Source organism: Leucobacter fengyongliangi, from assembly GCF_052386045.1.
The window spans coordinates 2577183-2633280 of record NZ_CM126356.1; the positions used below are offsets into that span (position 1 = coordinate 2577183).

A 56098-nucleotide genomic window follows, 5' to 3' on the forward strand; every position below is an offset into this window, starting at 1 on the left:
CCCACCCCAATGGCCGAGATGCGCGATCCGCTCATCGCCTCGAGCGCCAGGATATAGTCCTGTGCGTTCTTCGGGAGATCCTCGAAGGTGCGGGCACCCGTGATGTCTTCGGTCCAGCCGGGGAAGTCCTGGTAGATCGGCTTCGCGTGGTGGAAATCGGTCTGGTTCACCGGCACTTCGTCGTGACGCACGCCCTTCACGTCGTAGGCGACGCACACCGGGATCGTCTCGAGGCCCGAGAGCACATCGAGTTTCGTCAGCACGAAGTCGGTGACACCGTTGATGCGGGCGGCGTAGCGCGCGATCGGGGCGTCGTACCAGCCGCAGCGGCGCGGGCGCCCGGTGGTGGTGCCGAACTCGAAGCCCTGCGCGCGCAGGTACTCGCCCGACTCGTCGAAGAGCTCTGTGGGGAATGGGCCGGCGCCGACGCGGGTCGTGTAGGCCTTGATGACCGAGATCACGCGGTCGATGGCGTGCGGGGGCAGGCCCGAGCCGGTGCTCGCGCCGCCGGCGGTCGCGTTCGACGAGGTGACAAAGGGGTAGGTGCCGTGGTCGATGTCGAGCATCGTCGCCTGGCCCGCCTCGAACAGGATCGTCTTGTTCTCTTGCATCGCCTCGTGCAGCAACAGGCCGGTGTCGCACACCATCGGCTCGAGCAACTTGCGGTAGCTCAGCAGCTCATCGACGACCTCGTCAACGCCGATCGCGCGACGGTTGTAGATCTTGACGAGCACCTGGTTCTTGAAGTCGAGCGCCGCCTCGACCTTCTGGCGCAGAATCCCCTCGTCGAAGACGTCTTGAATGCGGATCCCGACACGGTTGATCTTGTCGGCGTAGGCCGGGCCGATCCCGCGGCCGGTGGTGCCAATCTGGCGCTTGCCGAGAAAGCGCTCGGTGACCTTGTCGAGCGTGCGGTGGTAGGCGGTGATGACGTGCGCGTTTGCGCTGACTTTTAGCCGCGACACGTCGACCCCGCGGGCGCTGAGCGCGGTGAGTTCGGCCTGCAGCACCTCGAGGTCGACAACGACGCCGTTCGAGATGACCGGGATCACGCCCGGCGTCAGGATGCCCGACGGCAGCAGGTGCAGCGCGTACTTCTCGTCGCCGACCACCACCGTGTGCCCGGCGTTGTTGCCGCCGTTGAACTTCACGACGTAGTCGACGCGGCTGCCGAGCAGGTCGGTCGCGCGTCCCTTGCCCTCATCGCCCCACTGGGCGCCGGTAATCAGTACTGCGGGCATTGCAGCCCCTCCTTCGCGCTATGCGCTCTCTTCGATGCGGGCGATCGCGGTAGCGTCGGCCCCGTTCAGAAACTCGGTCAGGCGGTCGACCTCGGCGGTCTCGCCGATGGCGGCGGCGGCCCGGCGCAGCGCGTACAGCGCGCGCAACACGCCACGGTTGGGCTCGTGCTCCCAGGGGATCGGCCCGGCGCCGCGCCACCCCGACTTGCGCAGGGTGTCGAGGCCGCGGTGGTAACCGACCCGCGCGTACGCGTATGACTCGATATCGCGGCCCGCGGCGTGGGCCTCGTCGGCGAGCAGGGCCCAGGCGAGCGGCGATTCGGGGTGCGTGCGTGCCACCTGCTCGGGGGTCTCGCCCGCGGCGAGCGCACTCGCTACCTGTGGCTCGGGCGCAAGCCTCGTGGGCTCGGGGCCGAGCAGATTCTCGCCAATCACCAGATCAGTCTACCGATGCGGTGGGCGGGTGCCGGTTGGACACACACACGGCCGCGCGCCTGCACCGCGCTTGGACTGTCTGGGCCATGCCGGGTGGACACTCGCGCAGGGTTCCTGCGAGCTCAACCCCGCGCGAGTGTCACCCCGGAGCTCCGCGATCCGCGCGAGCGCCATCCCCGCACCCCCTCCCCGACTACCGCACCCGCCGCGCCCCATCCCCGCCCAACGCGCCCGCCGCACCCCATCCCGTGTGCCTTCTTCACCCCGAGGGCCCCTATTCGCGCAAATTAGGCACCTTGAGGTGAAGAAGGAGCTGAAGGCGGGGGACTCAGCGCGAAGAACTCCGGGCGGGGCTGAGCGCGTGGGCATCAGTCCGGCGGTGTGAGGCCGGGGCGCAGTTCGCCGGCCTCGATGCGCACGCCCAGGCGGTTCTCGGGTGGCGGGAACGGGCAGGTGGCGCTCGCTGAATACGCGCACGGCGGGTTCACGGTACGGTTGAAGTCGATCACCACGGTGTCATCGCCGGTCTGCGTCACGCCCACGAAGCGCGCGGCGGAGAAGGTCAGATCGACCCCGGTCGCGTCGGCGAAGATCGCACGCAGGCTCGGCGAGTACACCTCACCAAACAGGGTGAGCGCAACTGGTACACCGTCAATCTCGAACTCGGCGGTGCCGGGAGAGTCGTAGTACTGCTTGGCATCAGGCCCGGCCGCCGAATCCACCTGCACCGCCTCACGCGGGGTGGGCACAAAACGCGCGGCGACGATCCACTGGTCACTCGGTGGGAACGTGTTCGTGCCCGCGTACTCGACGCGATCCTTCGATTGTGGATCGCGCGGGCGCAGCACGATTCGGCCGCTGCGGGCGGCGAGCTCGAGCTGCAGATCGCCCCACACGAGCGTGGCGGATTCGATGCCGGTGAGCGGGCCGAGCTGCACGGTGCCGTCAAGCGGAGCCCCGCCCTGGGTCACGCCGTCGCTCGCGGCAAAGTGGACGGTGACAAGGCCATCCGCGTCGGCGCTCCACAGCCCCGGCACCCTGGGGAAGGCCTGCGGCTCGGCCGAGAGCCAGTGCAGCGCGGTGACGCTGAGCGGCCCGTGAGGTGCGGTGCGGCCACACTCGACCTCGTCGTGCCAGGCGGCGTGCGCAGCGCGAAACGACTCGAGGTTCGTCAATGGGGTGGTGGGCTTGGTCACGGTGGCTCCTTGCTTCGGGCAATACATCGCTTCGTACCCAACAACCATGGCCTCACGCAGCGCATTCCCTCACCCCCGCGGCCCAGCGTGACTTCTCACGGTCGGGTATCCTGGCCCCATGGCTGATTCATCGTTTGACGTAGTGAGCAAGATCGACCCCATGGAGGTCGACAACGCGATTAACCAGGCCCGCAAGGAGGTCGAGCAGCGCTACGACTTCAAGGGCGTGGGTGCCGACATTTCGCTGAACGACAAGGCGATCCTGATCAAGGCAAACACCGAAGAGCGCGCGGTTGCCGTGCTTGACGTGGTGCAGTCGAAGTTCATCAAGCGCGGCATGTCGCTCAAGGTGCTCGACAGCGGCGACCCGTACCCCAGCGGCAAAGAGACTCGCATCGAGATCAAGTTGAAAGAAGGCATCGATCAGGCGACCGCGAAGAAGCTGAACAAGCTCATTCGCGACGAGGGCCCAAAGAGTGTGAAGAGTCAGATCCAGGGCGACGAGTTGCGGGTGTCTTCGAAGAGCCGCGACGATCTGCAGGCCACTATGGCGCTGCTCAAGGGTGCCGACGTCGACACGGCGCTGCAGTTCATCAACTTCCGCTAACTATTTGTTCGGTTCCGGTCAGTTCGCTGTGGCTCGAGGCCAGGCTTCGACTGGTGGATCGCGGAACCCCCTGGTTCCCGGCCCCATGCCGAGGTGGACGCTCACGCGGGCTTCGCCGCGCGGGAACCCTGCGTGAGCGTCCACCCGACAACGGGTGCAGGCAGGCCTACTCGGCGAAGTGGGAGGTGAGGAACCACCGATCCTTGTCGAGCTGCTGCGCGATCGCGATCACTATGTCTTGGCTCGGCAGATCGACATCGTCAAGCTCGCGCACCGCGCTGTAGACCGTCTCGAGGGTCGCATCGATCTGCGCGACGACTTCCTTGACGGTGTGGTTCGGGTTCTGAAAACCGAATTCCATCTCGGGCGTCGAGGTCTTCGCCGCGACGGTGCCGATGCGCCCGTCAACTGGCTGCCCCAGCGCGACGATGCGCTCGGCCACCGTATCGGACGCGGCCTGGGCGTGCGCGACGACCTCGTCGAGAAACTCGTGCACGCCGATGAAGTTCGCTCCGCGCAGGTGCCAGTGCGCCTGCTTGCCATTGACCGCGAGCGCGATGAGGTCATGGGCAACCGGGCTGAGCTGCGCGGCGACCTTCTTCGGGCGATCCTCGTCACCCTGAACGGCAGGCTCGTGAATTTTACGATTCGTCATAGCTGAACCCCTTCCATTCGGCCCCGGCCGACTGACTGGGGCGCTTCTTTCATCACTTTACGTGTGCGGGACGATGCGCGTCTCCCTGCTCTGCTCTGGGCGAACGCGAGCCCAAGGGGGGTTGATTTCGCCACAATTTTGCTGGTGGATCGCGCCTCTTGCGTGCATTCCCCTCTGAACCCGAGGCTCAGACCTACCGCACAGACCGCACGACCGCACGACCGCACCGACTACCGTCGGAGATCTGACTCCAGTCGGATGAGCGCACTGCAACCCCCTCCGACCTAACTCAAGTCTCCGACGGAAGCGCGAGCCGTTGCCTGCTGGTCGATGCTGAACTGCACAAGATCCGCGATGAGCTCCGCATCGAGCTCGCGATCATACGGGATCTGAATGGCGCCCTTTGAGGTGCGGTATTCGGTCAGCCTGTCGGCAAAGTGTTCGATGGCCTCGGGCCCCGGGTACACCCCCACGTGCCGCCGGTTCGCCGCAAAGTGGATCACGTCGCGATTGAGCCGATAGGTCGGCATGCGCCAGCTGATCCGCTCGGTCAGGGTCGGCTCTGCCTCGCGGATGACCTTGCGCAACTGCCGCAGCTTCGGCTGGGCGAGGACGTCGCACGTGGCAATGTACTCGTCAACGGTCTGCGGTGCTTCGTGTTCGGTCATCTGCTCGGTCCGTTCCCTGATCTGCTCTGACTGGGATGGGAGGTTGGGTCACGCGCCTCCCTTTCATGGGCGCCCCCCGGCCTCTTCAGTATTCGCTTGTCAATTCCCTATGTCAACGACCAGCAGGTAACAGACCCACGGCTGCGCGCGGCGACACCCGCTGGGCCCCGCCGCACGAGCCGACGTAACTACCCCTAAGCGAGCTGCGCGCGGCGTGCGTGCAGGTCGTCGAACGTCGGGAAGACCTCGGCGATTGGGTTGCCGGTGAAGTGGCCGATCCACCCATCTTCGTCGTGAAAGAAGCGGATCGACACGAACTCGGGGTTCGTGCCCATATCGAACCAGTGCGTCGTGTTGGCAGGCACCGACACAAGGTCGCCCGGCTCGCAGTAGAGCGCGTGCACCTTGCCGTCAACGTGCAGGTAGAACACGCCGGCGCCGCGCGCGAAGTATCGATCCTCGTCATCGTCGTGACGATGCTCCGAGAGAAACTTCTGGCGCGAGACGACCTTCAGCTCGTCGTAGTTTTCTTGCCCGGGTGTGAGCCCGACGATGTCGACGAGGGTGTAGCCCTCGCTCTGCTTCACGGCCTCGACCTCTTCCTCGTACGCGCCAAGGATCTCGTCGAGGGTCGCATCGGCCGCGACATCCTGCACCTCCCAGCGTGAGAAGCGCGCGCCCAGTGTGCCGAGCGACGCACGGATCTCGGCCTCGTCGGTGGTCTCCAGCACGGGGGTGGCGGGGTCGGTGTCGTTCCAGACGGTCAGCAGGGTCATTTCGGCTCCTTGGCAGGTGGTGGGGGTGGATCGAGGCTCAGCGCGTGGCGACGGCGAAGCGCAGCAGCCACTCGGCGATCTCGAGGTGGCGGCGAGCGGCAGGCACGTCGGCGCCCCAGGCATACATGCCGTGGCCGGCGACGATGAGCACGGGCACCTCGGGCACGGCGGCGGAGCCTGGCACGTACACCTCGTCGAAGCGCTGCGCCTCGATCGCCATGTCTTGGTGGTTCGAGATGACCGGAATGCGCACGGTCGCATCGTGCGCGGGGTGCCCGATGCCCTTCAGCATCTCGAGGTCGCGCAGGTCGACGCCGCCCGGCCAGCGCGCGCCCGCGATCACCGGGTCGAGTGCGTGCACGTGGAAGACCGCCCCAGCGCCGGTGCGCGCAGCGATGTGCGCGTGCAGCCCGGCCTCTGCTGACGGCGGGCGCGGGTCTGCGGGATCGACCGCGGCACCCGCGGCATCGACGAGCACCACGTCGCGCTCGGTCAGTTCCGACTTCTCGAGCCCAGACGCGGTGACGGCGAGCAACAGTGGATCGCGCTCCAGCACCACCGAGAGGTTGCCCGCCGTGCCGCGCATCCAGCCGTAGCCCGAGAAGCGGTCGGCCTCGGCGGCGAGCGCACGGCCCGCGTCGCGCACGCGCGCGGGGTCGATCGGGTGCGGGTGCGCGGGTGCGGCGACTGCAGATGGGGCAGCAGCGGTGTCTGCCTCAGCCCCCAGAGGTTGAGTGTTCGGGGTCACGTCGACGCGCAGCGTGTTCACGGCTGCACCTCGATCTGGTCGAAGCCGGTGATCGCCGGCGCGGCAAACTCGGCACCTGCCCAGGGCTCGCCCACGCGGTCGAGCGCGACGACCTGCCAACCTGCGGCGACGGCGGCCAAGACCTCGTCGGGATGATCGGTGAGGAAGAGGAGGCGGGTCGGATCCACCTCCAACGCCTGCGCAATTGCGGCGTACGAGGCGGGTTCCTTCTTTGGCCCGGCATTGACGGTGTCGAACCAGGCAGTGACGAGACCCGAGAGGTCGCCCTGCGGTGCGTGCCGAAACCAGGGCTGCTGCGAGGCGACGGAGCCGGAGGAGTAGACGGCGATCCGCACCCCCTGGTCGTGCCAGTGGCGCAACCGCGGCGGCACGTCCTCAAAGAAGTGAGAGGTGATCTCGCCGGCAGCGAAGCCCTCGGCCCAGATGATGCCCTGGAGCGTCTTCAGTGGGGTCGACTTCACGTCGGCATCCATGAGGGCGTGCAGGGCCGCGGCCACGTCGGCATCGGTCGCGGTCTCGGGCAGTCCCGCTTCGGCGAGCGCGGCGGCACGCGCCACGCGCACGGTATCGTCGTCGCGGCCCAGTACTGCCTCGAGTCGTGGCCTGGCGTAGTCGTACAGGTCGCCCAGGATGAACCCGGCGGCGCTCGTTGTGCCCTCGAGATCAACGACGACGACGTCTGCGCTGATCTGGATCGCGTCCGGCATGCATCCCCCTCAAGTCGTTCGGTTGCCCAATCGGTGGCTGGGCGTGCCCCGCCACGTTAGCAGCGATGCAGCCGCGAGTGTGCCCGCGTTACGCCAGGTTGCATCGGGCTGCCTCCAGTTGCCTTGAGCTTCGCTCCGTTGCGCTCAGCGCCGATCCACCACCGCCCATTCGCCGCGGCAAACCCGCCTCCGCGATCCACCCCGGCGTGTTTGCTCAAAGGAAGACACAATAAACATGGACTAGGTCTAGTATTTTCGGTATGACTGATACGCACCACGCCACGCTCGAGGGCCAGGAAGCCCCACCGCCCTTCCGCAGCGACCGGCCCATGTGGGCCCCGGTGTGGGCCATGGTCATCGTCTCGACCGCCCTCGCGATCGTGCCGATCGCGCTCATGGTGCTGCTACCGACGCGACTCGAAGGCACGATCGGTGTCTACGAGCGCGTCGCGTTGACGGCGAACGACGGCGACCGGGTGGTGTCCACGCAATTCATCGCTCCCGAGGGGTGGATCCGGGTTACCGACCCCGCCGATACCAGTGCCTTCGTGGCGACAGACCCGAGCGGGGCGACCACGATGCGTGCGAGCGTCTTCCCCGGGGTGGCAGGCGGGCCCGAGCTGCTGCGCGACACCTCACCGGTCGGGGCATTGGTCGTGCCAGTGCTTCCCGTCGAGCTCGAGGGCGCGCTCACCGCAAGCAGCATCCAATACGACCTGAGCGCGGGAGATTCCGTCACCCGCAGCATCGTGGCGTGCACGACCGATCAGCCCGCCGATTGCCTCCTCCTCCCCTCTTTGCCAGGCTGTGTGTGAGTCACTCGGTTGACAGAAAGGTCACCCATCATGTCGATCACGCCGGGCTTCACTCTCACGGAAATCCGTGAGTATGTGCACGAGTACCAGAACCTTCCCCATGGCACGAAAACGAGATGGTTGAAAGAGCAAACCTTTTCCAAGCATCAGATCATGCGCTGGCAAGATGCCGTGTTCGGGGGCGATCTCGACCGCGGCATGATTCCGCGAGAGAGTAGCGGTATGACACCAGACGCGAAGGCCCGCCGGGAGATCTCCCACCAGCAGCGCAGCATCCCGAAAGAACAACACGACGCAGAACTCGCCGCGCTCAACGCCCGGATTCGTGAACTCGAGGGAACGAATGACGCGTTGGGAAAAGCTATCGGGCTCTTGCACAAGCTGAACGAGCAAGAGCCCGATACGTTGCCGGCGACCGGGCGAGAGAGTTCATCACCGCCGAGAACCTCCTCGTGACCGAGCTCACCCGCATCACGGGGTCACAGCGTAAGGCCCTGAGCCTTGCGGGGGTGTCCCGGGCGACGTGGCATTACCGGCAACAGCCCCGCCAAGTGGTGATGGCCCCGGTTCCGCAGGCCGAGCGGGCGTACCGGGCACGCATCAGTCCGACCGATCGGGAACGCATCGTGGGGTACATTCTTGCGGGGTGGGCGAAGAGCGTGTCCGTGGATCATGCGTACGCGTCGGCGTGGGATGCGGGAGTGATGCTCGCGTCGCGTCGCACGTGGTGGCGGATCGCTGCCGGCATCGAGGAGCAGATGCTGCGCCCGCAGGTCCCGACCCGGCGCGGGAAACGGGCCCCACGCGAGAAACCCGTCGTGACGGCGACCCGGCCCGGGCAAGCGTGGTCGTGGGACATCACTGACTTGTACTCGCCGTGGTGGGGGAAAACGTTCAAGGCATACAAGATCACCGATATTTTCTCGCGTGAGATCGTGGGGTGGCGGGTCGAGGAACGAGAGGCTGATCACCTCGCGGTCGAGATGTTTGAGACCGCGATCGCCCATTACGGAGCCCCGGAGGTGGTGCATGCGGACTCGGGGTCAGCGATGCGTTCACACGCGCTCCTGAACGCGCTCACCCACCACGGAGTCACGTTGTCGCATAACCGGCCGTACGTCTCGAACGATAACCCGTTCTCCGAGGCCGGGTTCCGCACGATGAAGTACCGGCCCGGCTATCCCAGAGTCTTCGCTGATCTTGCTGCCGCCCGCACGTATCTCGCCGAGTATGTGGCCTGGTACAACACCGAGCACAAGCACTCCGGGATCGCGTTGTTCTCACCCGCTCAGGTCGGTGACGGGTCATGGCGTGAGGTGTGGAAGACCCGCGACCTCGCGTTGCAACACTATTACGACACGCACCCGGAACGGTTCCGCGGGCGCCCGGTTACGCCGGCACCAGCGGACCTCGTGGGAATCAATCTCCCGAAACAAACCACACAACTAACGTCCGAGTGACTCCACACAGCTTGACACAGAGCGCTCACCCTAAATTTCCAGCCCGGGCAGTCGACTCTCGACACACCCGAGTCGGTGCTCGATCTTTTGCGCAGCGCGGAGGTCTCGTCATGAGCGCGGCGACCCCAGCAGCAAGCATCGGGCAGGCCCCCGCCCCGCACGGCCTCACGGTGTGGCAGCCCCGGCAGCCAATGTTCTGGTTCGCGCTGGCGCTTATCTTCCCGTCGGCGGCGATCACACTGCTGCCCCTGTTTCTTGGAGGCATCTCGGGAACGGGCCTCGTCGCAGCCACACTCGTGGTCGGCGTGCAGGGCCTCATCCTGTGGCTCGTCGTGCGGGCCCTCCCCCGCGTGCGGCGTCAACCCGCGTCGCTGCGGATCTTCGCCCTGGTGTGGGGCATGACGGTCGCGGTGGGATCCGCCATGCTCCTCAGCGCCCTCTTCAGCAACGGGCTCGCGGCCCTCGGGTTGTCAACCTTCTCCACGGTGATTTCCGCTCCGATCACCGAGGATATTTCTCGTCTACTGGGCGTGCTCGCGGTGCTGACGCTCGCGTCTCGCGCACGCATCACGGTCATGGATGGGGTGGTCTACGGATTCTTCGTCGGCATGGGATTCGAACTGCTTGAGACGCTGATGTACACGCTCCGCTCGGAAGATCTCGCCCAGACCCTCTACGTCGGGCTTCTGCGCTCGATCTTCGGGTTTGGGCTGCACGCCCTGTGGACGGCCGTCGCGGGGGCCGCGCTCGCCTACTGCATGTCGCGGCGGCAGCGCGGACTCGGAGGGCGCTGGTGGGTATTGGCACCGGCGCTCTTCGGTCCGATGCTCATGCACGCCCTCTGGGATTCGCCCGGGCTCTTCACCAGCGAGGTGCTGCAGGTCGCGATCATGGTGGCTTCGTACGCCGGGTCGATCGCGCTGTTCATCGCGGCGGTCAGGTGGGGCCGACGCTCCGACCGGGAATGCTGTGGCGGCACCTCTACACTGTGAGGCGTGACTCTCAGATGGCAATCGGTAGCCCGGGCAGCGGGCCTCGCCTCCCCAGACGGTAGCGCCAGGCCGACGATCTTCGCCGAGATGACCGCGCTCGCCACCCAGTATGACGCGGCGAACCTCGGGCAGGGGTTTCCAGACAGCGACGGCCCCGAGTGGATCCGCCAGGCAGCGGCCAACGCGATCCACAGTGGCGCGAATCAGTACCCGCCGGGGCGCGGCATTCCCGCGTTGCGCGAGGCGATCGCGGCGCACCAAGCCCGGCACTATGGCATCACAGTGGATCCCGGCACCGAGGTGCTCGTCACCGCGGGCGCGACCGAGGCGATCGCCGCCGCGGTGCTCGCGCTGTGCGGCCCCGGCGACGAGGTCGTCAGCCTCGAACCGTTTTACGATGCGCACGCGGCCGCGATCGCGATGGCCGGTGCGACGCACGTGACCGTGCCGCTCGTGCCGGGCGCGGGCGGGTTTCGACTCGACGCGGCCACGCTCGAAACAGCCGTCACCGCGAACACCCGGGTGATCCTGGTGAACACTCCGCACAACCCGACGGGCACGGTGCTTTCGCGCGACGAACTCGAAGCGATCGCCGCGGCGGCCGTGCGGGTCGACGCGGTCGTCGTGACCGACGAGGTGTACGAGCACCTCACGTTTGACGGCCTGGCACACACCCCGCTCGCATCGCTGCCCGGCATGGCCGCGCGCACCCTCACCATCTCTTCTGCGGGCAAGACCTTTTCGCTGACCGGCTGGAAGATCGGATGGATCACGGGCCCGGCGCCGCTCATCGATGCGGTGGCGACGATCAAGCAATTTTTGACCTACTCGGGCGGGGCCCCGTTTCAGCCGGCGATCGCGCGGGCGCTCACCGAGGGCGATGCCGACATTCGCGAGCTTCGCGACTCTCTCACCCACCGCCGCGACCTGCTGAGCTCGGCCCTCGCCGACATCGGTTTCGAGGTCGGGAGGCCGGGGGGCACCTACTTCGTGTGCGCTGATGCGACGCCGTTCCTCTCGGCGGAGGTGCCCGACGGTGCCGCGTTTGCGCGGGCGCTGCCCGCTGGGGCGGGGGTGGCGTGCGTGCCGGTGTCGGCGTTCTGCCGCGAGGGATCCACGACCGCGCGTGACCTCGCGAACTGGGTGCGCTTCACGTTTGTGAAGGACGAGGCGACGCTGCGCGAAGCGATCCGCCGACTGCGCCGCGCACTCACCCAGGGCTCACCACAAAACTCAGACTGAACCCCAGACCCGCGCTCACCTCCCCGTGAGACCCTCGAGCTACGCTCCCGGATGCGTGCGGCGGATCGACTCAGCGACCACCTCGGCAAGTGACCCGGTGCGCGACAACGTCTGGCACTGCACCTCGGAGCCGGTACCGGACTCGAGAATGCTCGTCACTGCGGCCCGCACCCGCTCCTCGTCTCCGGAGGCGCGCAGCGCAGCGCCGACATAGCGCAGCAGCGCGTCAACCACCACTCGAGCTTCGCGAGGCCCTCGAGAGTTCGGATCCCAGAGCGTCTGATTCAATCCATACCGGCTCGCCGACCACATCGCGAGCCGCATGAGCGAGGTGGGGAACGGGTCTGGCGCACGGCCTGCGTGCGCTTCGGCGGCCGCCGTATTGACGAGCGCACGGGCGAGTCCCGCGATACCCACTGCGTGCTCGGGGTCCAGGCACACATCGGGCGCGCGAATCTCAACGGTGGGGTTGTGCGTCGACAGACGCGCGTCGAAGTACACCATGCCGGGGTCGAGGATCACGCCGGTCGCCACCAGCGCACGCACCAATTGTCGATACTCCTGGGCAGACCCGAAGCGGTCGTACGAGCCGGCGCTCGGCCAGCGCATCCACGCCTGGTATCGGTAGCTGGAGTAGCCGGTATCGATGCCCGCCCACATGGGTGAGTTCGCACTGAGTGCGAGCAGCACGTGCAGCCACGGGCGGATCCGGTCGAGTACGGCCACCCCCTCGTCCTTGTCGCGCACCGTGACATGGATGTGCATCCCGCATGTCAGCTGCTCCTTCATCGTGAGACCGAAGAGCTCGCCGATCGTTTCGTACCTGGGGTTCTCGGTGAGGTGGGTGGATCCCGGCACCACGCTCGTCGCGAGTGCCGCGACTCGCGCGCCCAGAGTGCGAGCCGCCAGATCCGCCAATTTTCGACCGGCGAGGATAGCATTTCCCACCTCGTCGAGGGCGAGCAGCGGGGGCAGGATCGACTCAACCTGTTCGAGCTTTGCCTCGTGCTCCAGCACGATCCCAGCGGGGGGAGACACCTTCTGCAGCGACGCGCGGCTGCGCGCGGGGCCGGTCCGCGAGGCCTCGGCGTTGGCGACTAAGCGATCGCCGAGGGGCATGGTGCGACCGGAATGCGGATCCACGATCAGCAGCTCTTCTTCGACGCCGATCAACCGTTGCATGTCAGCCACCACCGCACCTCCCCTCCGCCGTGCGCCGAGCAGATGCTACGCGTGTGGATCGTGGGCGCCACCGAAGACAGTCTCCCTCCAGCATGCGCCCGGCGGCAGCCCCTTGACAAGAGCCCTCGCGAACCTAGCGAGGAACGTGCCGTTTGCCTAGCCCCTGTTGCGTGCGACCAGACTGGCGTAGCCTCGGGCACATGACTGATCACGCACACACCCTGAAGGCCCTGCACGATGCCCCCGAGATCCTCCGTCTGGTGAATGTCTGGGATGCCATCACCACGAAGGTGGTCGCCGAGAACCCCCAGACACGCGCAATCGCGACCGCTGGCCACAGCATCGCGGCCAGCCACGGCTATCCCGATGGGCAGCACATTCCGTTTGATTTGTTGCTCGCTGCGCTCGAGCGGATCGTCAAGGCGACCTCGTTGCCCGTGTCTGCCGACCTCGATGCCGGCTTCGGGGGCGACCCCGAAGACCTCGGGCAGGTGCGCGAGAACGTGCGGAGGGTCGTCGCGGCCGGAGTCGTCGGGCTCAACGTCGAGGATCGCATGGAGCCGCTCGATGTGGCGAAGGCGCGGGTGTCGGCGGTACTCGCCGGGGCCGCCGACGAGGGGGTGGATCTCGTGCTCAACGCCCGCACCGACGCGTTCGTGCGGGCGGAGGGTCGATCCGCTGAGCAATCGGTCGCTGCGGCGATCGACCGCGGGCGCTCGTACCTCGACCTGGGCGCGACCTGCGTGTTTGTGCCCGGCGTGCTCGATGCCGACACCACTCGCGAACTCGTCGCGGGCATCGGCATGCGCAAGATCAGCGTGATCGGGCTGCCAGGGGCGCTGACCGCAGCCGAGTACGAAGCGCTCGGCGTCGCGCGCATCAGCTACGGCCCGATGACGCAGAACGTCGCGCTCACCTCGCTCAAGCGTCTGGCCGATTCGCTCTACGCGGGCGGTGCGATCCCGTCAGACACCGAGAAGCTGAACTAGCCGAGTTCTCACCGGCTGTCCGCCTGGAGACCCTCCCGCGAGAGCTGCCACGGGGGCAGTTGCCCACTTGGTGCCCGAACAACTGTCCGCTGGGTCCCGAGCCCAGTGATACTCCCCTCCATCACATCGCCGGGGAGAAGAAACCGGCCCCAATGAGAACCGTTTCCAGCAGGGGATCCTGTGAGCAGAATGTCACCAGGGCGAAGAACCGCGATCGAAGACGCGTAGGCAATCAGACTCGGAATATCGAACAGCAGATCATCGGTCGTCGCATCTTGCATGAGCTTGCCATTCAGTCGAAGTTGAATTGCGAGTGACGATGCATCTGGAACAAAGCGCGCAGGAACAAGGAACGGACCGGTCGGAAAGAACGTGGGCTGATTCTTCGCCCGAAACCAGTCGGTACCAATCTTCGCAATATCGTTTCGGGGAACGAGAGTTCTCGAGGTGATGTCGTTGACAATCGTGTAGCCCGCGACATACTCAAGCGCATTCTCCAGCTTGACTCGATGCGCCTGTTTTGCAATTACGACACCGAGTTCTAACTCCCAATCGATCTGTTCGCCCACATCTGGCAGCAAAAGATCATCGTAGGCACCGCAGACCGCCGAAGGAATTCCGGTCCAAATGTACGGATCGCCCTGTCGGCTTCGCTCATCGTTCTCCGCGGCAGCTTCGACTCGCAACTCCTCATCGGTGGCTCCGGGCCGCCCGAGTTTGTGAGCCACACTCATCTGCACGATGTGCTCGCGGTAGTTCACCCCAGCAGCGAAGATTGTTCCTACCGGGTCCATGGGCGGAAGCACACGAACCTGATCGAGCGGCCAGTGGGGCAGCTTCGCGAGCGTCTCCGAGTCAAAGACGACCGCCTCCAACCTGTCGAGATTGGTCTGCCAATCTGCGAGCAGGTCGACAGTCGAGTGTGCCTCGGGAATCACCGAGCGTGTGCCATAGACGGTGTCGTCATGCACGAAACCAGGAAATGGTTCGCCTTCTGCCGCGAACGTTCCCAGCGCAAACCTGCCCGATTGGCGGGTCATCACAACTTGCGAGAACTCGCCGATCATGCGCCAGCCTGGCCATCCGCCGACATGCCAACAAGTGCGAGATCGAACCCCGCCCGCATTGCTTCTGCCCCAAGCGACCCCTCTTGAAACAGCAGACGGAAGTAGATCGGTGAGTACAGTCGGTCAGCGATCTCACTCGGCTCGTAGTCGCTGCGAAGCGCGCCCTCTGCGATCGCACGCGCGACCAGTCGGCTCACCTCGCGGCGCCGCGGGTACCAGAAGTGTTTCTTGAACTCTTCCAGCGTTGCCGGATCGTACTGACATTCCGCGATCAGTTGGGCCATGAGGCGGCCCTCGTGACCGTCATACACCGCCGCGAGAGAAACCACATGCTCTCGCAATGCATCGATAGCCGGAAGATCCTCCCGGATAGGAGTTGCCAGAATGTGATTCTCCAGGAAGGTATCAATGATCACCGCGGCCTTGTTTGGCCACCAGCGATAGATCGTTGTCTTGCTGACACCAGCCTCACGGGCGATCCGCTCGATCGACAGCTGCTGCACCGATACCGAATCCGGTTCGCGCTCATCGATGAGTCTCATCGTCGATTGCAGGATTGCCTGCCTACTGTGCTCACTTCTAACCGCCATGTCATGCCCTCTCAGTTGCTCCCACTCGATACGATACGTCGTCAATGACGCAGCGGATCAGCGACGTGCCAGGCCAGACTGTTTCTGCGCAGCGAAGGCCGCGTATTCACGCAAGACATCGGGGTCATCAACAGACCCGATCTCAACGACCTCGCTCAGCTCACACCCCTGGATAAGCCGTTTTACCGGCACTTCAAGCTTCTTACCGGTGCGAGTGTGCGGAATCCCTCGCATCACGACGAATTCATCTGGGAGGTACCGGGCGGAGAGCTGGTTTCGGATGGCAGCGACGACGGCCGCACGCGCATCGCTCTCCCTCACACCCTCTTGTAACCGCACAAACAGCGGCATATAGTACCCCTCGTCGCCGATTTCGGCACCGATGACCATGGCCTCAGCAATTTCGGGCAACGATTCAACCACCGCATAGATGTCGGCTGAACCGAGCCTGATGCCATTGCGATTCAGTGTCGAGTCGGAACGGCCGAGGATTCGAATACCGCGATCGCCGATTTCAATGAAATCCCCGTGCCGCCACACGCCGGGATAGGTGTCAAAGTAGCTGGCTCGATAGCGAGAACCGTCCTCGTCGCCCCAGAGATACAGCGGCATCGACGGCATCGGTGCGGTAACAACGAGCTCCCCCTTGCCCTGGGTGGGTGCGCCTTCGGTATCCCATGATTCGACGCAGACACCCAGCGCAGGCACCTGAATGTAGCCGACGCGCACCGGCTCCGTGACGGCCCCGCCCACGAAGCAACCAACAATATCGGTGCCCCCGCTCATCGATGCCAACCACACATCCCCGACGTGCTGGTAGATCCAGCGGAATCCGTCGACGGAAAGTGGCGAACCCGTCACCTGCACGGTTCGCAGTGCGGAAAGGTCGTGCTGGCGGCTGGGCTCGAGATTGGTCTTGGCGCACGCGTGTACGAAGCTCGCCCCCACACCGAGCACAGCCGTGCCGGTCTGCGCGACCACCTCCCACACCCTGTCGAGCGAGGGGTAAGTCGGGTTCCCATCCGCCAACACCGCGACCGCGCCCACGCCAATCGCACTGATGAGCGTATTCCACACGACCCAACTCGTCGATGCGACGGAAAAGAACCGGTCACCCGGTTGAACATCGCCGCCGAATAACAACAGCTTCATTTCTTCAAGCAGCGCGCCACCGTGACCGTGCACGATGCCCTTGGGAATGCCCGTCGTGCCGGAGGAAAAGAGCACCCACAGTGGGTGGCTGAAATCGACGCTCTCGTAAACGGGCGCAGCTGGTTCCCGCACGACATCATCCCAGAAGCTGGACGACACCGCCAGTGCGGCTGGCGTCACGGCGGTTGCATGGCCGGTAACCCAGATCACATGCTCGACGCTGGGAAGTGTGGCGATAACCTCGGCCGTCTCCGCGCTGCGGTCGCGATCTTCTCCCGCGAGTCGGTACCCGGGGGCAGCGATAACCACCTTCGGCTGGAGTTGGTTGAAGCGTGACGTGATGGCACCGGGGCCGAACTCTGGCGAGCACACAGACCAGATCGCCCCAATAGAGACTGTGGCCAGCAGCGCGACGACCGCGGCGGGCACATTTGGCAGCACCGCGACCACGCGATCACCCGGTTCAACCCCGAGTGCTCGCAACCGTGCCGCCAACGCCCCCACCTGCCCCCGCAGATCCGTGAACGTCACCTCTCGCGGTTCCTCGCCTTCAGCGACGGCGACGAGCGCGACGCCCTCCCGCCCCTCAAGCAAGTGCTGAGCGAAGTTGAGGGTTCGACCTGGAAACCAGCGTGTATTCGGCATCGCGACGCCGTTCCGCACCGGTCCCGCAACGCCGCCCAGCTGAATGCCCGCGAAATCAATGAACTCTGCCCAGAACGAGTCGGGTTCAGACACGCTCCATTCCCACAGCGCCCGGTACCCCTCTTCCAACGGTATTCCTCGACCGCGCACGAACTCGGCGAATCGTTCGGTGTTAGGAGCATTGATCGGGCGGTCGTCAGAGCGCCAAATGATTTCCCCCTCGCCCGCGTTGAGGTTGGTGATCACTCCGATACTCCAGTTACAGCTTTGACGCGTTGAGCAGCAATCTCGGCTGGAGAGATTGGCTCGGTACCAATGAGCACGAACATCACCCGGGCAACGGTATCGGTTCGATTGGACCAGGCGTGAGCGGTGGCGCGCTGTATCGCCACATCACCGGGCCGCAACGTCACCTCGCCGTCATCAACGAGCAAGGTGATTTCACCTTCAAGCACAACGGCATAGTCGATTGACTCAGTGCGGTGAAACCAGAAGTGTTTGCCATTACTGTGTTCACTGCCCGCTTCCCGTTCCTCCTGCGCCCCGATCTCATCGAATACCGCGTCCCCCGCGTTCTGCGGGTACACCTTGTCTGGCGGAAAATCGGCGATACGTACAACGGTCTCTCCCACTCCAGGGAAATCGATCTGCGCTCCTCGGGGCGCAGGATCCACGTCGGAGACGTGATCGACTACCCCGTTCGGGGTGTACCAGACGACTGTCGCGCCGAAGCCCGGAATCGACTCTGAGGCGAAACTGTTCGGGGCATCCGCATCGTCGAAGAGGATAACGGCCTTACCCGTGTCGTCATGGCCCGTGACAATTCGCCGCACCGGCTTGCGTTCACTCATGCCGTCCCCTCCTCAAAGGGAAAGGGCTGCGGGGTAGGCCACCACGCAGGAGACTCTTTTTCTGTGGAGATGCGGTTCCGCAGCGTGCCGACTCCCTCAAGATCGAGCTCGAGTACGTCGCCCGGCTGCAGGAATTTACCGAGTTCCACGCCCGCGCCAAAGGCCATGGTGCCCGAGCCGATCAGGTCGCCGGGCTGAATCCCGTTGAGCTCGGACGCATAGGCGATGGTCTCCTCGGGGGTCCAGATGAAATCCTCAACCTTAGTGTTCGACCAGACTTCACCATTGACCCGCACCTGACCGGTGAGTCCCAGCACCGAGGGCAACTCGTCGCGGGTCACGATCCAGGGACCGATGCCATATGCGAAGTCCTTCGAGTGCTGTGCACCCATACCGATCGGGGATTCAAGTTTTTGCACGTCGCGCAAGCTCCAGTCATTGAAGATTGTGATGCCGAAGACGTGGTCCCACGCGTTCTCGGGTGTGAGGTTTCGGCCTGGCTTGCCTATGATGTAGCCGATCTCGAGTTCATAGTCGAGCTTCTCGGTGAAGCTCGGGTAAGGGATCACCTCGTCATGCCCGTAGATCGTTGATGTCGTGCCCTTGAAGTACCCCGGTCGCTCGTAGACCTCGCGGGACGGAATCGACTTCATCACCTTGCCGAAGAAATTCTTGATGTGACCGTTGAAGGTCAACGAGTCTCGTATCACTGGCGGCTTGATCGCAGCCGTCCAGCACACCTCATCGATTGGTGCAGCCGCATCATCAGCCGCCTCGAGCGCATGGTGCGCAGCTTCGAGAAAGAAGTCACCCGCTGAGATGCCCTGTGTGAGGTCTCTGAACGTGGCATGAGCCAGGTGCCGCGCGCCGTCCACGCTCGCGCCTCCCCGCTGAAGCACGAGCGCGTACGCCTTTTTCAGATCAATCACTCGCGCTTGCTCGGGTTGTGCCACGACGACGCGGGTCTCGCGTCCGTCCAGACCGTCGGCGACGATGCGTCCCAGCTTCATGGTGGACCTCCTTTGGTTCACGGATTCAGCCTAAGTATACGACACGTTTAGTATCGAATTGCAAGCACCTTCTTGCCCCACATGAATTGGTGCACGCAGTAGGCCCCGGAGAATTGCGAGGTACGCGAATTCACCGGGGCCTACTGCGTGCAAACCACAACTCACATGGTGTTACTGGCCCCACCGTCAACAGAAATGTCGATCCCGGTGACCCACGCTGATTCGTCGGAGGCGAGGTACAGTCCCGCATACGCAACCGCGAGCGGGTCACCGGGCTTTCCGGTCAGCGTGCGAGCGACGATGGGCGCGACCGGGGCGTTTTCGCCAAATTCCGCGTACATCCCCAGCACCGGCGGAGTCGCCATAACCCCAGGGCTGACCGAATTCACGCGGATCCCTTCAGCAATGCCCTCGGCCGCCAACTGCCGAGTAAGGGCCAAGACCGCACCCTTGGTCGCAGCATGCGCTGCCTGGGGCAACGAACGAGCCCCCTGCAGAGCGGCACCGGACCCGATGTTCACGATTGCGCCATGCGTCTTTGCCAGATGGGGCCAGGCAAGCTGTGAAGCATGCCACACCACATCAAGTTCGTTGCGGATCGTGAATTCGTAGTCTTCTGGAGATTGCAACGCAAACGGTGCGAACCGCGGTGCGCTGGCGTTGTTATAGAGCACATCGATACGGCCGTAACGCTCGGCAGCACCATCGACCCACCGGCGCACCGCATCTCGATCGGTGAGATCTAGGGGCGCAGTCGCATCGATCGCGCCTCCCTCCGCCTCAATGAGGCTCACGGTTTCAGCAGACCGCTCGGGGTTTAACGTGCAGCCTACGACCGTCGCGCCCTCCCGCGCGAACAGCTGAGCAGTTACTCGTCCCATTCCGCTGCCGATTCCGGTGAGCAGCACCACCTTGCCCGTAAGCCGACCATTCGTCATCTCAGTGTCCCTTCATCGCCATTGACTCGTTCCGCCAAGCACCTCACGGAGTGGCTCCCGCTTGCGATCCAAACACGTCGTTCGTTTTCGCATCTGAAACCGTGCAGACACTGCACTTCTCCGTGCGCCCGCTGCACGGTACATCACCGGAGTCATGCAGCCGCGGTAGAACTGCAGCACCGCCCGGTTACGGGCTGGTCGAATGCACTCAAAGGAGAGACATACTATGAGCGAGAACTCAAAGACCCTCCGGCCTACACCCCCAGGGGTGACTGAGGCTGGTCTGGATGCCGCACTGGCAGCGTTCGCCGCCGCAATCGGCCCCGACAAGGTTTCAACTGATCCGGAACTGCTGAAAGAGTTTCAGGACCCGTATCAGGTGCCAGGCACCGCCACCAACCTACCTTCCGCCGTGGTCACACCGACCAGCGTCGAAGAAGTTCAGGCAATCGTTCGCCTCGCCAATGAGCACACCGTGCCACTCTGGCCAATCAGCCGAGGCAAGAACAATGGCTACGGCGGCGCGGCCCCGTGGGTGCGCGGCGCAGTCATGGTCTCCTTCCTGGCGATGAATAAGGTTGAAATTAATGAGGAGCTCGGCTACGCAATGGTTGAACCAGGCGTCAGCTGGTTCGACCTGCACGATGCCATTGAGGAAGGTGGCCACGATCTCGTCGCCTCGATCGTCGACATTGGCTGGGGTGGGGTGGTCTCGAACACCGTTGAGCACGGCTTGACCTACATGCCAAACTCACTCGATCAAGCCGCCCACTGCGGCTTTGAGGTCGTGCTTCCGAACGGAGAGCTCTACCGTACCGGTTCGGGCGGCATGGACAACAACCCCACCTGGCCGCTGTATAAGCGAGGCCTCGGCCCGACGACCACGGAACTGTTTATGCAGTCGAACTACGGCATAGTCACCAAAATGGGCTACTGGCTCATGCCTAAGCCTGAGGTTTACATGCCGCTCTGGCTCCAGGTATGGGATGACTCGCAGATGCCCGCAGTCGTCGATGCACTGCGCGAACTCATGCTCGCCAAGGTCATCGACATGCGACCACAACTCTCGAACACGCTCATCATGGCATCAATGCTGACGAGTCGCGCCGAGTGGTTCGAAGGCACTGGGCCGATGCCCGAAGAAATCATCGACAAGCTCGCAAAAGAACTCGGTTTGGGGCGATGGATGATGCGCTTCGCCCTGTATGGTGACGAGGCCGTCGTGGACCACAACTACGCCAGACTTCGCGCCCGTTTCCTGCAGATTCCGAGCGTGCAGCTCATGGGTCAAAAATACAGCGCCGAGGAGTGGGAAACGCTGCCGAACCCGCACGAGCGGGTTCAGATCGGCGTGCCCAGCCTTGACCTCTACAAGATGGCCGGCTGGTCGGGTGGCGACGAAGGCGGCCACGTGGACTTTTCGCCGGTAATTCCGCTGACCGCAAAACACGCCAAGGAAGCGCAGGAGCTCTTCGAGAAACTCTGCCACGAAGCGGGCCTCGACTATCTCGGAGGAATGTTGCCCATCAACGCGCGTTCCACGACATTCATTAATGTCATTCCCTTCGACACGAAGAACCCCGAGCAAGTGCACCGCGCCTACGAACACGCCAAGCACATGGTCGAGGTTGCTGGGAAGATGGGGTACGGCGAGTACCGCTTGCACCCCTACTTTGCCGACACGGCTATGGATCAATTCGGGTTCAATGATCACATTCAGCTGCGCTTCAACGAACAGCTGAAGGACCTGATCGATCCCAACGGAATCATTGCCCCGGGCAAGTCGGGAATCTGGGGCTCGCGGTTACGCGCAGCTGGCTTCCCCCAACAGTAACTCGCGAAACGGCGGGGTGCTCAGCCGCGAGCACCCCGCCTTCGTTGTTCGGATTCGGCTATCCGACAGGCTGCGTGGGCCGGCCTTCCCCGAAAAGCTGCAGCTCTCTGGCACGGCGCGACTCTCGCGGCGAGTGGCCCTGCGCCTTGCGAAACGCCCGCGCAAAACTGGCGGCATTGCGATACCCATACTGAAGGGCAACCTCAGACACGGGCGTGTCCGTCTCGCGCAACTCTCGCGCAGCCGAGAACAACCGCTGCTCGCGGATCCACCCGGACACGCCTCCCAAAGGGGCGAACAGTTTGTGAACATACCGAGTTGAGACAAAGTGAGCGCGGGCCAGTTGCTCGGGGCCGAGTTCAGGATCGGCGAGGTGCGCGAGGGCGTACTGCCGCATTCGAGCCTCGAGTGTTGCAGCACGGGCATTGGCGCCTGAGTCGCCGTCATGGTCGGCGCACAGACCCCGGAGCAGCGCCAGCATCATGTTCGCGACGGAGTCGCCCTCCGCGCTGGATGGCGGCGGGCCCTCTGCAAGCCTCCCGATGCCAACGAGCAGCGACGACGACAGGCGGAGCATCGTGCTGTCAGGCCCTGCCAGACGCTCGGCCGCATGGCGAGCGAACGCAGGCGCGTCACCTCCGATGTACCACTTGGGAAAGGCGATCACAGAGACATCGAAGCCCGAAACCGCCTCGAATGAAGAGGGCGTCGAGGTGTCTTGCACCGCGACCTCGCCGGGGCGCAACTCGCAGATTCGATCGCCTTGCCCCACTCGACAGGTGCCGCGGCGGGGCAGGTACATCAGGATGCACTCGGGGTCAAGACGGTCAACCAGTTGCCGAGTTCGAGTGACCCGATGAGGAGGCCCACTGATCGTTCGCACGAACAGGGGTCCGACCTGACCGCCGCTCAGCCGCGCCTCGAACACCGGTTCCGATGCAGGTTCAATGCGCACGGGGAAGAAATGCTCGGCGATACCCGCCGACCAATACTCTGGGCGAACATCTGATGACACCACACGGGTGTCAAGTATCATCGTCATTTCTGACCCCTTATCCCACGCGACGCTGCGGCGAATGTGAATGGCCAGGGCGGCCGGAAACCGGCGCACCCTGGCCAGGAGACTACCGTGCCGACTGGGGCCCAAGCTCCGGATTAGCGAAGAATTCGGCGATCTGCTGGTCGTCGAAGTAGGCACCCTCAGGGGCAAGGTCGGTTCCGTCTTCGATGCTCCACGACGGATCAACGATGTCCGAGAGGTTCGAGCGGTCGACCAAGTAAGAGGCGCTGATGATGTGGTTCAGTTTTACGCCCGCACCAGCGAGCACCTTCACTCCGATCTGCGCGGCGGCCCGGGCCATCTCGATCGGGGGCGTGGCGGTGCCAAAGTAGGGGTAATCGGGGTTCTCGGCTGCGTACGCCGCCATGCCTTGCGATGCCCCCACGTCTTGAATCGGCGGCACTGGCTGTCCTGACTGGGTGAAGGCATCACGAATTGCCCAGCCCATCGTGCCTCCCTGGATCACAGCGTCAACACCGGCGGGGTTCGTCGAGAGGTACTGCACCGTCGCCTGCTGAGCCAGAGCCGGCTGGAACATGCCCTCCACATTGCCGACCACGTTGATGTCGGGGCAGAGCTTTAGCGCCTCGTCCCGCCCGGCTTCCCAGAAGGTCGAGACCGGAATACCGGGAACGCCAGCGACCTCGAGCACGTCACCCGATCCGCCGATTGCACCAAAAATCATGGAAGCCGTTGCCATTGACTGCAGTACACCGTTGTAGGTGACTGAAATTGCATAGGGGCTATCGATCGGCACCACCACCGATACCACGGGAATTCCAGCGTCATGCGCTTCAGCAACGAGATCGAGAGCTGGTTCCGGAGCTACGGGGTTGAAGAAGATGATGTCAGGCTTCATCGATATGGCCTGGCTGAATTGCTGTAGCTGACCGGGGACATCGCCGGGATCGTTCGGTGCCGCGTTCAGCACAACCTCGACACCTGCCTCTTCGAGAGCACTTGCAAGCGTCTCCTGATAGACCGCGATGAAAGGAGCAGCGGGAGAGGTGCCGACGATCGCAGCAGTGTAGCCCTCAGTCTTCTCGGATTTCCAGTCTGCCCAGGCTGACTCCTGTAATTCGTATGGATATCCGTTGTAACCCTCCTGAACATCCGCGGAAAGGCTTTCGAGCAAGCCGGCCGGATCTTGTGCTCCCACGTTGGGAACGACACCGCACTCGGCAGCGGAGCTCGCATTATCGGTGGTGGTCGCCCCCGCGTCACCCCCTGACGTGGTCGAGCTGCAGCCAGCCAACGTCAGAGCACCGACCGCGGCAAAAGCTACGACGGGTCCAAGTCGGCGGAAACGAATGGTTTTGACCATGATTGCGTTCTCCTCTTCAAGAATTGCGCACCGTTGCGCATCATCAGACTAGACACATTCGATACGATACGTCTAGTCTTGAATCGTAGATGCTCAACGAAGAACGTCCGCAACAAGGAGACGCAATGTCCGAACACACTGACGGCCTGCGCCTGACCGAGGTCAGCAAGAGGTTCGGTGCCACTCGCGCGCTAGTAGCCGCTCAGCTGCACCTGCCCGCAGGCGAGATCCACACGCTGCTAGGAGAAAACGGGTCGGGGAAATCCACACTCGTCAAGATCATCGGTGGAGTGCACCGGCCCGATGCTGGAAGCTTCACCCTTGATGGGCAGCGTCTCGAATTTCGCTCACCCCGCGATGCTGCGGCCCATGGCATCTCCGTCGTATTTCAGGAGGTGCTCACTGCCCCCAGCCAGAGCGTCGTGGAGAACATCTGGCTCGGCGCCGACGGCATCTTCGCCCGGAAGCGCTCGCGCCAGGAGCAACGTCGCATAGCCGCCGAGACGCTGGGCCGCTTGATCGACGGCATCGACCTCGACGCGCCCGCAGGGCAGCTCTCGCTCTCCGACCGGCAGGCCATCTGTATCGCGCGCGCCCTGGTGCGCGACCCCAGCATCCTCGTGCTCGATGAATCGACTGCAGCGCTCGACGTACTGACGCGCGACCGACTATTCGCTGAGATGAGGCGGCTCGCAGCAGCCGGGGTGAGCATCCTATTCATCTCTCACCGGATGGACGAGGTACGAGAGATTTCCGACCGGGTGAGCGTATTGAGATCAGGACGCACTGTCTCAACCGTGAAGGGAGACGACATCACGGTGGCCCGAATGGTTGCCGACATGACTGGCACCTCCGGGCACTACGAACGGGCTGACCGCGCTCGGAGCATGGGGCACCCAACGCTTCGCGCGACCGGAGTGCGGCTAACCGAAACGGCCTCACCCATTGACCTGGAGGTGCGGGCAGGGGAACTCGTCGGCCTTGCCGGCCTCGAGGGTCATGGGCAAGATGCGTTCTTGAAGCGACTGTCGGGCATCACCGGCGGAGAAGGTACGGTGACTCGGATTCTCAGCCCGGACATTGACGTGCATTCCGGCAACGGTGCCAAGCTCGGCGTGGCCTACCTTCCTCGAGAGCGCCGAGGGGAATCGCTCTTCGAGTCGATGTCGATCCGGGAGAACTTTGCTCTCCCCACCATGCGGCAGGACCGTGCAGGGTTGCTGCTCAGCGCCCGACGCATGCGAGCGAGATTCGCGGAAGTGACGGCCGCCCTGAGCATACGGCTGGGTAGCCCAGAAGATCCGATCTCAAGCCTGTCAGGCGGCAGCCAGCAGAAGGTAATGCTCGCCCGCTGGCTCGCGACCGACCCGAAGGTCCTGCTTCTCAATGACCCGACTCGCGGTGTGGACATCATGACCAAACGAGAGATCTACGCAACCCTGGAGCAGCTCTGTGCCGATGGCATGAGCGTCGTCATGCTTTCCAGCGAAGTCGACGAGCTCGTAGAACTCGTCGACCGCGTCCTTGTGTTTCGTGACCAGGAGCTGTTTGCTGAGATCTCCCGTGAACGCCTCACCACGGAAGCCGTTGTGGCCGCCTACTTCGGCCAGGAATCGGAGGTTGCCGCATGAGCTCCCCACTCGCGTTTCTGCGGCGGCACGCCTGGGCTTTCGCCTGCGCACTTGCCGTTCTGCTGCTGGCCATCAACCTCGCCATCAGCCCGTCTTTCCTCTCACCTGACCGTTTGCCCACCACACTGGCCACGCTTGCCCCATTCGTGCTTGTGGGGTTTGCCTCAACCCCCGCGATCCTTTCAGGCGGGATCGACGTGTCCGTGGGACCGCTGGCCACATTCATCAACTGCTTCTTTGTCGCGGTGCTTCTGCCTCAGGGCCTCGGGAACTGGTACACCGCGATCCCCCTTCTCTTGCTCTTGTCTGCCGCGATCGGCACCACGACCGGTCTGCTCGTTACAGTTGTGCGCCTGCACCCCGTAGTCGCTTCGACCGGCATGCTCTTCGTGCTCATCGGCCTTTCAATCACAATTTCGAAGGCCCCCATCTCAGCACCTTCAAATTGGTCTGAGGGTCTGGCCAAGACAGTCGGCTGGCTGCCGGGTGCTGTTATCCCTATCGGCGTAGTCGCGCTCGCCTGGTTCTTCCTCCGCCGCTCCGCATATGTCAGAAATCTTCTGGCAACCGGAGAGAGCGACATCTCCGCGTATGGATCCGGCGTGCACGTCACCGTCGTTCGCACGCTCGCCTACACGCTCGGGGGCGTGTTCGCGGGCGTTGCGGGGATCGCCCTCACCGCGCTGCTCCAGTCGTCACAGGCATCACTCGCCAACACGTATGCGCTGCTTGGCCTTGCGGCTGCGGTGCTCGGCGGAACCGCACTCGGAGGTGGCAAGGGCGGGCTACTTGGTACGTTCTTCGGCGCGCTCGTGCTGTACCTCCTGCAGCAGCTGTTGACCGCAGTGGGTGTGCAAGCGAGCCTCGTGCAGTTCAGCTATGGGTTCGTGCTCATCATGGGTGTGATCCTTGGCGCCACTCTCCTCAATCCCCGTCAGAGAAAGACCAGCTCATGACCAACACCTATAGCGACCTGACCCGCTCTCTGAACACCCCCGCGCCGCCGCCCACGGCCGCAGCACGGGCACGGCGCTGGGCGCTCGAGACGCCGCTCATTCAGGCGGTGATCCTGGTCGTTCTGGTTATCGTGCTGATCACGCTGGTTCCCGCCTTCCTTGAGCGCCCGATTGCGGGGGTAACGGTACTCACTCTGGCGGCGCTGCTCGCCCTGGCTGCCATGGGGCAGACGCTGGTCGTCATCCTCGGGGGCCTCGACCTCGCCATCGCCGGCTACATTACCTTTGGGGCGATGATCGCCGGGAACGCCACGAGCCGACTCGGATGGTCAGTGCCACTTGCATTCGTGGTCGTGATGGCTGTCTGCGGAGGCATCGGGGCCCTCGTCGGATGGCTCTGCTACCGGTATCGGGTCGAGCCACTCGTGATGACGCTCGGGGTCGGCACTGCACTCACTGGCGGGTCGATGTTCCTCGCGAACGGCGATTTCAGTGGCCAACCGCCCCAGGAGCTGAAATCGTTGGCTCAGCTCACCGGCACCACCTTTGGCCTCCCCATTCCCCCGGTGATCGTGATCGTTCTCGTGCTCGGCATCCTGCTCTGGCTGTTTTTGGCCAAGACACCCGCCGGCCGCATGCTCTACGCGACCGGTGTGAACCCACGAGCCGCCAACCTCACGCGTATCCGTACCTCCCTGGTCTGGACGCTAGTCTTCGCCGCATCGGGAATTTTCGCCGGCATCGCGGGGATGTTCCTCGCGGCATTCGGTTCCGGCTGGTCAATCTCGATCGGCGACCCGTACCTGTTCTCAGGACTTGCTGCAGTATTCGTCGGCGGCACGACCTTTGGTTCCGTGCGGGGCGGCTTTACCCGCACCGCCCTGGGTGCACTCATACTCACGGTGCTCTCAACGATCATCGTGAGCCAAGGCCTGAGCGAGGCACAGACGCGCATCGTCTATGGCGTCATTATCCTCGGAATGGTTGCAATCTACGGGCGCGAGCGCAGGGTACGCGACCGGTTCTAACCACGCCCAAGTGAGGGGGCCTGAAGCGATTTCGCTTCAGGCCCCCTCACTTGTCGGCATTTCATGTCAGATCGATGGGTTGCCCCACGAACGCCACCGAACTCTCGGTATTGGTAAATCTTGCCTCGTCTGGAACCATTACATCTCCGTAATACGCGCTGCCGAACTCGGCCCGAAGCGCCTCAGGCGAGACAAATGTGAGCGCACCAATTCCGTCGTACCTGGTCGACACGAAGCGCGACGGCGGTGAAACTGCTGCCGGAGTATTCTCAATGCGAAGCAACCGTTCCTGCGCACCCGGCCCCGACAACGCAAGCTTTGAGTGGGTCCCTAGCCAGTGTTCTACAAACTCACCAAAGCGCAGGTTGCGACGGGCAACAGGCATCACGATGACCCTGACAGGATCCGTACTCGCTGTCTCATCACGCTGCCACACCAGCACCGGCTCACCCCCCACTGCGGCAGGTCGATCCGCAAGCAATTCAAGTCGGGGGGCCAGCCAGTCGCTCTCGAACTCACGTGAAACCACGCAATCGGCGGCGTCATTCTTGCGTCGCCACCAGGTCTCAATCACGGCATCGTATGGGGCAACGGGGGCACCAATGATTGGCGAGTCACCCAAGATGGCACGATTGAACACGTACCGCTCGAGACCCGAGGCTACGAGGGGTTCATGCCGCTCAAGTGCGAGCCAAGCGTCGGCAAATTGGTCCGGTGTCAGCTCTGGGTGCCGAGTGAGCAGCAACGTCAGCTTGTAAGTGGCCTCCACCTCAGTGGCCCTTTCCACGCTTCTGGCCCGCACGTGCTGCTTTGTCGGCCAACTTCATCAGCAGCGCATTACCTGCAGCCCAAATCATCAGATTCTGCATTGGATTCGACCGCTTCGACGCGGGGTCCTCACGACCCATCTCCGGGTTTTTGTGACACTGCACCGGAACTTGAAGAATGAGTCGACGCATGCACGAGTTTGCGTTATCGCACCATACGATCTCGGCCTCGCGCCCCTCGATCACTTTGTTCGGGTAATCGGGATCGGCAAGCAACTGACGCGCAAGCATCGTCGCATCGACGGTGCGGTCTGCAATCGCGGCGGCAGCTTGCGCGGGATCGGGTGTCCCGCTCAGAAACAGCACAACTTCCTGGCCCAGCGCTGCGCGGAAGACCTGAGGCTCTTGCTCGCGAAGCATCTTCCCCGATTCGCTGCTGACGTTGTCCCCCATCGACTCGTAATTTCCGTCGGTGAGTGCAACAAAATCGAGCCCAGCCTTGGCGATCTCGGCAGTTACCGCAGCGAAGCCTTCGGGGCCCTGCCCTCCTGGAACATGGTCGTTCGCACTCAGTCGGAGCCCCAGGGCGATGTCTGGACCGACCTCACGCCGCACCGCGGCCACGGTATCTTTCAGCGCACGCGCCCGATTTTCAACGGAGCCACCGTACTCATCGGTGCGGAAGTTGGAAAGTGGAGAGAGAAAAGAGGAATAGAAATAGCACATGTGCGCAGCGATTTCAATGGCATCGAAGCCAGCCTGCTTCGCTCGCCGAGCCGCATCAACAACAGCTTTCTCGAGTTCTTTGATCTCGGCCACCGTCGCTTCTTGGGGCATCGGGGTGATGCGACCGCCGGGGATATAGAGGTTATCGGGCAGGCCGTACCCTCCCATATCGACCGATTTCGGCGAAGCCGACGAGATCGGGTACCCCTCTCGGGGGACCCCCATGCGCCCAAAGGCGGGAAATAGCTGAGCGAAGACGGCGACACCCGTGCCTGTGCCGTGCACCTCATCGACCAGGCGCTTCAGATCAGGAACGAAGGCATCGTCGTCGTACCTGATGTTGGGCGAGAAGGGCGACTCTCGAAAGGCGCGCGCGGTGGCGACGGAGCCGCCTACGTAGACCGCACCTGCACCGCCCTTCGCGCGACGCTTCAGGAACGCAATCGACTGCTCGCTGGGTCGCCCGTCTTCAGTCGGGCGAAGCACCGCCATCGGTCCGAGAATGATCCGGTTCTTGAGCGTGAGCTGGTTGATCTTCAGCGGTGCGCCGAGAACCTCGGCAGTGTTTACAGTAGTCATGATGCTCCTCGTCGAGTGATATCAAGGGATGGGTCTTCGTGAACGAGCGTGGCGGAGAGGTCGAAATTGGGTGGCAGCAGGCCCAGTCGGCTTCGAAACCGAATCAGGAGGTTCAGCCCTTCCCTCTCGACGGGTAGCAGGCCGCTGGCGCACAGGGCAGAAAACAAGTGTTCAAATTCGGGGGTGCCGAGCACATCAGCACGAGCCACCAATCCCTGTCCCGGAAAGGTGGGGAACTCATCTTGCACCCGGAACAATTCGACGAACCCCGCCGCTCGAGCCCGCTCCTCGAAGGGCGGACCCAGCAGTGTCGCGGCAATAGACCGGTCTGCCAGGGCCTCGAAGCGCTCAGATACCCCGCCGACCTCGATCCACTGCGCCCGCACTCCAGCTCGCTGCAACCGGTCTCGTGCCACCAACGCAAACCCGTTATCGTAAGCATCCACACCAATGGTGCGTCCGTCGAGCTCAGCCAAGCTGCGTATTCCAGGTGCGGCAATCAGTGACAGTGGCGTCGTTGCTTCGACCTGACCAAGCAGACGAAGTTCCGCGCCCGTTCGCGACCACTCGAACAGGTTGTCGATGGCCGTGACCACGAGATCGAGTTCGCCGCTCAGAAGACCAGCGAGTTGCGCGGCACTATTAGGTGTAAGACTCTCATCGAGAGCGATCCCGGCCAGAAGTCCGCGCTCCCTCGCCGAAACAAGCAGCGCAGGGGGCACGAAATATGAGATTCGCAAGATCCTGCGGAGGTCACACCGGCGGCGCGACGAAGAGATGGTCGTTGTCAGAGTCGTTGAACATCTCCTTGGTGATGAACTCGTCCATGTCGCCTCCCGTGCCCCACTGATCCGAAGTCTCAGGTTCCTGCACATCGAAGATGTGCGGGTGCCAGGAATCTTCATCGATCATTTCCAGCTCGGTCGTCATCTCCATCGTGTTGCCGTTGGGATCGATGAAATAAGTGAAGGTGTTGTCGCCTGCCGCGTGGCGGCCGGGACCCCAGATCTTGCGGTATCCGGCGCGAATCATCCGCCCGCTCCCCCGCATGTACTCGTCAAGCCCGCGCAACTCGAACGACGCGTGCTGCAGCGAAGCGTGCGGGCCACGCGCGATTGCCATCGAGTGATGCTGAGTGTTGCATCGCATGAAATAGAAAAGATCACCGGCGTGCGGATGGTTGAGTGTGTCAGAGAGGCGGAAACCAAGGTGCTTCTCGTACCACGCACGCATGGCCTCCGGCTGATTCGAGTTCAGCACAACGTGCGATAAACGCACGGGAATCGCCTCACGCTCTTCGATCTTGCGGTGTGTGCGCACGTCGACATCGGTGGAGACTTCGATGGTGCGTCCCTCCAAGTCGAAGAACCTGAACCCGTAGCCACCGCCCAGGGTCTCCAGGGCGTTCGGCTCGCTCACCAACTGCACCCCGGCTGTGCCGAGCTGCTGAGCAAGTTGGTCGACGGATTGCCGGTCGGCAGCCCCGAAAGCCACCAGATCGAGTCGTTTGTCTTCGGAACGTCGCACGCGCGTGACGTACTGTTCCGGTGAACCTTCCGCAGCGAAGTAGACGACATTGCCGTCGTCGTGCTGCACGGTCAAGCCCCAATGGTTCTTGTAAAACTCGATCTGCTTCTCGAAATCCGGTACTGCGATGTCAAAGTGACGAATGTGAGTAATCGGGCTGAAAGCCATGACAGGCTCCTATCGTGTTTCAGAGGTGAGGTTGCGGGCACGTGCTATTGGAGGAATCTGCAGCACCAAGCGCTCCAGGTCGGCGGCCGTGTCGCCCACACCGAGGATGTAGTGGTCTGGTCTAATCACCACGGCCTTCGCGCCGGAAGCGGCGAGAACCTGGTCGATCTTGAGCGGATCGAGCAGCGTAACGGTGTCTTCGTCGTCGTCGAGCACGGCCCTGATGTCCGCTGGCAGTTGCGTGTATACCGTGCGATCCACAGCGACGAGGAAGTGTGGGCCGACCATGTCGTCAAGGCGCGTCCCGTCAGATAGGATCGGCTGGATTCCGAGCTTGCCGGCACGCTCATCACGATCGCCCTCGTGAAGTCCCGGGCCGAGCGCCGGAGAGGTCGGAACCGCGGAGGCCTCCGGGTGAGCCCGGATGAACTCGTCGCGACCCTTGGCCACTTCTGGGTCAAGGGTTTGGATCCCAACTGCCTGATTCGCGGCGGTCTCAACCCAGAATGTGGCGTGTGGTTTGCGCTCACTCTCGTAGGTATCGAGGAGTGCCTCCTCCGCCTTGCCCGCAGCGACGAATGCCATTTTCCACGCGAGATTTGCGACGTCGCGGATGCCTGCGCAGAGGCCCTGCCCGAACAGCGGCGGTGCCTGGTGTGCAGCATCCCCGGCCAGAAATACGTTCCCCTGACGCCAACGCTGAGCGATTCGCCCACGAAAGGTGTAGATCGCCTGACGGTCGGCAGTGAACTTGTCGGCGGGGAGAATGCCGCGGCTGATTCGTTCAACTGCGGCAGGTGTCACGATTTCTTCGGGATCATCCCCGGGAACGAGCATGAATTCCATGCGTACTCGGTCGCCCGGTAGCCGTAACCACAGCGCTGGCCGACTGTACCGAGCGAACTGAATCATATCGGTTGCATAGCCTGGGGCGTCGACAAGGTTTCCGTCGACTACGAGCCACGGGGCATCCTCACCGTACTTATCAGTCTCGATTCCCAGCGCACTGCGCACCTCCGAGCGCGCACCGTCGGCAGCAATCAACCACCGGGCACGGAGCACGTGCTCGGCGCCATTCGCATTGACTGCGGTGACCTCCACGCCGTCGGCATCTGAAGTGACCTTCGTGGCAGTGACCCCGGTGCGCAACTCGACGCTAGGCGTCTGGGCGATCACTTCACGCACCAACGCCTCAACGTCGGGCTGGTGGAAACTGATGTGATCGTTCCAGCCCTGGTCACCGAGCCGATCAGTGGGAGCGTGAACAAGCACTTCATCCGCCTCATTGACCACTTCGACGTCTTTCATGGGAATGGTCACCCGGCGGAAGGCATCCGCCACTCCGAGCGCCTGCAATGTGCGCATGGTCTCACCGTCGAAGTGCACCGCGCGAGCTGTCGGCCACATCTCGGGGTCACGTTCCAGGCCGATGGCCTTCAGGCCCGCTTGTCCGAGAAGCGCAAGCGCGGTAGAACCGACTGGCCCGCCTCCGATTACAATCACGTCTGCGTCGATGCCGCTCATGAAACACTCCAATGTGTCCAGTGCCCGTATGTTCTCCAGGCCGCACCCGCGGTGCAACTAGGAACAATAATCTCTGTCGACGCGGCTTCAGGAAAGACGATATTTTGTATCGTCAATATCAGAATTTCGAATAACCTCGTCGCGCACGCGTTCGACGATTCCACGCAACCAAATGTGCTCGGCATCGAGTTCGCGGTCTTGGTGCCACCAGAACGCATCCCGCACCGGGTCGAGATCAAGCGGCGGCTCAACCATGCGCAGCCCCGGGTGCGCATGGATCGCCATACGCGCGAAACCCTCGGGAACCATCGCCACCCGATCAGTACCGAGGAGGAGTGACGGAACGACGAAGAAATGCGGGGTTGCCGCAACCACCGACGGATCGATTCCGCGGAAGCGCAGTTGCTGTCGCGCGGGATTCATTCCCTCGCGAGCGGGCAGAGTCTGCACCCAGGGTCGCGTGAGGAGTTCATCGACCGACGGCCGAACGGGCACGTCAGAGTGCGCGTCAACGAGACACACCCAGGCCTCGGGCGCAAAGTCGATGTGTGGCTGCTCACCCACATAACCATGGGGCAAAATCACGCCATCAATCGTGCGCAGGATGTCAGGCAAGGACTGCACCAGTCGACCATCCGCAGCGGGAAAGTCGAATCGCACATTGGGCGCCTCGCGCGCGGCAATACGAGTGAGGATCGGCGCGACCCGGGCCGTCATGTAATCGACTGCCGCTACGGTAAAGGTTCGAGAACTCGTCGCGGGGTCAAACCGAGATTGCAATCGAAAGAGCTGCTCGGTCTCAGCGATCACTCGAGGCAAGGCCAGCAACAAGCGCTCACCCAGCGGGGTGAGCACATGCTGATTACCCCGCCGCAATAACAGCGCATCGTCGTAATGCGCGCGAAGGCGGGCGAGGGCTGTCGACATTGATGGCTGCGACATATGCAACCGCTCGGCGGCACGGGTCACGCTACGCTCTTCGAGCAACGCACGGAGCTGTCGCAGGAGGTTGTAGTCGATCGCCATTGTGCTCCCTTGCCGCGGCGCCCAGCCCGCACCAGCGCTGCAGACGGGTTCAGCTTAAGCCTTCCAGACCGTCTTGAGGTTGCAAAACTCACGCTGCCCAACAGCAGCGAGTTCTCGCCCGAAGCCCGAGCGCCTGATCCCCCCGAAGGGCAGTTCCTGGTAGGAAACGGTCATCCCGTTGATAAACACCGCTCCAGCATCCAATCGGGACACGAAGTAATCCTCCTCCTCCAGATCCTGTGTCCACACTGAGCTGGAAAGGCCAAAGGAAGTCTGATTTGCGATCCGCAGCGCATCTTCGGCATCCGATGCCCGGTAGAGCGAGGCCACAGGACCAAACGCCTCCTCCTGCACCAGACGCGCGTCGTCGGGCAGATCAGCGATAACCGTCGGGGCGTAGTACCACCCCGGCAGATCTGGCACGGTGCCGCCGGTCAGTATGGTGGCGCCGCGCTCGCGTGCGTCTTCGACCAGGTCGATAATGTCTTGTCGGCCGGCTTGGGTGGCGAGCGGACCAACTTCTGTCTCTGGCAACAGCGGGTTCCCAACGACCAGCGCTGACATCTGCCGGGTGAACTCCCGTGCGAATTCATCGTAGACATCAGTGTGCACAATGAAACGTTTACCTGCAATGCATGATTGGCCGTTGTTGTTGATGCGCGCTCGAACGGCGGTCGCAGCTGCTGAGGCGACATCAGCCGAGGGAAGCACGATGAAAGGGTCAGATCCGCCCAATTCAAGTACGGCCTTCTTGACATGGTCACCTGCAATCGCCGCGACCGAGCGCCCCGCGGGTTCCGACCCCGTTAGCGTGACGGCGGTGACCCGTTCGTCGGCAATCACTGCGCCTACTGCAGATCCAGGAATCAGCAGTGTGCGGAAGGATCCCCTGGGAAACCCTGCGCGCTCGAAGAGCGTGTCGAGAAACAGCGCCGCCTGAGGTACGTTCGACGCGTGCTTGAGAAGCCCGGTGTTGCCCGCCATGAGAGCTGGGGCAGCAAACCGAATCACCTGCCAGAGCGGATAGTTCCACGGCATCACTGCGAGGACCACTCCCAACGGCTCGTATCGAGTCCAAGCTTTGGAGGCGTTGACCAGCGGGGGATCTGCAAGGGGCACGTCAGCCAAGAATTCCTCGGAGTGGTCGGCGTAAAAGCGCATGGCCTTCACCGATTTCAACACCTCGGCGACCGACTGCGCGATGGGCTTTCCCATTTCGATCGTGATGAGCTCCCCGAGCCCTTCCGCCTGATCCTCCATGAAGTCCGCGGCGGCACGCATCCACTCCGCCCGCTGTGCGAAACTGGTGGATCGCAGCAGCTTCGCTGCGGCTGCGGCTTCTGCGATCCGCTGCTCGACCTCCGCTGAATCATGCGGTTCGATAATGATTTCAGTCTTGCCAGAAGCGGGATTGATAGTAGCGATCGACATGCGGGCTCTCTTCCTCGAGGAACGTCTTGCGTCAGCATATTATAAACAGATACGATACGTATCGTCTGTAAAGATTCCATTCGCCCGACACAAAGGAGTGACGAATGAGCACCAACGTGACACCGCCGAACCGACCACTACTGTTCTTGAGCGATGATGACGTAGCAGCCCTGGCCGACCAGCCGAGTGCGATCTCGGCGATTCGATCAGCATATGCAACTCCTGCCGATGAGGGGCGCAATCCCGGACGCATCTTCGCCGACAGCGGGCGTGAATGGATGCGGGTGATGCCTTCGGTGCCCACCAACGGTCGTCTGTTCGGCGCGAAGTCGATTAATGGCTCCTTCGCCAACGGTCTGCAGGTCAGCTACCTGATTTCTCTGTTCGATAAAGAGACCGCCGAGCTGGTGGCACTGGTCGACGGAAATCGGGTGACCGGGCTGCGCACTGCCGCCACGACCGCGGTCGGTACTGAGACGCTCGTCCCAGACCGACCTCTCACAGTGGGAGTCATCGGCTCTGGCTTCGAGGCACAGTCGCACACCTCGGCACTCTCGCTCATTGCCCAGTTCGAGTCCGTGCGCGTCTACAGCCCCACGGCCGAAAACCGCGCAGCATTCGCAGCCAAGTTCAGTACCGAACTCGGTATCCCCGTCACTGCGGTCGACACTGCAGAGGCCGCGGTGCGCGGGGCGGATCTGATTCTCTGCGCAGCCCGTTCCCGCGACGAGTCGCCGACGATCAACTCCGAGTGGGTCGCTGCCGACGCAACCGTCGTTTCGATTGGCTCGACAACGCCAGGGCAGCGAGAGCTCCCCACCGATCTGATCGCCCGCGCGAGCGTGATCGTAGCCGACGGCGTCGACGAGGTAGTCAACGGCAGCGGCGACATGCTCGCCGCCCGTGCGCAGGGGGTCGATGTCGATGCGCTGACGGCCTCACTGAACGCGGTGCTACTTGGGGAGCGACCGATCGACCGGAACAGCGGTCTGCGCATCTACAAGTCCACGGGCTCCGGCCTACAAGACATCGTTGTCGCCGAATCTCTAGTAAATCTTGCACGCGAACGCGGCATCGGCACCGAAATGCCCATCGGCATCGTCACCACAAGGAAGTAGAGGAACACCCATGGTTGATTACACCAAGGATCAGGCCCGAGCCTGGGCCCGGAAGCACTGGAAGGGTGCCATCGCTGTAACGATGCCCTCGTACACTGCAGACTTCGAGAAGATCAATGAGAACGCCATTCGTCACGACATCCTCAAGCTCAAGGAACTCGGGTTCGCTGGCACCCTCCTCGTCACCGAACTCAGCGTCACGCCTGAAGAGAACGCCAGAATTACCGCAGTTGCGCGCGAGGCAGGCGGCCCCGATTTTCACCTGTTCTTCCACGCCGCGTTCAACACGCTCGAGCAGAACATAGCTGCGCTGAAACTCGCCGAGAAGGAAGGAGTCGACAGCGTACTCATTTCCTACCCCACTGCGTTCTGGCCCACCTCACATCAGGAGGTGTATGACTACACAAAGGCACTCGCAGACTCCACCGAACTGAACGCGATGCTCTTCGGGCTCCCCGCGTGGGGGTTCGAGCGGATCGATCCGGCTGGCATGCCAGTGCCGTTCGTCCGGCACATTCTCGACACTATTCCGAACATCGTTGCCGTCAAGTCCGAGCAGGGCTACCCGACGATCGGCGGCATCATGGAGATGTACCACCACTTCCGTGATGAGGTCATCATCTCGTGCCCAATCGAGAGCGAGACGATTCCGCTCATGTCGATGATGGATTTCCAGTTCAGTGGCACCTCCAACACAAACTGGATGAGCGACTACTTCCCGAAGGCCTTTGGGCTTGCTCAGAATGGCGCGTGGGAGGAGGCGATGAAGCTGTGGTGGCAGGTCGCACCCGCTCGCGCAGCCAACCTGGCAATCCTCACCGGTTCTTCCGTGGGCACCACAGTCATCAACCGCACCGGCTGGAAGTACCAAGAGTGGCTCGCGGGCTTCAACGGTGGAGCACTTCGCGCGCCCGCACCGCGAATCCCCGACCGCCTCATGAAGCAAGCACGGGCCGCACTTGAGGCCTCGGGGCTCCCGGTGACAGATTCGCCCGATAGCGAGTTCGTGATTGGTCGCACCCGCGCCTGAGCGCTCTGAGGCGTCTCGCGCAATGTGGCCTGGTGCTCGAACCGGGCCACATTGCTTCAGACGAGACAGTTAGGCCCGGCGGGAAGCGCGAGCCATCCCGCGATAACTCGCGATGGGTGTGCCCTCTGCGGTCACCATGACGTCAACGATGGCGCGACGATCGTCGCTCCACTCCACGTGCGCTGCGGCTTCCAAGCGCTGCCCGAGTCGGCTCGGGGCCAGGTAATGGATCTGTGCATCCGCCGTCGCCGCATAACGGATGCGTGTGTTCGCCGCCATCGCGAAAGCCTGATCCGCAACAGCGAATACGACACCGCCGTGCGTCATCTCGTTGCCGTTCACGTGCTCTGACGCAACAACAAGCGTGACCCTCGCGCGCCCCTGGGTGGCTTCCTCGATCGCGAAGCCAAACCAGGCGAAGGAGGGCTCGTTTTCCAGCAGTTCGCGCACGAACGGATCCACAACTCCCATTAGCTGAGTCTCTCGACGACCATCGCCATACCCTGTCCGCCGCCCACGCAGAGCGTGGCAAGGCCGAGACTCCCCTCGTGCTGTTGCAGCGCACGAACCAGGGTGCCAACCAGTCGAACGCCGGTCGCACCAAATGGGTGACCGAGAGCAATGGCACCACCATTGACGTTCACCCGCTCGGGGTCCAACCCGAGCTGCCGCACGCTCGGCACGACCTGCGCTGCGAATGCTTCGTTCAGCTCAACTAGGTCGATGTCGCCCACGGTGAGGCCCAGCCTATCGAGCACCTTGCGGCTTGCAGGAACGGGCCCAAGCCCCATGATTTCTGGCGACAGAGCACTCGCTCCGGCACCGAGAATGCGAGCCAGTGGAGTCAGTCCTAAGGCCTGAGCCTTAGCTGCACTCATCACCACCATTGCCGAGGCACCATCGTTCAGCGGACTCGCGTTGCCCGCGGTCACGGTGCCGCTCGCCCCAAACGCTGGGTTCAATTCAGCGAGCCCCTCCAACGTCGTCCCGGGCCGGGGCCCGTCATCCGCTGCGACCACTTTTCCATCGGCAAGGACGTAGGGAGCAATCTCTCCGTTGAACCAATCAGCACTAACTGCGGCGGAAGCCCGCCGCTGCGAGAGAAGCGCCCACTCGTCCTGGTCCTGGCGGCTGGTGCCGGTGACGCGCGCAACAAACTCAGCCGTCTTCCCCATAGAGATGTATGCATCCGGCTCAAGACCCTCGTTCCGCGGATCCGTCCAAAGGCGGCCGGAGGAAAACCAGTCGTCGGCGCGCGCTGCCGCACGCTCATACCCCGGGTATAGGTTCGTTGAGATTGGCGGAGTGGTAGAGGTCGATTCCATACCACCGACGAGAAACGCATCACCGTCACCAGATCGGACCGCTCGAGCCGCGCCGGTCAATGCCTGCATTGACGAGGCGCAGAACCGGTTCACAGTCGCACCCGGAAGCGTGTCGAATCCGCCGTAAATTGCAATGCGGCGAGCAGCATTGTCCCCTTGCGCACCTTCCGGAACAGCAGTTCCGAGATAGAAGTCGTCCAACGCACCTGGATCCACCGAGGGTACATCTGCAAGCGTCGCTCGGATAGCGGCGAGCGCGAGGTCCTCCGGGCGCTCCTCCACGAATGATCCTTTTTTGGCTCGACCGAAGGGGGTTCGTCGATAGGCGACAATCACCGCATCATGCGGCGCAAGAGGTATGAGCACGATATTGGACCCCCAAGGAACGAGTTTTAGATACGCACCGTATCGTACCGTTCAGGATACTCCCTCCTGTCTCGTATCCGAAGGAAACTACGCGGTGTTTGGTGCCGAGTACCGGTTCGCGCTTTCCTACCTGGCGTTGAGCGTGCGGGCGTATTCCGCCGCGGACTCCATAAGTTCCGCCTCGGTGACGTGCGAATCCCACTCGCGCAGGGTGGGGCGGTACCCTTCCGCTCCGTTGTTGCACCAGGCATCGTTGTGCCAGTTCTGGTCGTACGTTGGATCGAAGACGCAGCTCCACTGCCCGGCCGCGGGTACTCCGCCGGGGGCACCGCAGGTGAATGGGGTGGCCGTGGCGGCCGCAGCGGCGTAGTCCGCCTCGAACGGGTGCAGGGCGTAGCCGTCGGTCGAGTTGTAGCGCGGCACCGCGAGGCCGCGGGCCACGAGTTCATGCCCAACGTCGACGGTAGCCCCGGTCACGCCGGGAACGCCGATATGCGCGAGCAGCCGCCCATAGGCATCGGTGTCTTCGACCTCGGCGGGGTTGGTGACGCTCACATCTCGGCCCGCCACGAGTTCGGTGAGCAACGCGGCTGCCTCGGCGTACCCGCAGTCGCCGCGCTCTGGGGTGTCAATGCCAATCAGCCGCACCCGCTCGCCGGTACTGAGGTCGAGCGTGTCACCGTCGATCACGCGAGTCACGGTGGCGAAGGCCTGTGTGCCCGCTGCGGGAGCTTCGGTCGCGAGGGATCCGGGTGAGGCTGCGTCGGAACCCACGGTGCTGTCGGTGCTGTCGGAACTCCCGCCAGGCTGCCCCGCCGGAACAGTCAGAGGAGTGCAGCCGATGCTGCCCAGCACCGCGGCCACCAGCAGCGCCGCACCCGCGACCCGCGCCCACCCCAACTTCACCCACATCTGCGCACTTGCCTTCATCGTCATTCCCGTAAACCGGCAGTTTCACCCCTAACCGGCTGTTTCACCCCTAACCGGCTGTTTGTCCCGCTACTGTCAGGCTAGAGGTCAAACTGCAGGTCGAAGCGAGGCGGATCAGCCGCGCAGCCTCTCGGCGATACTCCAGATGAATGCGACGTGCTTGATCTCGATCAAGTCCGTGTCTCCCCCCGAAAGCGTGATCTTTCGTTAGCGGCGCCCGCGGTTCCGCGTGCCCTCGCGCATCCTTCCACGGACCAGCAACATTCACAGGAAATCACGGCGCGCCACGGATGGTCGCGCTCGACCTAAACAGTTCGAGCTGTGCTGACAGCCAAGAAAGCGCTTGGGACCAGGTCGAGACTTTCGCCAGGCAACCGAAATGCAACAAACCATGATCTACACACCGCGTTTGAGGATCATTGCTTGGCATCTATGTTCCTTTTCGCGCTTTGAACATCACGGTCAGAGCGTGATGTTCAAAGGCAGCGGGTGAGGGCTTAGTCGTTTCGCGTGAGGTACGGGTCGTTGACGTACCCGTCGATGAATTGGTCGATCTCGTCGTTCGACCAGGTGAGCCTGCCGTCGAGCAGCTTGGTTACCGTCTGCGCGTAGGCACCCGAAGCGGTGCCTTGGATCTGCTCGAGCTTCTGTCGCGTTTCGGGGGTCATGTCTCGATTGTCGCAGGCAGGCCTGAAGTACGCAGCCATCTGCAGCTAGGAGAACATCACCTCTTCGCGGCGCGCGTGCGCCACCGCCTCCATCTTCTCGAGCACGGTGGCGAGCGGCATGGTCTTTCCAGAGAGATACGCCGACATTCGCGGGCGACTCGTGCCCACGCGCTCAGCAAACTCGGTGATCGTCATCTCCGACATATTGAAGAGCCTTCTAATGCGACGCCGAACCCGCTCCTCGGGGCTCGCATCAGCGCGGCGAAGAGCCACCTCGATAGCGGAGCGCCCACCACCGTCGGCCAGCTCAAGCGCCTCGTTGAGCTCCTGCCGGATTTCGCTCGCGGGCCCGGCCAGGCGCACGGCGTGCGTGATCTTCGCCCAGTCGACAGCACCCCCGCGTTCGATCGCGGTCAGTAAACCCTCGACTCCCCAGGTGTCCACTGGATCCTCTGGAGTGACGTTCAGATTTCGGAACTTCAGCATGCGACAAGCGTATCAAATATGATACGCCGACTACAGGCTCTCGCCAAGGAGCTTGTCTAGCTCACCCGAGAGTTCCTGGCATTCCTCAACCACATGCTCCCAGCTCGACCATTGCCGAGAGACGCCTTTGTAGTCAGCCAGAGAGGAAATCGTTCGCGTGTCCCTCGGGTGCGGATCGGAGAGCTGCCGCTGCAGTTGCCCGAGCACCGGCCGCGACCCCGCCGCGGCCGTGTCGTCGGTGTAATACTCATCAATGTTGATCAGCCACTCCGCCGCCTGGTCTGCACCATATCGCCCGGCGAGAGCCGCGACATCAAGGAAGTCGCGAACCTGGTTCCTCTTCACGATGAGATAGGCCTTAACTCGAAGCAGCTCGGCTTCCGTTGGCACCGTTAGCTCGCCGCCACCCGGCAAGACAATACGCTGCACCTCAAGCGGGCGCTTGCGAATGAGTTGACGAATGCCCACTTCAATCCCCCCGAGCTCACCGAGAATGATTTTGTCTGGGATCGCTCGTGCGAGCACGAAATCCCCCTCGCGATCCAGCGCCTCGAAAATGACATCAAAGCGGTCGCGCAGCGACTGAATCACGTGATCGTGATCGTAGGACATCCGATGCCGTGCGTAGTAGGCCGCCGCACTCCCCCCAACGAGCACCGCATCAGGCACCAGCCGCTGGAGCCGTGCAGCGGAATTGAGCACTACCTCGAGCCCTGGTGCGAGCTCACCACCTTCGCCATTCGTCACCATGTAAATATCGTATCAAGTTGGATACGGAGTAACGCATTCTTCGACCCCCTTCGCTGCGGCACGGGCACACGCTCGGCCGGGTTGTGCGAAAAGTTATGCGTCCTTTTGACGTATTTTTGAGACTTAAAGTTAAGTCTCAAAACTTATGCATAAATATCGTGCTGCTCGGGTCGAGCCCCACTCAACCGAGGGCGAGGTCAGCGCGGTCGGTGATGATGCCGCGCACTCCCATGCCCGTGAGTCGCGCCATCTCCGCGGGGTCGTTCACCGTCCACACGTGCACCTCAACGCCGACGCTCTCGGCAAGTTCGATGAGGCGCGGAGTCAGTACCCGCACGCGCCCGTACCTCTCGGGGATCTGCAGCGCGTCGAATCCGTCAAGCGCCCGGGCCGCCGCCTTTCGCTGGCCGGCCGCCAGTGCCGCAAGGGTGCGGATCAGAGCCCCGCGCCCGGGGGACGTTGCCGGGCGCACACCCGATCCACTCGCCGCCCGGGCCGCCTGCAGCGCCGCGCGCCGGTGACCATCGGCGAAGCTCGCCACGAGCACCCGCTCCGCGTGCGGGGCGATAATACGGCCCGCGGGTTCGGCGACTTCCCGCGCCTTGATATCGATGTTGAACCGCGCCTCGGGAAACATCTCAAGCGCCTCGCGCAGGGTGAGCAGACCGCCACGATCGGCAAAGAGCGAGGCAAGTTCAGGGGCGCTGACGGCCGAGACGGGCCTGGAGTCGCCGAACACCCGGGCGAGATCCACGTCGTGAAACAGCACCACCTCGCCATCGCTGGTGATGCGGCAGTCGGACTCGAGGTAGTGCACTCCCGCCGCAACCGCCGCCGTCATCGCGGCGCGGGTGTTCTCGGCGATGCCCTGAGCTGCGAGTTCCGTGGTGACGAGACCGCGGTGCGCGATCACGCGCGGCCTGGCATCGTGCAAGAGGTACGGGTGGGGCATGGAGATCCTGTCTCGTTGACGGTGTCGACACCATTCTCGCTCAGCCGCTGTGCCGTTCGTCGGGCCCGAGCGTACCCTATCGGTGAAGCCAGATTCGAGAGGGGTCACCGAATGCCAGCCGCAGACCACCAGCAGGTCAGGAAAGACGTGAACACCCCCACCCAGGGTGCCGGGTCAGCCGCCGAGTCAGCGACCGCGACGCACGGTGTGGTGGATCGCGTGGCCACCCCCGCCGAGCACGCTGCACTCGCTGCCGCAGTCGGGTGGCAGTCACATTTTGACGACCAGCTCCGCGCAGCTTCGCTTGCCGCTTCCCTGGCGGGGGTGGTGTTCGTTGACGCCCACGCGGGCACCGTCGGGATGGCGCGGGCTGTGGGCGACGGCCTGCAATACGCGTACATCCAAGATGTCATCGTGCACCCCGACCATGAAGGGAAGGGGATCGCCACCGAACTGGTGAAGCGGCTCGTCGAACTGCTGCGACCCGCCACGGAGGCCGAAATGTTCATCGGACTCTTTGCGAGTGATGCCGCGGTCGGCGTCTATGAATCGCTCGGCTTCCAGTCATCCGGTGCGACGGGCATGCATCAGCGGATCTCGGGCGAGCCGTGAGGGTGAACCTGCCTCGGGTGGACTGCCGCGCAGGCTTCGCGTCGCCTCAACCCTGCGCAGGGGTCCAGCCGAGAGAGCGCACGCGCGCGCCGGACACGGGTGGACTGCCGCGCAGGCTTCGCGCCGCTGGAACCGTGCGCGGTTGTCCACCCGAGAGCCCGAAGAATCGGGAGCAGCAGCGCCAGAGCGCCCAGACATCACGGGGTTGACACCCGCGCAGGGCTGAAACTTCGCGAACCCTGCGCAGGTGTCAACCCGAAGCCGAAGGGCAGGCGGGCCGGAGCCGAAGGGCGAGAAAACCGGAGGGCCGAAGGCCTAGCGTTCACCCAACCTCAGGCGGGTGAGGTGCGCGGCGGCTTCTGCGAGCAGGCGAGGGGTATCGGCCTGCAACTGGTCGAGGGTCGCCGGGCCTCGCGCGATCGACCACGCCGCCGCAATCCCCGCCCGCTGGCACTCCTCGAACGTCAACTCGACCGAACCCGCAAGCACAACCACGGGCACCGCGCTGGGCACCGCGCTGTGCACCGCGCTGGGCACCGCACCAGCGGCGGCGTGTGCGCCACCACGGTGGGCCCCCGCGTCGGCGAGCACGCGCGACACCACCTTCCCCTGCAGCGACTGCGCATCGAGTCGACCCTCCGCGGTAATGACCAGCGCGGCACGCTCCAATGCCTCGGGGAGACCGACCGCATCACTCACCAGCGCGGAACCTGGCACGAGCTGCGCCCCGAATAGCGCGACCGGGCCGAGCGCAAGCCCGCCCGCCGCACCCAGCCCCGGCAGACATCTCAACTCACTCAAGTCATACCCGGCAGCCTCGGCAAGCAGTCGCGCAAGGGTGCTCAGGCCCCGGTCAATCACCGCAACCTGCTCGGGGGTCGCTCCCTTCTGCGGGCCGAACACCGCCGCCGCGCCGCAGCCACCAGTGAGCGGGTGGTCAACGTCGCAAGCGACGCGCCATACGACCTTCCCTGCGCGGGCGTCGAGCCCCGAGAGATCGATCTCGTGAAGTTCCGAGAGCCCCCGCGCCCCGGGCGCCACGTCGCTTCCCGATGCATCGAGCAGTCGCGCACCCAGCGCGCGCAGCATCCCTGCGCCCCCATCGCTGGTAGCGGATCCGCCCAGACACAGCAGAATTTCCGCCGCTCCGGTGTCAAGCGCCGCGCGCACCAGTGTGCCCACACCGGCAGTGTCGGCGTCGAGGGGGCGGAGCGGCTGATCCACTATCGCGGGAAGACCGTTGGCATCGGCCGCTTCGATCACCGCGAGGCGCGTTCCCTTCCGCCCGCCGCTGAGGCCCACCCGACCCGTGCGGGGTCGCCCAAGCGCGTCGGTCGTGGCGATTTCGAGAACCGTGCCGCCCCAGGCCGCGACCAACGCATCGAGGGTGCCCTCTCCGCCGTCGGCGAGTGGCAGCTCCCGAACCCGCACGCCCTGGCCGAGAGCCCTGCGCACACCACTCGCGATCGCTCGCGCAGCATCCGGGGCCGTGCAACTGCCCTTGAGCGAGTCAGGCGCGACCACCACCAAGGGCACGCCGTGCTGCGGGTGAGTCTCTCGCGCGCTTCCAGACATGCGATCAGCGTACCGGGGCGTTTAGCCGCCGCGACTGCCGTTCCAGGGCTCAGTTCGATGTCGGTGTAACCGTCGTTCGACGGGACTTGACCGTAGGCTGAGAGCAAGAGGGGGTGCCGTGACTGAACCCATTGAAAAGCCGCGCCGGGAACACCACCCTGCCCGCAAGCAACTGCGCGGGAAGGGGTATTTCCGTCGGTTGGGCCCGGGGATTGTCACCGGGGCTGCCGACGATGATCCGTCGGGAATCGCCACCTACTCGCAGGTCGGTGCCGCGACCGGAAACCGGCTCCTATGGAGCGCTCCCGTGCTTTTGCCGCTCGCATTCGCCGTACAGGAGGCGTGCGCGCGGCTGTCGCTGGTGACCGGGCTCGGACTCGCCGGCATCATCAAGCAGCGCCTGCCCCGGCCGATTCTCTACCTGTGTCTGGCATTGGTGGTCATCGCAAATACCGTCAATATCGCGGCGGATCTTGGCTCCATGGCCGCGGCGCTCCAACTGCTGGTGCCCGTTCCACAGCTCCTGGGCGTGGTCGGTTTCGCGGCGATTATTGTCGTGGCAGAGATATTCGTGCCCTACCATCAGTACGCGAAAGTGCTGCGCTGGCTCTGCATTTCCTTGCTTGCCTATATTGCGGTGTTGTTCGTTGCGGATGTGCAGTGGGACGAGGTGGTGCGCGATCTCCTGATCCCCGGGTTCACCTGGACGAAGCTCGACATCGCGATGCTCATCGCGCTGGCCGGTACCACCATCTCGCCGTACCTCTTCTTCTGGCAGTCCGCCGAGGAGGTGGAAGAGCGTCACCGCATCAAGAACTATCGCGTCTCGACCGCGCACATTCACGCGATGCGCGGGGATGTGTTTGCCGGAATGCTCACCGGTGTCATCGTGATGTCGGCCATTATGATCACGGCATCGGCGACACTACACAAGAACGGCATCACCGATATTCAGACGGCCGAGCAGGCGGCCGCGGCCCTGCAGCCCATCGCTGGCGAGTATGCGGGCGTGCTGTTCCTGGTCGGCATCGTGGGTGTGGGGCTCCTGAGTGTGCCCGTGCTCGCCGGGGCCAGCGCGTATGCCATTGCGGAGACCTTTGGCTGGCGCGAGAGCCTCGAGAAACGCCCGAGCCAGGCGCGGGCGTTCTATGCCTTGCTGTTCGTCTCGATCCTGATCGGGCTGTCGCTCAATCTCATCGGGCTGAACCCGATGACGTTCCTGTTTATCGCTGCGGTGACGAACGGCCTGGCGGCACCCATCCTGATGGCGGTGGTCTGGTGGCTCGCCAACGACAAGAAGCTGCTGGGCAAGTGGAGGAGCCCGCTGTGGTCGCGGATCCTGCTCGGGATCGCAACCCTCGCCATGGCGCTGCTGCCACTGCTGTGGGTGTTGGCACCGTAGCGCGCTGGCACCTGAGCGCGCTGGCGCTTTAGCGCTTCTTCTTGCCGAACACGAAGAGGTACAGCATCTCGAGGATGCCGACCGTATTCACCAAGAGCAGCGTCACAAACCACCCGGGGGATCTGTTGGAGCCAGCGCGATAGAGCGCGAAGGCCTTCCAGATGAGACTCCACACGCCGAGCGCAACTGCCGGCGCAACCGCCTCGGGGTGTTCCTTGAAATATGCCTGTTTCTTTGCCATGACCCCATTCTCCTCGCTTCGCCCGCGCAAACAAGCTCGAATTCACTTCGACGCGACCCACCCGCCGATTCCCGACGGTTGAAACCGGCGGCCGCCGCCCCTCCAACGACACCCATCAAAATTCCAGCACCTGCTGGCTACGCTGAGGCGTATGAACTGCCCTACAGATGGAACCACGTTGCTCATGAGCGAGCGCCACGGAGTCGAGATCGACTACTGCCCACAGTGCCGGGGTGTGTGGCTCGATCGAGGTGAACTCGACAAGATTCTCGAACGTGTTCAGGCCGAGGCCGCTTCGATCCCGGCGGCGAGATACCCGCAGCCTGCACAGCAGGCAGCACCAGCTGCGCAACCGCGCTACCAGGAGTCGCGCAACGACGAGCGACGTGACGGCCGCGACTATCGCGACAGCGACAGCAAGTACCGCAAGAAGAAGAGCCCGTTCGACTTCCTCGGCGATATTCTCGGGTAGTTTCTCTCGCCACGAGAGGTCAAAATCTGCTGGTTTTCGGCGCTCACGAGAGCAAAGTCTGACTTCTCGGTGTCGACCTTGGGAAGTGCGGTCCCGAATCTTCGCGACGGGAAACCGGAATCAAATAGAAGTGCCGCCTGCGCATCGAACAGCGGCACACGGAGATTGTCTGCCATTCAGCAGGAAATCTCGCCGGTTCACGGTACAGTCTTGTTGCCACGGGCGGCAGCGGAGCAACAGCAAAGGCCCGAACTTCGTTGATTTCTCAACGTTGTTCGGGCCTTCATTTCTGTGGCGGGTGAGGGATTCGAACCCCCGTAGGCATAGCCAGCTGATTTACAGTCAGCCCCCTTTGGCCGCTCGGGTAACCCGCCATCGGTCATTTACACGACCAGGGAATCACTTTACTGGGTCACGCGCCCGAACGGAAATCACGCGCACCGAACCAACCGATGACACGCGCAGACACACGCACGCAGACACAGTCCCGCAACGGATCCGCCACCCACCTGGCGGCTCACCGCACGCGCGCGTTGACCTCCTCGATCCACTCATCGAGGCCCGCCACCGGAGATGCCAACCCGTGCCGGTGCGCGGACACCGACACCGCCTGCTCGCGCAGGAAGGCCAGCAACTCCACCGGCCCGGCCATCGTCACGGGGTCGGCCCACAGCGTCACGCGGGCGAGCCCACCCATCCACTCGGCCGCTCGGGTGCGATCGCCACCGATGAGGCGCACGCGCAAGGCCGGCGAGCCGTCATCAAGCACCACGCCAGCACCGCCGGCTCCCCCAAGGTCTCCCCCAGGCCCGGCCACCGCGATCCGCTCGAGCCACGCCTCGTCGCGCTCAAGCGACACGGTGATGCCCTGTCGGGCAAGAAAGTCAGAGATACCAGCTGGCGGCACCGCCCCCGTCGACACCGATACCGGCGCCCCGACAGTGAACGCCGAGACGAGCACCCGAATCAGATCGCCGAGTTCGCCACCCTCCGCGAGTCGCACGTGCGTGGACACCGGCCAGTGCCGCAGTAGGTTCCGCTCGACGCCCAGTCCGATCGGGTCGTGCAGCCGACCCAGCGTCGTGCGCCAGGCGAGGGCATCGCTGAGCGCGGCCCGCCGCACGTGATCGAAGCTCTCGTAGTCGAGTGCCGACTGCGCCGTCTCGATCAGGATCTGCACCTCGGGATCGAGCCCACGCAGGTGCAGCGTCGCACTGGGCGTGCCCTCGCGCAGCCTCCAGGATCCGAGCGTTACCAGCCGATTCGGGCCGCCCGCCAGCGGCTGCGCCCCCATGCCCGAGTGCCCGAGCCCACCACCCGGAAGCCGCTCGATGCGCCCACTCGTTGTGGCCCGCCCCACCACCAGCGTCCCCGCGCGCACGCGCTCCAGCCACGGCACGATCTCACTCTCCTCGCCAGCGTGCAGCGCCGCCACGCTGCCGCACCCGAGTTCGCCCTGCAGCGCGATCGCCTCGTCGACGGTGCGCGCCGCGATCACGCCGATCACCGGCACACCGACCGCATCCGCCCAGAACGACGAGTCGCGTCGCACCCCGATGCGTACGCCAGGCTGCCAGAGACGCCCCTCGTCGTCGAGCTGTTCGGGCTCGACGAGCCACTCCTCGCCGGGCTGCAGCTCGGTGAGCGCTCGCCTCCCGGCATCGCTCACCGGCTCGGGCAGTGGCCCCACATCAAAGATCAGTGGATCCTGATCCCCTGGCCGCCCCGTATCGCCCACGCGCAGCGCGCGCACGGCATCGGCAAGGTGCCCGCGAAGCCGACGCGAGCGAGCCGCCGATCCGAGCAGCACCAGCGCGCGCGCCACACTCGGACTCGCGTGACCGGCGCCAAAGGCCGAGCGCACCACCTCGCGCACAGCTGCCACCGGGTCGGTGCTCGGCGCGATGAGGCTCGACCCGAGCGCACGGAACCGACCCGCCACTCGCAGGCCGGGGCGACGACGCACGAGCGCCTCGGCGGTGCTCCTGCCGCCCAGCACGAGGGCGCGATCCACCCGGGTGTCTGCGGCGAAGCGCGTCGCACTCTCGCCGCCCGCGGTCACGAGCGTCACCAGGCCAGCCGGCAACCCGGCGGCCTGCCACTCGTTGAGCAGCACCGCGGTCGACCGCGCGACGGTGGGGTGGGCGACGCACACCACGGTGGATCCGGCGGCCAGCACCGCAATCAGCGCCTCCGCGCGCTCGTCAAGCGGCACCCCGGCCTCCGCCACCACCAGGGCGAGCGGATCGGGCTGAAACTCGGCGCCTCGCACCGCACCCAGGCCGGCAGTGAGCTGACCCAGGTATCGCGCGGCGTCGACGGCACCGTTGATCTCAGCATCGATCACCGGCGCGGGTGCTCCGCTCTCGCACGCGAGCGCCACGACGAGCCGGTCACGCGCGGCGACGGTGCCCAGCGCGAGCCGGCGCACCCGGGTGGCGCGGTCGGCGGGGCGCTGTGCCCGCCACGCGTCGCCCGCCGCGAGTGCGTGGTCGATGATGGCCTCGGGATCCACCTCTGCGTCGTGAGGGGTGTCATCGCCGAGGTGAGCCGTGCGCTCGCCGCGAGCCTGCGCGAGCAGCCGCCGCACCCACTCGCGGTTCTCGGGGCGCGTCGCGTCGGTCTCGGGCTCGTTCGCAAACCCCGACTCTGAGATCACCGGAAGCCGCAGCGATGGCCCCGCGGGCTCGAGGATGATGCGGCCGGTGGATCCGCGAGTGAGTCCGAGCACCGCGGCGGTAAGGCCGCCCGTGTCGAAGCGCTCGGTATCGGCGGGTGGGCGGTAGAACAGGGCGCTGTCGCGCTCGCTCGGATCCCACTCTCGGTCGCGCCGCTGCGTGCGTTGCGAGGCTGGGAACGGTTCGGAGGCCAGCTCCAGGGCCTGACGCAGGCTCTCCCGCTCGGCCTCGAGCGCCGCCAGGCCGCGGGCTCGCGCCGGGTGCACCCCGTCGCGCCCGTCCTCGAGCGGGTCGACGGGATCGCTCGCCCCCTCCACCAGCGCGGCCAGTCGGGCGAGCGTCGATTCGGGGTCTGCGGCCTCGGCGGCGAGCGCGATCAGCGTGCCGAGCGCGCCCGCAAATTCCTTCGGCGGGATGAATGGCAGGTGCACGCGCACCCGATGCCCGGCCGCGGCGAGCGCCCGAGCGAACCCGTCGGCGGTTCCGGCGCGCAGCTGCAGCTCGATCGTGTCGGCACCCCCACGCAGCTCCGCAAGCTCCAGCGCCGCCGCCAGCAGGTGCGGATCCTCGCTCGCGGCCACCACCCGTACGGCACCACTCGCGCTCGCGCCAAGCAGCAGATCCATCAGCCGCAGCCACTGCGCCTCCTGCGCGACGCGCCCCTCAAGCGTCGGCACGGCGAGGCCGGTGCCCAGCGAGGCGATCTGCTCGCGCCCCGAAATCCCGGCGATGTCAACGGTGACCTCGAGCGGCGCCCCACCGTCTTTCGCGCGCAGGTGCGCAAAGCGGATCAGTCGCTCGGCGATGCCGCGCGACTCGGGCAGCTCGGCCAGCAGCGTCACTCCGGCACGCAGGCCGTCGCAGGCCGCGGCGGTGAGCGCACGCACCAGGATCTCGGGGGCGAGGAGCGCCCCGCGGTAGTCGGTGGGCGTCAGCAAGACGGTCGTGTCGTGTGCCGTCGCCGCTTCCAGCACGGGCCGCAGGGCGAGTGCGGCGAGCTGGGCGTCGCGATCCACAGACCAGTCGCTCCCGCCCGCGAGCACCCGGGCTGGATCGATCACGAGATGCGTTACCTCGGGCAGCGATGCGAGCAGCTTCAATCGGTGGATCTCGGTTTCGACACCCGCCGGCCCGAGCACGTCGTCGCCGCGCAGGGCAACCACGGTGGTGAGCCCGGCCTCGCGGTTACTGGCGATCGCCTCGCCCAGGTCACTCTTTCTCGCGCGCTTCTCCGGCTTTTTCTCGGGCTTTCTCTCCGGCGCATCGGCGGTGTCGGCGCCCAGGTCGGCACCCTCATCACCCGGTATCTTTGCCGCCAGCACAAGCGGCGACACCCGGTCGCGCAGCCAGCGCCGGGCAATCGGCAGCACCGCCCAGGGCAAGCCGAGCGAGGCGATGCCACCGGCCCGCATGGCGAGCCGGTCTCGCGCGGGCAGCGAGGGCGGAAGATTGCGCGAAGCCTCGCGCAGGCCGAACGCCGCGGCGAAAGGATCCGCAGAACCAACAATCGTCTCCAGGAGCCCGCGCGTGAACGCAAACCCCCCGGGATCGCGGCGCACTCCCTCGAGCAGGTCGGCGCCGGACTGTTCGAGCTGAGCGAGCCACGCCTCAACTCGGGCTTCGGCCGCAGCGGCGACCCCGTCGACTTCGTCGCGATCCACACCCATATGCCCACTGTAGGGCGATGCCCCTTCTGTGCCAGCAGGGCACGCGGGCGCGAGGCGCAGCGCCGCCCGGTTGCGATTGCGGCGCGAATCTGTGGGTCGCGCCCGCACGCAGCGGCTATGCGGCCGGGGCCGGATCCACACCCGCGATCGCGGCGAGGAACCGGTCGTTCATCTCGGGGGTACCCACCGTGACACGCACACCCTCGGCGCCAAACGCGCGCACGACCACGCCGTGCTGCTGCAGCGCGGCATCGATCTCGGGGGTACGCTCGCCCGTGCGCAACCACACGAAGTTGGCGAAGGAATCGGGCGCACGCCAGCCGGCCTCGCGCAGCGCGGCGAGCACGCGGGCACGCTCGGTCACGATCACGTCGATGCGCTCCTGCAGCTCGGCCTCGGCCGCGAGCGAGGCGACGGCCGCGACCTGCGCCAGATTGCTCACCCCGAACGGCAGCGCAACCCGCCGGAGGTTCGCGATGACCGCTTCGCGTGCCACCGCGTACCCGACCCGGAGGCCCGCGAGGCCGTACGCCTTCGAGAAGGTGTGCAGCACGGCGACGTTCTCGTGGCGGCGGAAGAAGTCGAGCCCGTCGGCCTTTTCGTCGGCCATATTGAAGTGAGCGTAGGCCTCGTCAAAGACCACGAGCACGTGCGCGGGCACCGCAGCGAGAAATTCCTCCAGCTCGCGCTCGGTCACGGCCGCGCCCGTCGGGTTGTTGGGGCTGCACACGAGAATCAGTCGGGTGCGCTCGGTCACCGCCGCGGCCATCGCGGCGAAGTCGTGTCGCTCGTCGACAGTCAGCGGCACGGGCACCGGGGTCGCGCCGGCAACCTGGGTGAGGATCGGGTACGCCTCAAACGAGCGCCACGGGAAGATCACCTCGTCGCCCTCACCCGCCGACGACTGAATGAGCTGCATGAGCACCTCGGTTGAGCCCGCACCGACCGAGATCTGCTCGGGGCGCACACTCAGCCCCTCGGCAATGCGGTGGATCAGCTCCGTCGCCCCCATGTCGGGGTAGAGGTGGAACCCCTGCAGCTGGCCTTCGACTGCCTCGCGCACCGACGCGAGCGGCGGGTACGGGTTCTCGTTCGACGAGAGCTTCACCGCATTCGGGATCGCCTTGCCCTGAATGTAGGCGGGAAGTTTTTCGATGCCATCGCGCTGCACAACCATGTGCTCACTCTACCGATTCGCTGGTCGCGGGTCGCGGGTCAGGCTACGAGGCGGCTCCACCGTATTCGCCGGTCGAGACGAGGATTCCGCGGGCGAGCACCGCGTCGCGCATCAGGAACCCGAGCACCGCGGGGGTGGCCTGGGGGTCGATGTCGATGCGATCCACACTCAGCGCGTGCACGACGAACCAGTAGTGGTGCACCCCCGTGCCCGCCGGGGGCCCGGCGCCGATGAACTCGGGTGCCCTCGTTTCGTTGGGCATGGTGATCGCACCCTCTGGCAGCAGCCCCGCCGCGGGGTCGCCTGCGTTGCTCGGCAGCGAGGTCACGCTCGCGGGAATATTCGCGACTGCCCAATGCCAGAAGCCCGAGCCCGTGGGTGCGTCGGGGTCGAAGCATGTCACCGCGAAGCTTCGAGTCTCGGCGGGAAAACCCGACCAGCTGAGCTGCGGCGAGCGATCCTCGCCGCCGGAGTCGGCACCAAATACCTGCGCGGGCAGTGGCTCACCCTCGCTGATGTCGCTGCTCGTGAGCGTGAACTCGGGTACCTGTCGCATCCCGGCATAGGGATAGATCTCACCGCGGGAGGGATTCTGATGGGTCATAGGGGGCCTCACTTCTCTGCGGGCTGCACTTCGGGGTTCGCTGTGTATTCTTCGCTGACCATCCCGGTTGCCTCGCGAGTTGAGCCCGTGCGGGAGACGCGCAAGGAGGTCGACTTCAGCCTAGGGCCACGGGCAACGCCACGTATAGATCCACTCGGTATACTTGAGGGAACCGTGCACACCGCAGCGCGCGGGTACGTTGAGTCGCAAATTGGGGTGGGACATGGCAATCACGACAGGGTCTGAACGGGCCCGCGCCACTCTCGCGTATCTGCGCCGACACATCACCACGGGCACGTGGCCAGTGGGCAGTCGGATCCCGATCGAGCCAGAGTTGGCCGAGCAGACGGGCGTTGGCCGATCCACCGTGCGCGAAGCGGTGCGGTCGCTCGCCAGTATCGGCATGCTCGAGACGCTGCCCGGCCGCGGCACCTTCGTGCGCTCTGCGGCACCCACGAGCGCGCTGCTCAATGAGTACCTCAGCGATTTCACGCTGGAGGAAATTCTGAGCTACCGTCGTGCGCTCGAGATTGAGGCCGCACAGCAGGCTGCCCTGCAGCGCACCGATGAAGACCTCGAGGCGCTCGAACAGGCCGCGATCGACGAGAAGGGCTGCACCCGCTGCCCGGTGCTGATGAATGGGGGCGAGGCGTCGGCCTTCGACAGCCGCTTCCACCGACTGATTTTCGATGCGGCGAAAAACCGCCTGCTCGCGTCACTGTACGCGGGCACCAACGATCAGTTGCGCACGCCCGCCCACCGCGGGCGGCTCGCCAACGTCGCGACCGCGAGCGAGATGGAGCGAGATCACGCGCGGGTTCTCGATGCGATTCGCCGCCGCGACTTCATCGACGCGGTGCACTCGATGGCGGATCACGTCGACCACGACGTCGTGATCGTGAACGACCAGCACGAGGTGGTGCCGGCGCTCGTGCGCACCCCCGAGGCGCAGCAGCGCATCGACGTCGCCCGTAGCGCCGAGGATCGACGCAGCCAGAAGGTTTAGCATTGTCGGGTGTCTGAGCCCAAGATCTTGCTGTACTACGCGTTCGCGCCCGTTGCCGATCCCGAAGCGGTGCGCCTGTGGCAGCGCGAACTGTGCGCCTCGCTCGGCTTGCGCGGCCGCATCATCGTCTCGCCGCACGGCATAAACGGCACGGTGGGCGGCGAGCTCGACGCGTGCAAACAGTACCTGCGTCGCACGCGCGAGTATGGGCCGTTTGCCGGGCTCGAGGTTAAGTGGAGCTCTGGCAGCGGGTTCGTCTCTGAGGCGGAGAGTGCGGGTGCTGGTGCTGTTGCTGGTGCTGCAGGTTCCGATGCCGCTTCTGCGAGTGCCACCCAGCGCCCGTTGCGCAGTGGCAGAACCCTCACCGGCAAGCGGCGCCCCGCGCCGTGGAAGCAGGTCATCGACTTCCCCAAGCTCAACGTGAAGGTGCGCGACGAACTGGTTGCGTTCGGCACCGCCGACGAGCTGAGAATCGACGCTGCCGGCGTGGTCGGGGGCGGGGTTCACCTGTCGCCCGAGGCCGTCAACGAACTGGTGGCGTCGCGCGGCGAGGAGGTCGTGTTCTTCGACGGGCGCAACGCCTACGAGGCGGCGATCGGCCGCTTCAAGGGGGCTGTGGTGCCTGAGGTCGCGACCACGCACGGCTTCATCGGCGAGATCGAGCGGGGGGCGTTCGACGAGCTCAAGCATCGCCCGGTCGTCACGTACTGCACGGGCGGGATCCGCTGCGAGGTGCTATCTGCGGCCATGCTCGAGCGCGGGTTCACCGAGGTGTACCAAATCGACGGGGGCATCGTGCGCTACGGCGAGGCCTTCGGCAACGACGGGCTGTGGGAGGGGTCGCTCGCGGTGTTCGACGGCCGCGAATCGATGGACTTCGCGCCAGGTGCCGCAGTAGTCGGCCGCTGCGCGGTGTGCGACGCGCCATCGAATCGCTTGGCAAACTGCGCCGATCCGGCCTGCCGGGCACGCTTTGTGGTGTGCGACGCCCACGCGGTTGAGCGGTGCCACGAACACGGTGGATCGGCCGACGCGTCGCCCGCGGCAGTCGCCCGCGCTGCCTCAAGTTAGGCGATCCACCCGCCCGACCCGGCCCGCGGTTACTGCGTTCGCAGGAGCTCGGTGAGCCCTTGTTCGTCCGCGAGGCGGGGGTCCGTGCGGTACTCCGGGCGCACCCCCGTCTTGTCACGATAGAACGCGCGCACGCGATCCATATCGGCCATCACGTCGCCGGTGAGGTGGATCGTCTCGCCGAGACCGGCGGATTTCGTGGCTCCATCAGCGAATCCCAGTGTGACCGGGAGCCCTGATGCCCAGGCGATGCGGTAGAAGCCGCTGCGCCAGCCAGCACCCTTGCGCGTGCCCTCGGGTGTCACGACCAGGATGAACTGGTCGGTCTCACCCGCTCGCTTCACGACCGCGTCGACAATGCCCGCCGCGTTCGACCGGTCGACCGGGATGCCGCCAAGGC

Annotated in this window: 55 protein-coding genes and 1 tRNA gene (2 of these 56 only partly in view); 18 read left to right on the forward strand and 38 right to left on the reverse strand. The window is 64.5% G+C overall.

What is annotated here, in order from left to right; all coding sequences use genetic code 11:
- The 3 genes from ACTNFK_RS12160 to ACTNFK_RS12170 all read right to left on the reverse strand — a co-directional run.
- On the reverse strand, positions 1-1241 hold the 5' portion of the coding sequence (locus tag ACTNFK_RS12160; RefSeq protein ID WP_435936637.1) for an adenylosuccinate synthase. Its footprint begins 46 nt before the window's first position; the window shows 1241 of its 1287 coding nt (coding positions 1-1241); it begins with the start codon at positions 1239-1241; its stop codon lies beyond the left edge, outside the window.
- 18 nt (positions 1242-1259) lie between these two features.
- Positions 1260-1676: a DUF3151 domain-containing protein gene (locus ACTNFK_RS12165; protein WP_433647418.1), complete on the reverse strand. Its 417-nt coding sequence runs from the start codon at positions 1674-1676 to the stop codon at positions 1260-1262.
- A gap of 368 nt (positions 1677-2044) precedes the next feature.
- Positions 2045-2872, reverse strand: coding sequence for a DUF1684 domain-containing protein (locus tag ACTNFK_RS12170; RefSeq protein WP_435936638.1), 828 nt, complete (start codon positions 2870-2872; stop codon positions 2045-2047).
- A 118-nt stretch (positions 2873-2990) separates the two neighbouring features.
- Here ACTNFK_RS12170 and ACTNFK_RS12175 point away from each other — a divergent pair, with 118 nt between their 5' ends.
- Positions 2991-3479 (forward strand): YajQ family cyclic di-GMP-binding protein, encoded by a 489-nt coding sequence (locus tag ACTNFK_RS12175; RefSeq protein WP_433645629.1) that lies wholly within the window; start codon positions 2991-2993, stop codon positions 3477-3479.
- 166 nt (positions 3480-3645) lie between these two features.
- Here ACTNFK_RS12175 and ACTNFK_RS12180 read toward each other — a convergent pair whose 3' ends face one another.
- From ACTNFK_RS12180 to mtnC, 5 genes are all read right to left on the reverse strand, one after another.
- A complete protein-coding gene (locus ACTNFK_RS12180) occupies positions 3646-4134 on the reverse strand; it encodes a Dps family protein (RefSeq protein WP_433645628.1) in 489 nt (162 codons plus the stop codon).
- Positions 4135-4418: 284 nt separating this feature from the next.
- The gene (locus ACTNFK_RS12185) at positions 4419-4802 is read right to left on the reverse strand and encodes an iron chaperone (RefSeq protein WP_435936639.1); all 384 of its coding nucleotides are present in this window, start codon (positions 4800-4802) and stop codon (positions 4419-4421) included.
- A 194-nt stretch (positions 4803-4996) separates the two neighbouring features.
- A complete protein-coding gene (locus ACTNFK_RS12190) occupies positions 4997-5578 on the reverse strand; it encodes a 1,2-dihydroxy-3-keto-5-methylthiopentene dioxygenase (protein WP_435936640.1) in 582 nt (193 codons plus the stop codon).
- Between the two features lie 37 nt (positions 5579-5615).
- Positions 5616-6347, reverse strand: coding sequence for a methylthioribulose 1-phosphate dehydratase (gene mtnB / locus ACTNFK_RS12195; protein WP_435936641.1), 732 nt, complete (start codon positions 6345-6347; stop codon positions 5616-5618).
- On the reverse strand, positions 6344-7054 hold the full coding sequence (gene mtnC, locus ACTNFK_RS12200; RefSeq protein ID WP_435936642.1) for an acireductone synthase: 711 nt from the start codon (positions 7052-7054) through the stop codon (positions 6344-6346). Before mtnC ends, mtnB begins: the two co-directional genes overlap by 4 nt.
- Before the next feature lie 260 nt (positions 7055-7314).
- Between mtnC and ACTNFK_RS12205 the strand changes: the two genes are divergently transcribed.
- From ACTNFK_RS12205 to ACTNFK_RS12225, 5 genes are all read left to right on the forward strand, one after another.
- Complete coding sequence (locus ACTNFK_RS12205) at positions 7315-7869, forward strand: hypothetical protein (RefSeq protein WP_435936643.1); 555 nt, start codon at positions 7315-7317, stop codon at positions 7867-7869.
- A 30-nt stretch (positions 7870-7899) separates the two neighbouring features.
- Entirely contained in the window at positions 7900-8325 is a 426-nt protein-coding gene (locus ACTNFK_RS12210; RefSeq protein ID WP_435936267.1) for a hypothetical protein, read from the forward strand.
- Positions 8322-9329, forward strand: coding sequence for a DDE-type integrase/transposase/recombinase (locus ACTNFK_RS12215; protein WP_435936268.1), 1008 nt, complete (start codon positions 8322-8324; stop codon positions 9327-9329). The genes ACTNFK_RS12210 and ACTNFK_RS12215 overlap by 4 nt, the downstream gene beginning before the upstream one ends.
- 110 nt (positions 9330-9439) lie before the next feature.
- The gene (locus ACTNFK_RS12220) at positions 9440-10321 is read left to right on the forward strand and encodes a PrsW family intramembrane metalloprotease (protein ID WP_435937454.1); all 882 of its coding nucleotides are present in this window, start codon (positions 9440-9442) and stop codon (positions 10319-10321) included.
- Between the two features lie 3 nt (positions 10322-10324).
- Complete coding sequence (locus ACTNFK_RS12225) at positions 10325-11563, forward strand: pyridoxal phosphate-dependent aminotransferase (RefSeq protein WP_435937455.1); 1239 nt, start codon at positions 10325-10327, stop codon at positions 11561-11563.
- A gap of 39 nt (positions 11564-11602) precedes the next feature.
- On the opposite strand, the gene ACTNFK_RS12230 is transcribed toward ACTNFK_RS12225, so the two are convergent.
- A complete protein-coding gene (locus ACTNFK_RS12230; RefSeq protein ID WP_435937503.1) occupies positions 11603-12745 on the reverse strand; it encodes a glutamate--cysteine ligase in 1143 nt (380 codons plus the stop codon).
- Between the two features lie 200 nt (positions 12746-12945).
- Here ACTNFK_RS12230 and ACTNFK_RS12235 point away from each other — a divergent pair, with 200 nt between their 5' ends.
- Positions 12946-13734 (forward strand): isocitrate lyase/PEP mutase family protein, encoded by a 789-nt coding sequence (locus ACTNFK_RS12235; protein WP_435937456.1) that lies wholly within the window; start codon positions 12946-12948, stop codon positions 13732-13734.
- Between the two features lie 8 nt (positions 13735-13742).
- Here the strand turns inward: ACTNFK_RS12235 and ACTNFK_RS12240 are convergent, their stop codons facing one another.
- The 6 genes from ACTNFK_RS12240 to ACTNFK_RS12265 form a co-directional block, all read right to left on the reverse strand.
- A complete protein-coding gene (locus ACTNFK_RS12240; RefSeq protein WP_435937457.1) occupies positions 13743-14774 on the reverse strand; it encodes a fumarylacetoacetate hydrolase family protein in 1032 nt (343 codons plus the stop codon).
- 23 nt (positions 14775-14797) lie between these two features.
- Positions 14798-15343 carry a TetR/AcrR family transcriptional regulator gene (locus ACTNFK_RS12245; RefSeq protein WP_445117171.1) on the reverse strand — a complete coding sequence of 182 codons (546 nt, stop codon included), beginning with the start codon at positions 15341-15343 and terminating at the stop codon, positions 14798-14800.
- A gap of 105 nt (positions 15344-15448) precedes the next feature.
- Positions 15449-17434 (reverse strand): acetoacetate--CoA ligase, encoded by a 1986-nt coding sequence (locus tag ACTNFK_RS12250; protein WP_435937459.1) that lies wholly within the window; start codon positions 17432-17434, stop codon positions 15449-15451.
- The gene (locus ACTNFK_RS12255; protein ID WP_435937460.1) at positions 17431-18039 is read right to left on the reverse strand and encodes a cupin domain-containing protein; all 609 of its coding nucleotides are present in this window, start codon (positions 18037-18039) and stop codon (positions 17431-17433) included. Before ACTNFK_RS12255 ends, ACTNFK_RS12250 begins: the two co-directional genes overlap by 4 nt.
- Complete coding sequence (locus tag ACTNFK_RS12260) at positions 18036-19049, reverse strand: fumarylacetoacetate hydrolase family protein (protein WP_435937461.1); 1014 nt, start codon at positions 19047-19049, stop codon at positions 18036-18038. The genes ACTNFK_RS12255 and ACTNFK_RS12260 overlap by 4 nt, the downstream gene beginning before the upstream one ends.
- 161 nt (positions 19050-19210) lie before the next feature.
- Positions 19211-19987, reverse strand: coding sequence for an SDR family NAD(P)-dependent oxidoreductase (locus tag ACTNFK_RS12265; RefSeq protein WP_435937462.1), 777 nt, complete (start codon positions 19985-19987; stop codon positions 19211-19213).
- 226 nt (positions 19988-20213) lie between these two features.
- Between ACTNFK_RS12265 and ACTNFK_RS12270 the strand changes: the two genes are divergently transcribed.
- Complete coding sequence (locus ACTNFK_RS12270; RefSeq protein ID WP_435937463.1) at positions 20214-21821, forward strand: FAD-binding oxidoreductase; 1608 nt, start codon at positions 20214-20216, stop codon at positions 21819-21821.
- A 58-nt stretch (positions 21822-21879) separates the two neighbouring features.
- Here ACTNFK_RS12270 and ACTNFK_RS12275 read toward each other — a convergent pair whose 3' ends face one another.
- Both ACTNFK_RS12275 and ACTNFK_RS12280 read right to left on the reverse strand, forming a co-directional pair.
- Positions 21880-22863: a helix-turn-helix domain-containing protein gene (locus ACTNFK_RS12275; protein ID WP_435937464.1), complete on the reverse strand. Its 984-nt coding sequence runs from the start codon at positions 22861-22863 to the stop codon at positions 21880-21882.
- Between the two features lie 82 nt (positions 22864-22945).
- Positions 22946-24205 carry a substrate-binding domain-containing protein gene (locus tag ACTNFK_RS12280; RefSeq protein ID WP_435937465.1) on the reverse strand — a complete coding sequence of 420 codons (1260 nt, stop codon included), beginning with the start codon at positions 24203-24205 and terminating at the stop codon, positions 22946-22948.
- 125 nt (positions 24206-24330) lie between these two features.
- On the opposite strand from ACTNFK_RS12280, the gene ACTNFK_RS12285 reads away from it, so the two are divergent.
- The 3 genes from ACTNFK_RS12285 to ACTNFK_RS12295 are packed head-to-tail and all read left to right on the forward strand — an operon-like array spanning position 24331 to position 27820.
- A complete protein-coding gene (locus tag ACTNFK_RS12285) occupies positions 24331-25836 on the forward strand; it encodes a sugar ABC transporter ATP-binding protein (RefSeq protein WP_435937466.1) in 1506 nt (501 codons plus the stop codon).
- Positions 25833-26792, forward strand: coding sequence for an ABC transporter permease (locus ACTNFK_RS12290; RefSeq protein WP_435937467.1), 960 nt, complete (start codon positions 25833-25835; stop codon positions 26790-26792). The genes ACTNFK_RS12285 and ACTNFK_RS12290 overlap by 4 nt, the downstream gene beginning before the upstream one ends.
- Positions 26789-27820: an ABC transporter permease gene (locus tag ACTNFK_RS12295; protein ID WP_435937468.1), complete on the forward strand. Its 1032-nt coding sequence runs from the start codon at positions 26789-26791 to the stop codon at positions 27818-27820. The genes ACTNFK_RS12290 and ACTNFK_RS12295 overlap by 4 nt, the downstream gene beginning before the upstream one ends.
- Before the next feature lie 61 nt (positions 27821-27881).
- Here the strand turns inward: ACTNFK_RS12295 and ACTNFK_RS12300 are convergent, their stop codons facing one another.
- The 7 genes from ACTNFK_RS12300 to ACTNFK_RS12330 all read right to left on the reverse strand — a co-directional run bounded on the left by ACTNFK_RS12300 (position 27882) and on the right by ACTNFK_RS12330 (position 35568).
- Positions 27882-28589 (reverse strand): EthD domain-containing protein, encoded by a 708-nt coding sequence (locus ACTNFK_RS12300; RefSeq protein ID WP_435937469.1) that lies wholly within the window; start codon positions 28587-28589, stop codon positions 27882-27884.
- 1 nt (position 28590) lies between these two features.
- Positions 28591-29892: an NADH:flavin oxidoreductase gene (locus ACTNFK_RS12305; RefSeq protein WP_435937470.1), complete on the reverse strand. Its 1302-nt coding sequence runs from the start codon at positions 29890-29892 to the stop codon at positions 28591-28593.
- A complete protein-coding gene (locus ACTNFK_RS12310) occupies positions 29889-30632 on the reverse strand; it encodes an ABC transporter substrate-binding protein (RefSeq protein WP_435937471.1) in 744 nt (247 codons plus the stop codon). Before ACTNFK_RS12310 ends, ACTNFK_RS12305 begins: the two co-directional genes overlap by 4 nt.
- Before the next feature lie 13 nt (positions 30633-30645).
- Positions 30646-31587: a VOC family protein gene (locus tag ACTNFK_RS12315; protein ID WP_433645602.1), complete on the reverse strand. Its 942-nt coding sequence runs from the start codon at positions 31585-31587 to the stop codon at positions 30646-30648.
- Positions 31588-31596: 9 nt separating this feature from the next.
- Positions 31597-33111: a bifunctional 3-(3-hydroxy-phenyl)propionate/3-hydroxycinnamic acid hydroxylase gene (locus tag ACTNFK_RS12320; protein WP_435937472.1), complete on the reverse strand. Its 1515-nt coding sequence runs from the start codon at positions 33109-33111 to the stop codon at positions 31597-31599.
- A gap of 87 nt (positions 33112-33198) precedes the next feature.
- Positions 33199-34137: a LysR family transcriptional regulator gene (locus tag ACTNFK_RS12325; RefSeq protein ID WP_435937473.1), complete on the reverse strand. Its 939-nt coding sequence runs from the start codon at positions 34135-34137 to the stop codon at positions 33199-33201.
- A gap of 54 nt (positions 34138-34191) precedes the next feature.
- Positions 34192-35568: an aldehyde dehydrogenase family protein gene (locus ACTNFK_RS12330; RefSeq protein WP_435937474.1), complete on the reverse strand. Its 1377-nt coding sequence runs from the start codon at positions 35566-35568 to the stop codon at positions 34192-34194.
- Between the two features lie 104 nt (positions 35569-35672).
- Here ACTNFK_RS12330 and ACTNFK_RS12335 point away from each other — a divergent pair, with 104 nt between their 5' ends.
- A complete protein-coding gene (locus ACTNFK_RS12335) occupies positions 35673-36686 on the forward strand; it encodes an ornithine cyclodeaminase family protein (RefSeq protein WP_435937475.1) in 1014 nt (337 codons plus the stop codon).
- 10 nt (positions 36687-36696) lie between these two features.
- Complete coding sequence (locus ACTNFK_RS12340; protein ID WP_435937476.1) at positions 36697-37716, forward strand: dihydrodipicolinate synthase family protein; 1020 nt, start codon at positions 36697-36699, stop codon at positions 37714-37716.
- A gap of 69 nt (positions 37717-37785) precedes the next feature.
- On the opposite strand, the gene ACTNFK_RS12345 is transcribed toward ACTNFK_RS12340, so the two are convergent.
- From ACTNFK_RS12345 to ACTNFK_RS12375, 7 genes are all read right to left on the reverse strand, one after another.
- Positions 37786-38187 (reverse strand): PaaI family thioesterase, encoded by a 402-nt coding sequence (locus ACTNFK_RS12345; RefSeq protein ID WP_435937477.1) that lies wholly within the window; start codon positions 38185-38187, stop codon positions 37786-37788.
- Entirely contained in the window at positions 38187-39323 is a 1137-nt protein-coding gene (locus ACTNFK_RS12350; RefSeq protein ID WP_445117172.1) for an acetyl-CoA C-acyltransferase, read from the reverse strand. The genes ACTNFK_RS12345 and ACTNFK_RS12350 overlap by 1 nt, the downstream gene beginning before the upstream one ends.
- A gap of 210 nt (positions 39324-39533) precedes the next feature.
- Entirely contained in the window at positions 39534-40343 is an 810-nt protein-coding gene (locus ACTNFK_RS12355; protein WP_435937478.1) for a thermonuclease family protein, read from the reverse strand.
- 491 nt (positions 40344-40834) lie between these two features.
- Positions 40835-41005, reverse strand: a complete 171-nt coding sequence (locus ACTNFK_RS12360; protein ID WP_435937479.1) for a hypothetical protein — start codon at positions 41003-41005, stop codon at positions 40835-40837.
- Between the two features lie 45 nt (positions 41006-41050).
- Positions 41051-41491 carry a helix-turn-helix domain-containing protein gene (locus tag ACTNFK_RS12365; protein WP_435937480.1) on the reverse strand — a complete coding sequence of 147 codons (441 nt, stop codon included), beginning with the start codon at positions 41489-41491 and terminating at the stop codon, positions 41051-41053.
- Positions 41492-41521: 30 nt separating this feature from the next.
- The gene (locus ACTNFK_RS12370; protein ID WP_435937481.1) at positions 41522-42241 is read right to left on the reverse strand and encodes a hypothetical protein; all 720 of its coding nucleotides are present in this window, start codon (positions 42239-42241) and stop codon (positions 41522-41524) included.
- 181 nt (positions 42242-42422) lie between these two features.
- Entirely contained in the window at positions 42423-43193 is a 771-nt protein-coding gene (locus ACTNFK_RS12375) for a glycerophosphodiester phosphodiesterase family protein (RefSeq protein WP_435937482.1), read from the reverse strand.
- 111 nt (positions 43194-43304) lie between these two features.
- Here ACTNFK_RS12375 and ACTNFK_RS12380 point away from each other — a divergent pair, with 111 nt between their 5' ends.
- The gene (locus tag ACTNFK_RS12380) at positions 43305-43805 is read left to right on the forward strand and encodes a GNAT family N-acetyltransferase (protein WP_435937483.1); all 501 of its coding nucleotides are present in this window, start codon (positions 43305-43307) and stop codon (positions 43803-43805) included.
- Between the two features lie 315 nt (positions 43806-44120).
- Here ACTNFK_RS12380 and ACTNFK_RS12385 read toward each other — a convergent pair whose 3' ends face one another.
- Positions 44121-45380 (reverse strand): glycerate kinase, encoded by a 1260-nt coding sequence (locus ACTNFK_RS12385; protein WP_435937484.1) that lies wholly within the window; start codon positions 45378-45380, stop codon positions 44121-44123.
- A 118-nt stretch (positions 45381-45498) separates the two neighbouring features.
- Here ACTNFK_RS12385 and ACTNFK_RS12390 point away from each other — a divergent pair, with 118 nt between their 5' ends.
- Positions 45499-46782, forward strand: coding sequence for an NRAMP family divalent metal transporter (locus tag ACTNFK_RS12390; RefSeq protein ID WP_435937485.1), 1284 nt, complete (start codon positions 45499-45501; stop codon positions 46780-46782).
- A 28-nt stretch (positions 46783-46810) separates the two neighbouring features.
- Here ACTNFK_RS12390 and ACTNFK_RS12395 read toward each other — a convergent pair whose 3' ends face one another.
- Positions 46811-47023 (reverse strand): DUF5652 family protein, encoded by a 213-nt coding sequence (locus tag ACTNFK_RS12395; RefSeq protein WP_435937486.1) that lies wholly within the window; start codon positions 47021-47023, stop codon positions 46811-46813.
- Positions 47024-47207: 184 nt separating this feature from the next.
- Here ACTNFK_RS12395 and ACTNFK_RS12400 point away from each other — a divergent pair, with 184 nt between their 5' ends.
- Entirely contained in the window at positions 47208-47495 is a 288-nt protein-coding gene (locus ACTNFK_RS12400) for a TFIIB-type zinc ribbon-containing protein (RefSeq protein ID WP_445117173.1), read from the forward strand.
- A 292-nt stretch (positions 47496-47787) separates the two neighbouring features.
- Here ACTNFK_RS12400 and ACTNFK_RS12405 read toward each other — a convergent pair.
- From ACTNFK_RS12405 to ACTNFK_RS12420, 4 genes are all read right to left on the reverse strand, one after another.
- Positions 47788-47869, reverse strand: a tRNA-Tyr gene (locus tag ACTNFK_RS12405).
- A gap of 143 nt (positions 47870-48012) precedes the next feature.
- Positions 48013-51840, reverse strand: coding sequence for a proline dehydrogenase family protein (locus tag ACTNFK_RS12410; protein ID WP_435937488.1), 3828 nt, complete (start codon positions 51838-51840; stop codon positions 48013-48015).
- A 115-nt stretch (positions 51841-51955) separates the two neighbouring features.
- Positions 51956-53017: a histidinol-phosphate transaminase gene (gene hisC, locus ACTNFK_RS12415; protein ID WP_435937489.1), complete on the reverse strand. Its 1062-nt coding sequence runs from the start codon at positions 53015-53017 to the stop codon at positions 51956-51958.
- A gap of 43 nt (positions 53018-53060) precedes the next feature.
- Positions 53061-53621 (reverse strand): YbhB/YbcL family Raf kinase inhibitor-like protein, encoded by a 561-nt coding sequence (locus ACTNFK_RS12420; RefSeq protein ID WP_435937490.1) that lies wholly within the window; start codon positions 53619-53621, stop codon positions 53061-53063.
- Between the two features lie 223 nt (positions 53622-53844).
- Between ACTNFK_RS12420 and ACTNFK_RS12425 the strand changes: the two genes are divergently transcribed.
- Positions 53845-54627: a FadR/GntR family transcriptional regulator gene (locus tag ACTNFK_RS12425; protein WP_435937491.1), complete on the forward strand. Its 783-nt coding sequence runs from the start codon at positions 53845-53847 to the stop codon at positions 54625-54627.
- A gap of 9 nt (positions 54628-54636) precedes the next feature.
- Positions 54637-55698 carry a tRNA uridine(34) hydroxylase gene (locus tag ACTNFK_RS12430; RefSeq protein WP_435937492.1) on the forward strand — a complete coding sequence of 354 codons (1062 nt, stop codon included), beginning with the start codon at positions 54637-54639 and terminating at the stop codon, positions 55696-55698.
- 29 nt (positions 55699-55727) lie between these two features.
- Here ACTNFK_RS12430 and ACTNFK_RS12435 read toward each other — a convergent pair whose 3' ends face one another.
- Positions 55728-56098: the 3' portion of a 1-acyl-sn-glycerol-3-phosphate acyltransferase gene (locus ACTNFK_RS12435; RefSeq protein ID WP_435937493.1), read on the reverse strand. It continues 235 nt past the right edge of the window; 371 of the gene's 606 nt are visible here — the last part of the coding sequence; its start codon lies off the right edge, out of view; the stop codon is at positions 55728-55730.

What these genes read in the sequence shown, in the direction of transcription:
- ACTNFK_RS12175 (WP_433645629.1), top strand. Translation starts at nt 2,991, where the DNA reads ATGGCTGATTCATCGTTTGACGTAGTGAGCAAGATCGACCCCATGGAG.
- ACTNFK_RS12180 (WP_433645628.1), bottom strand. Translation starts at nt 4,134, where the DNA reads ATGACGAATCGTAAAATTCACGAGCCTGCCGTTCAGGGTGACGAGGAT.
- ACTNFK_RS12185 (WP_435936639.1), bottom strand. Translation starts at nt 4,802, where the DNA reads ATGACCGAACACGAAGCACCGCAGACCGTTGACGAGTACATTGCCACG.
- ACTNFK_RS12190 (WP_435936640.1), bottom strand. Translation starts at nt 5,578, where the DNA reads ATGACCCTGCTGACCGTCTGGAACGACACCGACCCCGCCACCCCCGTG.
- mtnC (WP_435936642.1), bottom strand. Translation starts at nt 7,054, where the DNA reads ATGCCGGACGCGATCCAGATCAGCGCAGACGTCGTCGTCGTTGATCTC.
- ACTNFK_RS12205 (WP_435936643.1), top strand. Translation starts at nt 7,315, where the DNA reads ATGACTGATACGCACCACGCCACGCTCGAGGGCCAGGAAGCCCCACCG.
- ACTNFK_RS12210 (WP_435936267.1), top strand. Translation starts at nt 7,900, where the DNA reads ATGTCGATCACGCCGGGCTTCACTCTCACGGAAATCCGTGAGTATGTG.
- ACTNFK_RS12220 (WP_435937454.1), top strand. Translation starts at nt 9,440, where the DNA reads ATGAGCGCGGCGACCCCAGCAGCAAGCATCGGGCAGGCCCCCGCCCCG.
- ACTNFK_RS12230 (WP_435937503.1), bottom strand. Translation starts at nt 12,745, where the DNA reads ATGCAACGGTTGATCGGCGTCGAAGAAGAGCTGCTGATCGTGGATCCG.
- ACTNFK_RS12235 (WP_435937456.1), top strand. Translation starts at nt 12,946, where the DNA reads ATGACTGATCACGCACACACCCTGAAGGCCCTGCACGATGCCCCCGAG.
- ACTNFK_RS12240 (WP_435937457.1), bottom strand. Translation starts at nt 14,774, where the DNA reads ATGACCCGCCAATCGGGCAGGTTTGCGCTGGGAACGTTCGCGGCAGAA.
- ACTNFK_RS12245 (WP_445117171.1), bottom strand. Translation starts at nt 15,343, where the DNA reads ATGAGACTCATCGATGAGCGCGAACCGGATTCGGTATCGGTGCAGCAG.
- ACTNFK_RS12255 (WP_435937460.1), bottom strand. Translation starts at nt 18,039, where the DNA reads ATGAGTGAACGCAAGCCGGTGCGGCGAATTGTCACGGGCCATGACGAC.
- ACTNFK_RS12260 (WP_435937461.1), bottom strand. Translation starts at nt 19,049, where the DNA reads ATGAAGCTGGGACGCATCGTCGCCGACGGTCTGGACGGACGCGAGACC.
- ACTNFK_RS12265 (WP_435937462.1), bottom strand. Translation starts at nt 19,987, where the DNA reads ATGACGAATGGTCGGCTTACGGGCAAGGTGGTGCTGCTCACCGGAATC.
- ACTNFK_RS12270 (WP_435937463.1), top strand. Translation starts at nt 20,214, where the DNA reads ATGAGCGAGAACTCAAAGACCCTCCGGCCTACACCCCCAGGGGTGACT.
- ACTNFK_RS12275 (WP_435937464.1), bottom strand. Translation starts at nt 22,863, where the DNA reads ATGACGATGATACTTGACACCCGTGTGGTGTCATCAGATGTTCGCCCA.
- ACTNFK_RS12280 (WP_435937465.1), bottom strand. Translation starts at nt 24,205, where the DNA reads ATGGTCAAAACCATTCGTTTCCGCCGACTTGGACCCGTCGTAGCTTTT.
- ACTNFK_RS12285 (WP_435937466.1), top strand. Translation starts at nt 24,331, where the DNA reads ATGTCCGAACACACTGACGGCCTGCGCCTGACCGAGGTCAGCAAGAGG.
- ACTNFK_RS12290 (WP_435937467.1), top strand. Translation starts at nt 25,833, where the DNA reads ATGAGCTCCCCACTCGCGTTTCTGCGGCGGCACGCCTGGGCTTTCGCC.
- ACTNFK_RS12295 (WP_435937468.1), top strand. Translation starts at nt 26,789, where the DNA reads ATGACCAACACCTATAGCGACCTGACCCGCTCTCTGAACACCCCCGCG.
- ACTNFK_RS12305 (WP_435937470.1), bottom strand. Translation starts at nt 29,892, where the DNA reads ATGACTACTGTAAACACTGCCGAGGTTCTCGGCGCACCGCTGAAGATC.
- ACTNFK_RS12315 (WP_433645602.1), bottom strand. Translation starts at nt 31,587, where the DNA reads ATGGCTTTCAGCCCGATTACTCACATTCGTCACTTTGACATCGCAGTA.
- ACTNFK_RS12320 (WP_435937472.1), bottom strand. Translation starts at nt 33,111, where the DNA reads ATGAGCGGCATCGACGCAGACGTGATTGTAATCGGAGGCGGGCCAGTC.
- ACTNFK_RS12325 (WP_435937473.1), bottom strand. Translation starts at nt 34,137, where the DNA reads ATGGCGATCGACTACAACCTCCTGCGACAGCTCCGTGCGTTGCTCGAA.
- ACTNFK_RS12330 (WP_435937474.1), bottom strand. Translation starts at nt 35,568, where the DNA reads ATGTCGATCGCTACTATCAATCCCGCTTCTGGCAAGACTGAAATCATT.
- ACTNFK_RS12335 (WP_435937475.1), top strand. Translation starts at nt 35,673, where the DNA reads ATGAGCACCAACGTGACACCGCCGAACCGACCACTACTGTTCTTGAGC.
- ACTNFK_RS12340 (WP_435937476.1), top strand. Translation starts at nt 36,697, where the DNA reads ATGGTTGATTACACCAAGGATCAGGCCCGAGCCTGGGCCCGGAAGCAC.
- ACTNFK_RS12345 (WP_435937477.1), bottom strand. Translation starts at nt 38,187, where the DNA reads ATGGGAGTTGTGGATCCGTTCGTGCGCGAACTGCTGGAAAACGAGCCC.
- ACTNFK_RS12355 (WP_435937478.1), bottom strand. Translation starts at nt 40,343, where the DNA reads ATGACGATGAAGGCAAGTGCGCAGATGTGGGTGAAGTTGGGGTGGGCG.
- ACTNFK_RS12360 (WP_435937479.1), bottom strand. Translation starts at nt 41,005, where the DNA reads ATGACCCCCGAAACGCGACAGAAGCTCGAGCAGATCCAAGGCACCGCT.
- ACTNFK_RS12365 (WP_435937480.1), bottom strand. Translation starts at nt 41,491, where the DNA reads ATGCTGAAGTTCCGAAATCTGAACGTCACTCCAGAGGATCCAGTGGAC.
- ACTNFK_RS12370 (WP_435937481.1), bottom strand. Translation starts at nt 42,241, where the DNA reads ATGGTGACGAATGGCGAAGGTGGTGAGCTCGCACCAGGGCTCGAGGTA.
- ACTNFK_RS12375 (WP_435937482.1), bottom strand. Translation starts at nt 43,193, where the DNA reads ATGCCCCACCCGTACCTCTTGCACGATGCCAGGCCGCGCGTGATCGCG.
- ACTNFK_RS12380 (WP_435937483.1), top strand. Translation starts at nt 43,305, where the DNA reads ATGCCAGCCGCAGACCACCAGCAGGTCAGGAAAGACGTGAACACCCCC.
- ACTNFK_RS12385 (WP_435937484.1), bottom strand. Translation starts at nt 45,380, where the DNA reads ATGTCTGGAAGCGCGCGAGAGACTCACCCGCAGCACGGCGTGCCCTTG.
- ACTNFK_RS12395 (WP_435937486.1), bottom strand. Translation starts at nt 47,023, where the DNA reads ATGGCAAAGAAACAGGCATATTTCAAGGAACACCCCGAGGCGGTTGCG.
- ACTNFK_RS12400 (WP_445117173.1), top strand. Translation starts at nt 47,208, where the DNA reads ATGAGCGAGCGCCACGGAGTCGAGATCGACTACTGCCCACAGTGCCGG.
- ACTNFK_RS12410 (WP_435937488.1), bottom strand. Translation starts at nt 51,840, where the DNA reads ATGGGTGTGGATCGCGACGAAGTCGACGGGGTCGCCGCTGCGGCCGAA.
- hisC (WP_435937489.1), bottom strand. Translation starts at nt 53,017, where the DNA reads ATGGTTGTGCAGCGCGATGGCATCGAAAAACTTCCCGCCTACATTCAG.
- ACTNFK_RS12420 (WP_435937490.1), bottom strand. Translation starts at nt 53,621, where the DNA reads ATGACCCATCAGAATCCCTCCCGCGGTGAGATCTATCCCTATGCCGGG.
- ACTNFK_RS12425 (WP_435937491.1), top strand. Translation starts at nt 53,845, where the DNA reads ATGGCAATCACGACAGGGTCTGAACGGGCCCGCGCCACTCTCGCGTAT.